The following is a 56,978-nucleotide window of genomic DNA, read 5'->3' as shown; positions in this document are numbered from 1 at the left end:
TATAACGTCGCCGTGTTCCACTTGATGACCCACGCCTTCTTCAAGGCGCTGCTGTTCCTCGGCGCGGGCTCCGTCATCATCGGCATGCACCACGACCAGGACATGCGCAACATGGGCGGCCTGCGCAAGTACATGCCGATCACCTGGATCACCTCGCTGCTGGGTTCGCTGGCCCTGATCGGTACCCCGTTCTTCGCCGGTTTCTACTCGAAGGACTCGATCATCGAGGCAACCGCGGCATCGCACCTGTGGGGTTCGGGCTTCGCCCACTTCGCGGTGCTGGCCGGCGTGTTCATCACCGCCTTCTACTCCTTCCGCATGTATTTCCTGGTGTTCCACGGCAAAGAGCGCTTCGGCCAGGCTCACGCACACGATCACCACGACGATCACGCCCACTCGCACGCTCATGACAACAATCATGGCGCCGAAGGCAAGGATCCGACCGCGCTGCATGAAGCCACCGCGCATCATGAAGAAGACGAGGACGACCACGGCCACCACGGCCTGGCCCCGGGCCAGAAGCCGCACGAGTCGCCGTGGGTGGTGACCCTGCCGCTGATCCTGCTGGCGATCCCGTCGGTCATCATCGGTTTCATCGCGATCGAGCCGATGCTGTTCGGTCACTTCTTCGACAATGTCATCACGGTCAATGCGGAACGTCACCCGGCGATGGAAGAACTGGCGCACGAGTTCCACGGCGCCGCCGCGATGGGCGTGCACGCCTTTACCACCGCGCCGTTCTGGCTGGCCCTGGCCGGCGTCGTCGCCGCGTTCTACTGCTACATGATCAATCCGCGCGTGCCGGCTGCCTTCTACAAGGCGCTGCGCCCGATCCACACCCTGTTGGACAACAAGTACTACATGGACAAGTTCAACGAAGTCGTGTTCGCCGGCGGCGCACGCGGTGTTGGCAAGGCCTTGTGGCAGGTGGGTGACCGCGTGCTGATCGACGGCCTGGTCGTCAACGGTTCCGCCAAGCTGGTGGGCTGGTTCTCGTCCGTCGTCCGCACGTTCCAGACTGGTTACATCTACCACTATGCGTTCGTGATGATCCTGGGCGTGCTGGGTACGCTGCTGTACTTCTTCCCGTTCTGGCACGCTTAAACAGAGAGAAAAACAAGATGCAGTCCACGATTTCCTCCTACCCGTACCTGAGCCTCTCGGTCTGGCTTCCGATCATCTTCGGTGTGATCGTGCTGGCCGTCGGCCGTGACAGCAAGGCGGGCTTCACCCGCGTGCTGTCGCTGATCGGCGCGGTGATCAGCTTCCTGCCGACCATCCCGCTGTTCACCCAGTTCAGCAACAGCGCCCACGGTCCCCAGTTCGTCGAAAAGGCGGCCTGGATCGAGCGCTTCAACATCCAGTACTACCTGGGTATCGACGGCCTGAGCCTCTGGTTCGTGCCGCTGACCGCCTTCATCACCATCATCGTCGTCATCTCCGCATGGCAGGTGATCGAGGAACGCGTGGCCCAGTACATGGGCTCCTTCCTGATGCTGTCGGGTCTGATGATCGGCGTGTTCGTCGCACTGGACGGCCTGCTGTTCTACTTCTTCTTCGAAGCCACCCTGATCCCGATGTTCATCATCATCGGCGTGTTCGGCGGCCCGAACCGGGTGTACGCGGCCTTCAAGTTCTTCCTGTACACCTTCATGGGTTCGCTGCTGACCCTGATCGCGATCATCTACCTGTACAACAAGTCGGGCGGTTCCTTCGACATCCTGGCATGGCACCAGCTGCCGCTGACCATGACGGAACAGGTCCTGATCTTCATCGCCTTCCTGATGGCTTTCGCCGTCAAGGTGCCGATGTTCCCGGTCCACACCTGGCTGCCGGACGCCCACGTGGAAGCGCCGACCGGCGGTTCCGTGGTGCTGGCCGCGATCATGCTGAAGCTGGGCGGTTACGGCTTCCTGCGATTCTCGCTGCCGATCGCCCCGGACGCTTCGCACTACCTGGCCCCGCTGATCATCGTGCTGTCGCTGACCGCCGTGATCTACATCGGCCTGGTGGCGATGGTCCAGAAGGACATGAAGAAACTGGTCGCTTACTCGTCGATCGCGCACATGGGCTTCGTCACCCTGGGCTTCTTCATCTTCAACGAGATCGGCGTGCAGGGCGGTATCGTCCAGATGATCTCGCACGGCTTCGTGTCGGGCGCCATGTTCCTGTGCATCGGCGTGCTGTACGACCGCATGCACTCGCGTGAAATCGCCGACTACGGCGGCGTCGTGAACCGCATGCCGAAGTTCGCCGCCTTCTCGGTCCTGTTCGCCATGGCCAACTGCGGCCTGCCGGCAACCTCGGGCTTCGTGGGCGAATTCATGGTCATCCTGGGCGCCGTCCAGTTCAATTTCTGGACCGGCCTGCTGTCGGCCACCGCCCTGATCCTGGGCGCGGCCTACTCGCTGTGGATGGTCAAGCGCGTCGTGTTCGGCAAGATCGGCAACAAGCATGTGGCCGAACTGACCGACCTGAACGGCCGCGAGTTCTTCATGCTGGGCGTGCTGGCGATCCTGACCATCTACATGGGCCTGTATCCGGCGCCGTTCACCGATTCGCTGCAAGTGTCGGTGGCCGACCTGCTGCAGCACGTCTCGGTCAGCAAGCTGCCGATGCACTAAGCAGGAAACTACAACGATATGAATCCGATGATTAATACGACTCTTTCGGCGGCGTCCATCAACATGGCGCCGTTGTCCGCGGAAATCTTCCTGGTAGTGGCTTCGTGCGCGATCCTCCTGATCGACATGTTCCTGAAGGAAGGGAAGCGGAATATCACCTACGTCCTGTCGCTGCTGACCCTGGTCGGCTGCGCCGTGATCACCTGGGGCGACTTCAACGCCGGCACCACCACCTACACGTTCTTCAACATGTTCGTGTCGGACCCGATGGCCAACCTGCTGAAGCTGTTCACCTACCTGGCCGTCGGCATCACCCTGGTGTATTCGCGCCAGTACTCCGCCGAGCGCGGCATGATGTCCGGTAACATGGGCGGCGAGTTCTACGTGCTGGCCCTGTTCACCATGCTGGGCCAGATGATCATGATCTCCGGCAATAACATGCTGCCGATCTACCTGGGCCTGGAACTGATGTCGCTGTCGCTGTACGCGCTGGTGGCAATGCGCCGCGACCACGCAACCTCGACCGAAGCCGCGATGAAGTACTTCATCCTGGGTTCGCTGGCCTCGGGCTTCATGCTCTACGGTATCTCGATGATCTACGGCGCCACCGGTTCGCTGGACATCAGCACCATCGCCAAGCTGACCGCCGCCAACGCCGCCAACCACACCATCCTGGTGTTCGGCCTGGTGTTTGTCGTCGCCGGCATGGCCTTCAAGCTGGGCGCCGTGCCCTTCCACATGTGGGTGCCTGACGTCTACCAGGGTTCGCCGACCGGCGTGACCCTGCTGCTGGGTGCCGCGCCGAAGCTGGCCTCGTTCGCGATGATGATCCGCATCCTGGTCGAAGGCCTGCTGCCGATGGCCTTCGACTGGCAGCAGATGCTGCTGGCCCTGGCCGTGCTGTCGCTGGCCGTCGGTAACCTGACCGCGATCTCGCAGACCAACATCAAGCGTATGCTGGCCTACTCGACCATCGCCCAGCTCGGCTTCGTCCTGCTCGGCATGATGGCCGGCGTGACCGGCGGCAAGGATGCAGGCAGCGCCGCCAACGCAGCGCCGGCCTACAGCGCCGCCATGTACTACACCATCACCTACGTGCTGACCACCCTGGGCAGCTTCGGCCTGGTGATGATGCTGGCGCGCTCGGGCTTCGAAGCGGAAGAAATCGCCGACTTCAAGGGCCTGGCCAAGCGCAGCCCGTGGTACGCGCTGGTCATGACCGTGCTGATGTTCTCGCTGGCCGGCGTGCCGCCGATGATGGGCTTCATGGCCAAGTGGGCGGTCCTGCAGGCCGTGGTCGCTACCGGCCAGTACTGGCTGGCCGTGGTCGCCGTGCTGTTCTCGCTGATCGGCGCCTTCTACTACCTGCGCGTCGTGAAGACCATCTGGTTCGACGATGCGGTGGACGTCTCGCCGATCTCGACCCCGATGGACATGCGCGTGGCCCTGTCGCTGAACGGCGTGCTGGTGGTGCTGCTGGGCGTGATGCCGGGCACGCTGCTGGCAGCCTGCCTGAGCGCCATGACCCAGACCCTGGGTTCGTAAGACTCGCCGGTGGACTTGTCCCTGGCCTCCTGGTTGGTGATCGCGGTCGCGATCGCGTTCGCCAACCTGCCTTTCCTGAACGAGAGCGTGTTCGGCTTCATTCCCCTGAAGCCTGCGCAGGGCAGGGCGCACGCGAAGTTCTTCGTCGTGCGCCTTCTCGAGTTGATTGTTTTATACTTTGTCGTCGGCGGACTCGCCTATTTGCTCGAATCCCGGATCGGAAATGCGTTTCCCCAGACCTGGGAATTCTATGCAATCTCGGCTTGCATGTTCGTCGTCCTGGCCTTCCCCGGTTTCGTTCTAAGATACCTGCGCAAGCGCCGGCATTGAGCACCCGCGTCCATGGCGCCGGTGCTGTCGAATAACCCAAGCATCACCGGAGCTACCATGGATACCCAAGATTCCCATCTGAGAGAAACGCGCATCGACGGCGAACTGGCCTACGATGGCCACTTCCTCAAAGTCACCCGCGACCGCATCAAGCTGCCCGACGGCAAAGAGACCCAGCGCGAGTTCATCCGCCATCCCGGCGCCGTCGTGATCCTGCCGCTGCTGCCGGACGGCAGCGTGCTGCTGGAGCGCCAGTTCCGCTACCCGAACGACCGCGTCTTCATCGAATTCCCGGCCGGGAAAATCGACCCGGGCGAAGAATCGCTCGCCTGCGCCAAGCGCGAACTGGAAGAGGAAACCGGCTACACGGCCAAGGAGTGGAACTTCGTCTGCACCATCCACAACGCCATCGCCTACTCCGACGAACACCTCGACATCTTCCTGGCGCGCGACCTGACCAAGGGCGAAGCGAAGCTGGACGAAGGCGAGTTCCTCGAACTCTTTAGCGCCACCGTCCCGGAACTGCTGGAGATGGTGCGCAAGGGCGAGATCACCGACGTCAAGACCATCATCGGTACGTTCTGGTTAGAGAAGTTCGCCGCCGGCACCTGGACCCCGACCTGAGATGGGCCTAGGTGCGCCGCTGCTCGCTCTGATGCTGCTCCTGGCAGCGGACGAAGCGGCGGCGCGCACGCCTTTCCAGGCGCGCTGCGAAGCCCGCCAGCTGGGGTTGGACACCGATAGCCGGCCCACCGGCATCCGGATCGAATCCCACGACAGCGGCTACCGCGTCGACAACAGCCTGTCCACCCGCAGTCTCACCCGCATCAAGCGTGGGCGTGCCGGCGATTTCGTGCTGGGCCTGACCCGCGCCGAATCGCGCGTGGCGATCAGCCTCGAGGGCGCCATCGTCAGCGACCCGGATACCGGCGAAGAATGCATGCTGCCGCAGATCGGCGTCAGCCTGTCCTACCTCCCGATCGTTATCTACGTGGGGAGCGAGTTCGCGCAGGGCAGCTGTGCATATCGCGAGATACTTGCGCATGAGATGCGCCATCTCAAGGCCTATATCGACTACCTGCCGAAAGTGGAAAGCAGGGTGCGGGAAACATTGGGACGGCGCTTCGACACCCGGCCTGTGTATGCGCCGCATGGGCAGTCGCTGACGCGGGTGCAGGCCGAACTGGACGGGCGCTGGATGCCCTTCATCAAGCACGAGATGGGCAAGGCGAAGGCGCTGCAGGCGGCAATCGACAGTCCTGGAGAGTACGCGCGTCTCAGCAAACTTTGCCAAGGTGAGGTACAGTCTCTTATTGGATCGACAAGACGCGAACCTTCAACAACAAGCTCATAAATGAACCAAGCACCACGTTACTTTGCCTTAATTCCCGCCGCGGGCGTCGGCGCCCGCATGGGTGCGGGCAGCCCCAAGCAGTACCTCAAGATCGGCGGCAAGCCGATGCTGCGCCACACCCTGGACGCCTTCCAGTCCAGCGACCTGATCGCCCACACCTTCGTGGTGGTGAGTCCGGACGACCCCTACATCGACAGCGTCGCCCCGAACCATGGCGTGACCGTGCTGCGCTGTGGCGGTGCCAGCCGCATGGAGTCGGTGCGCAACGGCCTGGCCGTGCTGGCCAACACGCTCGCGCCCGGCGACTGGGTGCTGGTGCATGACGCCGCCCGTCCCGGCCTGACCGCCGAGCTGATCGAGAAGCTGATCACCCAAACCGGGGAGCACCCGGTCGGCGGCCTGCTGGGCCTGCCGGTGGTCGACACCGTCAAGCGCTGCATCGAAGGCGAAGCCTGCGGCACCATTCCGCGCAACGGCCTGTGGCTGGCGCAAACTCCGCAAATGTTCCGCTATCAATTACTGCGCGAAGCCCTGACGGCGGCGACGGACCCGAATACGATTACCGATGACGCCAGTGCGGTTGAAGCCCTCGGATTGACCCCCAAGTTGGTCGAAGGGCATCCCCGCAACCTGAAAGTGACGCTGCCGGACGATATCCGGATCGCCGAGCTGTACCTGGCAGTGTCCCAACCTGAACTCGTGTGAACACCATGGCTCTTGCATCGTATAACCCAACTCCGCCGTTCCGTATCGGGACCGGCTATGACTGCCACGCCCTGGTCGAGGGCCGCAAGCTGATCGTCGGCGGGGTCACCATCCCGCACCGTCTCGGCCTGCTGGGCCATTCGGATGCCGACGTGCTGCTGCACGCCATCATCGACTCCCTGCTGGGCGCCGCCGCGCTCGGCGACATCGGCAAGCACTTCCCGGATACCGACCCGATGTTCGCCGGCGCCGACTCGCGCACCCTGCTGCGCGAAGTGGCCTCGCGCGTGATCGCCACCGGCTACACCATCGGCAACATCGACGCCACCATCATCGCCCAGCAGCCGAAGATGGCGCCGCACATCCCGCAGATGGTGTCGCGCATTGCGGAGGACCTCGGGGTCTCGCCGCAGCAGGTGAACATCAAGGCTAAGACCAACGAAAAGCTGGGCTTCCTCGGCCGTGAAGAGGGCATGGCGGCGCAGGCGACTGCGCTGCTGGTCAAGGTCTAGCCAGCCGTTTTCGGGGTCGTCCTCTGCAGGTCTTTGCGCTCCATGCGACACTGTCGGGAATAAAACCGACAACAAGGGAGCCAAGATGACGACCCAGACCCCGATGAGCCCGCGCGCCGCCTGGCTCCTGATCCTCTCCGCCAGCGCGATCCTGATGATCACGATGGCGGCCCGCCTCACCACCGGCCTGTTCCTTTCGCCGATCAACACCTCCACCGGCCTCGGTGTCGCCTCGATCAGCCTGGCGATGGCGGTCGGCCAGTTCATGTGGGGCGCTTCGCAGCCCATCTTCGGCGCCGTCGCCGACAAGTACGGTCCGGCGCGCGTGATCGTGCTGGGCGGCGTGATGCTGGCCCTGGGCCTGGCCGCCACGCCCTTCGTCTCTTCGCAGTTCGGCCTGATGCTGACCCTGGGCGTGCTGTCCGCGGCCGGGGCCGGCGCCGGCAGCTTCTCGATCCTGATCGGCGCCACGGCCCAGCGCCTGCCTGCCGAACGGCGCCCCTTCGCGGCCGGCTTCATCAATGCCGGCGGCTCCTTCGGGCAGTTCGTGTTTTCGCCGCTGGTGCAGGCGATCATCCAGGCCAGCGGCTGGGTGGTGGCGATGATCTCGCTGGCGGCGACCACGCTGCTGACCATTCCGCTGGCTTTCCTGATGCGCGGCCAGAAGGCGCAGGCGCACGCGGCGGCCACGGCAGCCGACGAGTCCACGCTCGGCCGCCAGGTGCGCGAGGCCCTGCGCGACAAGAGCTACCTGTGCCTGCACGCCGGCTTCTTCACCTGCGGCTTCCACATCGCCTTCCTGGTCACCCACCTGCCGGGCGAGGTCGGCCTGTGCGGCCTGCCGGCCACGGTGTCCGCCACGGCGCTGGGCCTGATTGGCCTGTTCAACATCGCCGGCTCGCTGGTGGCCGGTGCGCTGGGGCAACGCTACCGCATGAAGTGGCTGCTGACCGCGATCTACGGCGGCCGCGCCCTCATCATCGCCATCTACCTGCTGGCGCCGAAGACGGCCTGGACCTTCTACATCTTTGCCGCCGCGCTCGGCTTCAGCTGGCTCGCCACCGTGCCGCCGACCGCCGGCCTGGTCGGCAAGCTGTTCGGCACGCGCTACCTGTCGACCCTGTTCGGCCTGACACTGCTGTCGCACCAGGTCGGCGGCTTCTTCGGCGCCTGGCTGGGCGGCCTGGCCTTCGTGAAGTTCGGCGACTATTCCTGGATGTGGTACGCGGACATCGTGCTGGCGCTGGCCGCGGCCCTGGTCAATCTGCCGATCCGCGAGGCGGCGCCGCACAGCGCGGCCGCCGCGGCTGCGGCAAAAGCCTGAGATGGCGCGCGATCCCTGGGCTTACCGCGACGTGGCGGTCGAGTCCTTCATCGACCCGCGCTCGGGCACCTTGAAGATCCGGCCGATGGCGGGGCAGGCCTACGCGACCTCGATGCGGGTGCAGTGTTCGCGTGCGCTGCGTGACCCGGCACAGTATCCGGCCGGGACCCGTTTCCTGATCCGCGCGAAGCTGACCGACCGCGAGGGCGGGGCGCCTTACCTGTATGCGCATCATGGGGATGCAGTGAAGGTGCTGGCCGGGCGCGAACTCGAATCCTTTCTGGACGAGCACCGGCGCCGGCGGATCTGAGACTTCGGAAAAACCACAGTATGCATCATGGATAATGCGGTTTTACTTTCGGTCTCCAGGCCTTAGTCTGATGACTTCATCATTTGAGGAGTCATCACCATGCGTACTTATCCCACCGACAGTCCCAAGGCCGTGTCCAGGCTGCTGGCACTGGCCATGATCGTCGACGGCCATCTCGCGCCCTCGGAACTGAAGGCGATGCATCATTCAGGGATCCTGCGCGCCACGGGCGTGACCGATGACGAGTTCGACGACGTGGTGCAGGACCTGTGTGAAGACCTGCTGGCCACCGCCGCCCGCCGCTGCAGCCAGGAGGTCGAGATCGACGTCCACCTGCTCGACAGCTTGCTGGGCGAAGTCGAAGACCAGGCGCTGCGCATGTCGGTCATGAAGGCGATGCTCGACATCGTTCATGCCGACGAGGTGCTCGACACCCGAGAGACGCTGCTGATCGAGCGCGCATTCAAGGCCTGGTCGGCGCCGCATCGCGATCTGCACGCCGCCTGATCCTGCGGCCCCGGCGCCGTCACGCGAGGCCGGCAACCCGCTCCCGGCTTCGAGGTTATCATGTGGACATTCCGCACACATGAAAGGATCGTCATGGCAACGAGGAAGATTGCAGTACTGGTAGGCAGCCTCCGTAAGGAGTCCTTCACCCGCAAGCTGGCCAAGCAGTTGATGCTGGTGGCCCCGCCCACGCTGGAGCTGGAGATCGTCAACATCGCCGAGCTGCCGATGTACAACCAGGATGACGAGACCGATACGCCGCCGCCGCGCTGGACCGAGTTCCGCGACCGCATCCGCGAAGCCGACGGCGTGCTGTTCTGCACGCCCGAATACAACCGCTCGCTGCCTGGCGTGCTGAAGAACGCCATCGACGTCGGCTCGCGGCCCTACGGCAAGGCGGCCTGGAACGGCAAGCCCTGCGCAGTGGTCAGCAATTCGCCGGGCGCGCTGGGCGGCTTCGGCGCCAATCACGCGGTGCGCCAGTGCCTGGTGTTCCTCAACATGCCCTGCATGCAGTCGCCCGAGGCCTATATCGGCGGTATCGGCAACAAGTTCGACGGCGACAAGCTCACCGACGAATCGCTGAACGGCTTCCTCCAGCAGTTCATGGAATGCTTCGCCACCTGGGTCGAGCGCCATGCCGACTGAAGTGCAGAATGCGGCGCGCGGGCCGATCGCCATCCGCGAAATCGATCATGTGGTCTTGCGCGTGATCGACCTGGCGCGCATGCAGCGCTTCTACCATGAAGTGCTGGGCTGCGCAGAAGTGCGGCGCCAGGATGAAATTGGCCTGGTGCAGCTGCGCGCCGGCAGCGCCATGCTGGACCTGGTGCCGGTGGACGGCAAGCTGGGCCGGATGGGCGGCGCCGCGCCCGGGCCGGAAGGGCGCAACGTCGACCATGTCTGCTTCCGCGTCGAACCCTTCGACGAGGCCGCGATCCGCGCCCACCTGGCAGCGCACGGGGTGGAAGCGGGGCCGGTCGAATCGCGCTTCGGCGCCGAGGGCGAAGGGCCGTCGATCTACCTGCAGGACCCGGAGGGCAACATGATCGAGCTGAAGGGACCGGCCGCAACGTGAAGCCGCAAAAGCAGGGCGACAAGCCCTACGTGTCGCAGGTGCCGGACACCTACGGCAAGCCGCCGGCGGGGCTGCGGCGGCGCATGTTCGACGTCATCTTCGAGGCCGATACGCCGGCCGGGCGCCGCTTCGACATCGCGCTGGTGTGCGCCATCATGCTCAGCATCCTGGTGGTGGTGCTGGACAGCGTGCCCGGCCTGCACCACGAATACGGCGACACGATCAATGCGATCGAATGGGCGTTCACGGTGCTGTTCACCGTCGAATACCTGGCGCGTGTGATCTGCGTGCAGCGGCCCTGGCGCTACGCCACCGGCTTCTACGGCGTGATCGACCTGCTGGCCGTGCTGCCGACTTATTTTTCGCTGCTGGTGCCCGGCACCGAACTGCTGCTCGACATCCGCATCCTGCGCCTGCTGCGCGTGTTCCGCATCTTCAAGCTGACCCTCTACATCGAGGAATACACGCGCCTGGGCGAAGCCCTGTCCGCCAGCCGCCGCAAGATCATGGTGTTCCTGTCGGTGGTGCTGATGGCGATCCTGATCCTCGGCACCGTGATGTACGTGGTCGAAGGGCCGAAGAACGGCTACACCAGCATTCCGGTGGCGATGTACTGGGCCACCGTGACCATGACCACGGTCGGCTACGGCGACATCACCCCGCATACCCACCTCGGCAAGGCGATCGCCTCCTTCATGATGCTGCTGGGCTGGGGCATCCTGGCGGTGCCGACCGGCATCGTGACGGCCGAGCTGTCGGCGCGCCATGGCGACCGCCGGCAGGGCCCCTCGCGCATCCTGGCCGAGCGCACATGCCCGTCCTGCGGCAGCAGCGGCCATGAAGCGGCATCACGGTTCTGCAAGGACTGCGGCGCATCTCTTTGAACGCGCGGTTTTCAAGTCCGGCACCCTTGGCGCATATCAAACGCGCATAGCCTCAGGACCTTAGGCTTCTACCTCCACTCACGGTTCAACCTTTACTTGAGCGAGGCAAGCACATGTATCCATTTCCGCAGAACGTCACCCCGGCAGTACGCACCCACGTCGATGCCCAGACTGCCTTCCTGAACGACATGTCGAAATCGCTGTTCAAATCCTTCTCGCAGATGTGCGAGCTGAACATCCAGCTGATGCAGACCCTGATGGAAGAAACCGCGCTGGCCAGCAAGCAGGTGCTGAGCGCGGACCGCCAGACCGAGCTGCTGAGCGCCGCCACCGCACGCGCGCAGCCGACCAGCGACAAGCTGCGCGCCTACCAGCAGCACATCACCCGCCTGGCGGCCGACGCCCAGGTGGAGCTGACCCGCGTGACCGAGCAGCACGTGCAGAACACCGCCCGTACCGCGCGCGCCCTGGCCGACGAGGTGGCACGTGACGCCACCGAGCAGACCGAACGCAGCCTGCGCGCCCAGCAGGAAACCGTGCGCCAGTTTACCGATCCGTTTGCCCGCACGGGCAATGGCGCCGCATCGCAATCGCAGTCCGGCATCGGCGGCGATGCCCAGGCCGGCGCTGCCCAGGCCAGCCAGCCGCCTGTCGAGCGGGCAGGACAGGCGGGCAGCCAGCGCGGCGAGCGTGGCGAGCGCGGGGCGACCACGCACTGAGCGTCAATAAGCGTCAGGCCATCCCCAGCCGTTCCAGCACGGCGGCGCGGTACTGGCGGCTGCAGGGTACGCGGGCGCCGCTGCGCAGCACCAGTTCGCAGTCTCCCTTGTCGAGCGGGACCACCCGCTCGACGCAGGCCAGCTGCACCGCGGCGCGCCGGTGGCAGCGCAGGAAGGCCGGGCCGAGGCGCTCGGCCAGCCCGCCCAGGGTCTGGCGCAGCAGCGGACTGCCGGAGGGCGTGTGCAGCACCACGTAGTTGTCCGCGCTTTCGATCCAGCCGATGTCGGGCACCGGCACCACGCGGGTGGCGCCGCGCTCCGACACCAGCAGCTGCTGTAGCGGCAACGCAGGAAATGCCTGTGCCGAGAGAGACTGCAGGCGCTCGCGCAGTCGCTGCACGGCGCGCGCCAGGCGCGCCGCATCGTAGGGTTTCAGCAGGTAGTCGATGGCGCCGGCGTCGAAGGCCTGGATCGCGTACTGGTCCCAGGCCGTCACGAACACGATGGCGGGCGCCGGTTCCGGCAGCGAGGCCGCCAGCTCGATGCCGGACAGCTCGGGCATGGCGATGTCGAGGAAGAGGGCGTCCGGCTTGAATGCATCGAGACGTTCCAGCGCCTCGATGCCGTCCGCCGCCTCGTCGATGTGGGCGATGCCGGTTTCCGCCGCCAGCAGGCGCCGCAGCTTGTCGCGCGCCGGCTTTTCGTCGTCGACGATCAGGACGCGCATGGGACCCTCATCTCGGCGCGCACGCCGCCGCCGTCGCGGGCGGCGAGGGACAGCGAGGCGCGCGGCCCGTACAGCGCCGCCAGGCGGGCGCGCAGGTTGGCCAGGCCGATGCCGCAGCCCTGGCCGGCGCCTTTCGTGGCGCTGTCGGCGAGGCGGCCGTCATCGTCCACCCGCAGCACCAGCGCATCCTGCTCGCGCTGCGCCGACACCTCGATGCGCGTCAGGCCGCGGCGCTTTTCGACCGTGTGCCTGAACACGTTTTCCAGCAGCGGCTGCAGGCTCATCACCGGAAGCGGCTGGGCCAGCAGGGCATCGTCGATGGCCCAGGCGATCTCGACCCGGCCGGCGAAGCGTTCCGCCATCACGCCGGCATAGCCGCGCGCGATATCCAGCTCGGCCTGCAGCGGCGCTTCGTGGGCCTCGCCCAGGGCCAGCGTCGCGCGCAGCACGGAGGCGAGCTGGATCAGGGTGGCGTCGGCCTTCTCGACATCGGCGTGCATCAGCGAGGACACGGTGTTGAGGGCGTTGAACAGGAAGTGGGGCTGCATCTGCTGGGCCAGGCGCTGCAGCTGGGCCTGCTGCTGGAGGGCGATCGCCTGCTGCGCGCGCAGCTGGGCTTCGACCATCGCCAGGTAGGACAGGATGCCGAAGCGGACCGCGCTGAACAGGCCGACGAAAATCGAGATCTTCATCGATTCGTAGACGAAGAGCTGGGGCCACGGGTCGTGCCGGTAGGTGTCGCCCAGCAGCGCGTACACGGCGTGACGGATGCCGAAAGCCATCGGCGTGAAGACGATCCACCACACCGGCAGCCACAAGGCCTGGCGCGCAAACCAGCGCAGCGGGCTGCCGAGCAGTTCTTCGTGGCGGCCGAAGCGCAGCTGGACCAGGATCATCACGGTAGCCACCAGCGCCGACGAGCCTTCCCACAGGATCGGCTTCCACAGCTCGGGGCTGTGCTCGTTGCGCTGGAAGTCCTGGACGGCCACCAGGATCATCAGGGTCCAGAACAGGGTCCAGGCCAGGATGAAGATAAGATTGCGGCGGAGGATGGGCATGGCAGGATGATCTGCCATGCTTGCCGTTTTGTCAAAATGCCGGCGACTCGCTCCGCATTTTCTCCAGCAGCGCATCCACAGTCGCGAAGGCTTCTTCCGAAGTCGCCCTTGCGCGGACGATCTCGAACAAGCCTGCCTGGCCTGCAGGATCCGAAAGGCGCATCCCCAGCACGTCCGCCGGGCGCCTGGTAAAGCGCGCAAGCTGCGCGATCTGGGCCGGCGCGTGATTGCTGACCAGGATCGTGCTGTGCCCGACCAGCTCGTCCAGGTGGCGGAACAAGCTTTCGGCAACAAGCATGTCCGAGGGACGCGTTGCCAGGATGAGGTCGCAATCCTTCAGGTGATGAAAGTTCGCGGCGCCGGTGAGCAAGCCCATGCGCCTGTCGCGCTGGTCCGCGGCAAGCTGGCCTGCGCCGACCAGGCTGTCGTAAGCGGACCGGGCGTTCGCGACGGCCTGGGCGGTCGACTCGCTGCGGGAATCGAAGAGCGTGACCGGCATGTCCGCGTCGAGCAGGCGCATGGCGATCCCGATGGCCTCGGCCCCGATGATACCGACCCGCCGAATGGGCCGCGGCGCGGAGTTCGCAGGCATTTCGCCGGCATAGCCTGTGTCTTCCGTTCTTGCAGTCGCCAGGTGCACTGCAGCCCGCGTTTGCGTCTCGCGCATTCCGTGATTGGTAGTAGTCATCTGCATTCCTTTCAAGGCGATCTCATGACGGGAGGGCGCGGTCCTTGACCGCGGCCCTCGTTCCGGGTAATGCGTCAGAACTGATTCATCGTGTTGTGCTTGCCGCCTGCCTTAAGCGCGGCTTCGCCACTGAAATAGTCCTTGTGGTCATCGCCGATATCGGAGCCCGACATGTTCTGGTGCTTGACGCAGGCGATGCCCTGGCGGATCTCCTTGCGCTGGACGCCCGCCACATAACCCAGCATGCCCTGGTCGCCGAAGTATTCCTTGGCCAGATTGTCGGTGGACAGGGCCGCGGTATGGTAGGTCGGCAGCGTGATCAGGTGATGGAAGATGCCGGCTTCGCGCGCCGCATCGGCCTGGAAGGTACGGATCTTCTCGTCCGCGGCCCGGCCCAGTTCGGTGTCGTCGTATTCGGCGCTCATCAGCATGTTGCGTTCGTAGGCGCTGATGTCTCTGCCTTCGGCTTTCATGCTGTCGAACACCTGCTGGCGGAAATTCAAGGTCCAGTTGAAGGACGGGCTGTTGTTGTAGACCAGCTTCGCGTTCGGCATGACCTTGCGGATTTCCTTCACCATGCCGCCAATCTGCGCGATGTGCGGCTTTTCGGTTTCGATCCACAGCAGGTCGGCGCCGTGTTGCAGCGAGGTGATGCAGTCCAGCACGCAGCGCGCTTCGCCGGTCCCTTCGCGGAACTGGAACAGGTTGCTCGGCAGGCGCTTCGGACGCACGAGTTTGCCATCGCGGCGAATCAGCACGTCACCGTTATTGATGGCGTCGGCCGACACTTCTTCGACGTCGAGGAAGGCGTTGTACTGGTCGCCCAGGTCGCCAGGCTCGCGGGTGAAGGCGATCTGCTTGGTCAGGCCGGCGCCCAGGGAGTCGGTACGGGCAACGATCACGCCATCGTCCACGCCGAGTTCGAGGAAGGCATAGCGCACGGCGCGGATCTTCGCGAGGAAGTCTTCGTGCGGCACGGTCACCTTGCCGTCCTGGTGGCCGCACTGTTTTTCGTCCGACACCTGGTTTTCGATCTGGATGCAGCAGGCGCCCGCTTCGATCATCTGCTTGGCCATCAGGTAGGTCGCCTCGGCGTTACCGAAGCCGGCATCGATGTCCGCGATGATGGGCACCACGTGGGTCACGTGATTGTCGATCTGGTTCTGGATCGCTGCCTTGTCGGCGCCCGATGCGGCGTCCAGCTGGCGGAACAGGCCGCCGAGTTCGCGGGCATCGGCCTGGCGCAGGAAGGTGTACAGCTCCTTGATCAGGCTGGCGACCGCGGTCTTCTCATGCATCGACTGGTCGGGCAGGGGGCCGAATTCCGAGCGCAGCGCGGCCACCATCCAGCCCGACAGGTATAAATAGCGGCGGTCCGTGCTGTTGAAATGCTTTTTAATCGAGATCATTTTTTGCTGGCCGATGAAACCGTGCCAGCAGCCCAGCGACTGGGTGTAATTGGCGGGATCCGCATCGTAGGCGGCCATGTCGGCGCGCATGATCCTGGCCGTGTAGCGGGCGATGTCCAGACCCGTCCTGAAACGGTTTTGCGCACGCATGCGCGCGGCCGATTCCGGATTGATCTCGTTCCACGCGCTACCGTGCAGTTCCTTGAGACCGGCAATTGCTTGAATATCGGTTTGATACTGAGACATGAATAACTCCTGATTGAATGAACGGAATTGGTTGAAACTTCATGTCTAAATAGTAAATGCGCTTGCTGCGCTGCGAGCCCTAGTTCGATTGCATAAAAAAATAAATTTAACCATTAAAAACAACTAGTTATGAATGTCTATTCACATTATGAAAAGCCCTTCTGGTCTGTAAAATATCGGGATGCTGCGTCGCGACATGAAAAATTCATAATGTGGAATATTGTTCAGCTTGATGAAACGCTCAGTTCTCCAGCTCATCCTCCCCCGGCTTGCGGCCTCGTCCCCGATCCAGCGGGTCTTTCATCCCTTCCACCTCGCGCATGAATTCGTCGATGCCGTGGTCCTGACTGACCCGCACCGCGGGCGGCAGCAGCACCGCCATATATAGTTCGTCCGACAGCCGTCCGGTGCGCTGCAGGTTGTAGGCCAGGATCAGGCTGGAGCCCAGCACCGCCATGCCGGCCGCGATCCAGCGGTAGCGGCGCCGGTTCTGCGGATTCACCGTGCGGAGGTGGAAATAGATCATCCCCGCCACCAGCAATGTCGCCGCGTGCGAGGCGTAGCGGGTGAAGGCTTCCAGCGAGAAGGCGTAGGCCACGGTGGCTGCCAACAGGGCCGTCAGCATCAGTGCGACCAGGCCGCAGCCGAACACGAACAGGTGGCGGCCCAGGCGCGCATGGCGGCCGAACAGGCGGTTGGCGAAGGCCCAGCCGCCGCTCCACAGCAGGGCCGCGCCGGCGCCCCAGGCCAGGGCTTCGAAGTAGCGCACGAATTCGACGTACTGGGTGTCGCTGAGCCAGCGCGCGAACAGGGTGACGCCCGAGGCCAGCAGGATGCCCGCGGCGCCGGGCAGCGCGCCTTCCCAGCGGTGGAAGGTGCGGTCCTCCAGTTCCGGCGCCACCGGAAAGCCGGCCGCGCGCACCCGCAGCGAGGTATGGCCGATCCGCACCACGGTGTCGCCCGACAGCACCACTTCCTGCAGCCGCCTGCCGCGGTGATTCAGGCCGTTCCTGCTGCCCAGGTCGCGCAGCACCAGGCGCCCGGCGGCGTCCAGTTCGATGCGCGCGTGGCTGGCGGCGACGTAGTCGTCGTCGATGATGAAATCATTGTCGTAAGCGCGCCCGAGGCGGATCGGCAGGGCGTCGACGCGGCGGCGCTGCAGCACCTCGCCGTTCCGCGCCAGGGTTTCGATGAACCAGCTCATTGTATCCGCCTGCTCATCGGGCCGGTCCCCTCGGCGGGCTGCGTCCCAGCGCGGACAGGAAGGCGCGGGTGGCGCGCATGCCGTTGTCGAAGGAGACGCCGGCGAGGTCGAGGCGGCTCTGCAGGCTGGCCTGGGCGTCGCCGGTGCTGGCGGTGAGCAGGGTGAAGTTGTACAGGCCGGCGAACTTGCGGTAGGCGCGCACGCAGGTGACGGCGCGCAGCGGCAGGCTGGCCGTGTGCACGAACATCTCGGTGCAGGACGGGCGCGTCAGGCGGGTGTCGCGCGAGGCGCCGATGCGGTCGACCCGGAAGCGGCCGCTCGCCAGCGCCGAGAACTGCAGCGGATGCATGCCGGCCGAACGCAGGTAGAGGTGCGACATCGACACGTGCCCGGTCTGCTGGCTGTCCGACACATACACCGCGACTTCCATCGCACAGCTGACGGAGTCGCCCGTGTACTCGGCCTCGAGCCGGAAGTTCGAGCGCCCCCAGCATCGCAACTGCTGCGATTCGCGCACCGGCACGTGGTAGGGGCCCATGGTCTTGATCGACAGCGGCTCGGCCAGCAGGCGGTCTATCATCTCGCGCTGGTGGGCCAGCAGCTGCTGGGCGATCAGCGGATTGAAGTTCTTCGGCGGATGCGGCTGGGCCGCGACCTTGCGCAGCAGTTCCTGGGCATAGCGCACCGGCACCAGGAAGCTGACCGACTCGCCGTCCAGGCGCTTGGACACGTTCACGCCGGCCACGGTGCCGGACACCGTCACGCTCGGACCGCCGCTCATGCCGGAGTTGATCGGGCCCGTGAAGACCAGCTGGTCGTAGAAGCTGCGCGTGACCACGCCGTTGTACGAACCCTCCGAGATCGCGAAGCCGAGGTCGAGCGGGTTGCCGAGCGAGTAGAGGTACTGGCCCTGGGTGAGCTTGACGGGATGGTCGGGAACCTGGAAGAAACCGGTGCCGGCGCGGTTCACGCGCACCACGGCCAGGTCGTGCAGCACGTCGACCGCCATCAGCTCCACCGGGCCGGTCTTGCCGTCGGTGTCCACGTATTCGCCGATGTAGACGTCGGGGTCGAGCGCCATCTGCGACACCACGTGGTAGTTGGTCAGCACCAGGTTGGAGGTACCGACCAGGAAGCCCGAGCCGACCGTCGACTGGCTGCGGCCGTTCTTCAGCAGCATGCGGATCTGCAGCAGGTCGGCCTTGGCGGCCGAGTACAGGTCCTGGGCGGCGGTGGACGGCGTGGGCAGGGCCGTGGTTTCGTCGGTTTCGCCGGGGCCGGGCGCGGGCGGGGTGGTGGCGGGCGGGGTGGCCGGCGGGATCACCAGTGGCGGCTGAGGTGCGGGTTTGCTGCCCGCGCCGGTGCCGGGGCTTTTTTGCGCGACCGGGGCTGCGCCCGCGATGGCGCAGGCGAGGCACGACAGGATGACGATCGATGGCAGGCGCATTCCTGCCATCTTGCCAGAACCATCAGGAAGGCAGCGCCGCCAACCGGCGCCGGGGGATTACAGCTCGCCGTCCAGCACCGGCTCGGCCGCCGGCGTCATCATGTGCCCCAGCTTGGCCTGCTTGGTGTTCAGGTAGCCGTTGTTGAAGGCATTGCGGTTGACCAGCAGCGGCACGCGCTCGGCAACGTCGAAGCCCAGCTTGGTGAGGGCGTCGATCTTGCGCGGGTTGTTGGTCATCAGGCGCACCGCTTCGATGCCGAAATGCTGCAGCATCGGCTGCACCAGCTCGTAGTTGCGGGCGTCGGCATGGAAGCCCAGCTGCAGGTTGGCTTCGACGGTGTCGGCGCCGGCTTCCTGCAGGCGGTAGGCGCGGATCTTGTTGACCAGGCCAATCCCGCGGCCTTCCTGGCGCAGGTAGAGCAGGATGCCGCGGCCTTCGGCGGCGATCTTCTTCAGCGCGCCTTCCAGCTGGGCGCCGCAGTCGCAGCGTTGCGAGAACATCACGTCGCCGGTCAGGCATTCCGAATGGATGCGCATCAGCGGCGGCTCGCTAGTGGACAGGTCGCCCAGCGTCATCGCCAGGTGTTCCTTGCCGGTCGCGTGTTCCACGAAGGCGTGCAGCGTGAACTGCGCCCACGGCGTCGGCAGGGTGCACGAGGTGACGTAGTCGACGAGGTTGGACGAGGCGGCGTTGTCTTGCATGACTGGTTCCTGGAACAAAAGCGATGATTTCTACGGCTGTAAAGCTGAAGTTTACCGGAAATCCGACACTCCCGTGCGGCGCCGGCCCACGCCGGACGGAATTGTATCCGTACGGCATCATCGTATGCTACGCTGGCGGCGCCATTTTCCTCGATGACCGCGATGCCGTCTCCCCGACAATTTCTCCTCAAGCTGCTGCCGCGCCGCCTTGCCGCCTGGCTGGCGCTCGCATTCACCCTGCTGTCCTTCCTCCTGTCCGTGCTGCTCGTCACCGTGATCGAGCGCCGCAACACGGAGCAGGTCAAGTCCAGCATCGGCCATGGCCTGGATGAGCTGGCCCTGCAGACCTCCGACAAGCTCGAGCGCGGCATGTACGAGCGCTACCGCGAAGTGCGCCTGATTTCTCTGCGCCGTGGCTTGCGCCCCGAGATACCGCTGGAGCGCCGCCGCGAGACCCTCGACCAGCTGCAGGACAGTTATGGCTATTACAGCTGGATCGGTATCGCCGGCCTGGACGGCAAGGTGCAGGTTTCCGCCAAGGGCCTGCTGGAAGGCGCCGACGTGTCGAAGCGGCCGTGGTTCAAGGATGCCCTGAACGGCAAGCATGCCGGCGACGTGCACGAGGCGGTGCTGCTGGCCAAGCTTCTGCCGCAGCAGGCCGAGCCCTGGCGCTTCGTCGACGTCGCCTTCCTGGTGCCGGACGACCACGGCCTGCCGCAGGGCGTGCTGGGCGTGCACCTGTCCTGGCAGTGGGCGCGGGACGTCGAGCGTTCCGTCATCGCGCCGATCGCGGCGCGGCGCCAGGTCGAGGCCCTGATCGTCGACGCCAAGGGGAGCGTCCTGCTCGGCCCTCCCGGCACGCAGGGCAGCACGCTGTCGCTGGACAGCCTGAAGGCGGCGCGGACCGGCACCGGCAACGGTTACCTGGTCGAGAAGTGGCCGGACGGCGAATCCTGGCTGGTCGGCTATGCGCGCGGCCATGGCCATGCCGAATATCCCGGCCTCGGCTGGACCGTGCTGGTGCGCCAGAAGGTCGACGATGCCTACGCGCCAGTACGCCGCCTGAGCGAATACGGGCTGGCCGCCGGCGTCCTGCTGGCGGCCCTGTGCTCGCTGGCCGGCGTCGTCATCGCGCGCCGCATCACCCGCCCGCTGGACGAGCTGGCGTGGTCGGCCCACCGCATCCGCGAAGGCGAAACGGTGCCCATCACGCCCGGCCGCGGCGGCTACGAAGAAGTCGAAGCCCTGTCCGGCACCCTGAACGTGCTGGTGGCCGACCTGGTGCGCCGGCGCAGCGAGCTGGAAGACCTGAACGCCACCCTGGAGCTGCGCGTCGAGCAGCGCACCCTCCAGCTGGAACAGGCGCTGGCCACCGTGCGCGCCAGCCAGCAGCGCATCGTGAACATCATCGAGACCGCCCAGGACGCCTTCATCAGCGTCGACCTCGATGGCCGCATCACCGACTGGAACTCGGCCGCGCAGGCGATGCTGGGCTGGAGCCGCCAGGAGGCCGTGGGCCGGCTGCTGTTCGAGCTGGCGATCGCCGAGCGCCACCAGCCCGCGGCGCGGCAGGCGCTGCGGAATTTCCGCGACACGGGCAAGCTCGACCTGCTCGACCGCCGCGTCGAGCGCACCCTGGTGCGGCGCGACGGCGTCGAGATCACGGCCGAGATGACGGTCGGCCTGGTCGGCACCGGCGAGGGCGTGTTCTTCAGCGTATTCCTGCACGACGTCTCGGAACGCAAGGAAGTCGAGCGCATGAAGAACGAGTTCGTCTCCACCGTCTCGCACGAGCTGCGCACGCCGCTGACCGCGATCAGCGCCTCGCTGTCGCTGCTGGCGGACGGCATGGCCGGCGATCTGCCGAAGGACGCGAAAGGCCTGGTCGACATCGCCAACGCCAGCTCGGAGCGCCTGGTGCGCCTGATCGGCGACGTACTCGACATCCAGAAGATGGAAGCGGGGCAGATGGATTACCGGCGCGAAGACCAGCCCATGCTGCCCATCGTCGAGGGCGCGGTGGCGGCGATGGACAGCTTCGCCGCCCAGGCCGGGGTCAAGCTGGCCTTCGAAGCCGGGCCGGCGGCCGGCGCGCAGCGCGCGGACGTCGACCGCGACCGCATCACCCAGGTGCTGACCAACCTGCTGTCGAACGCGATCAAGTTTTCAGAGCCGGGCGGCGAGGTCCTGACGCGCCTGAGCTGTGAGGAGGGGCTGCTGCGGGTTGCCGTGGTCGACCACGGCGCCGGCATCCCGGAAGCCTTCCGTGGCCGGATCTTCCAGCGCTTCGCCCAGGCCGATTCGGCGGACTCGCGCAAGAAAGGCGGCACCGGGCTGGGGCTGAGCATCTGCCAGACCATCGTCGAGGAGCATGGCGGCAGGATCTGGTTCGAGACCGAAGAGGGCGAGGGGACGGCGTTCTTCGTGGAGCTGCCGGCGCTGGCTCAGTGATCGTAGCTGAGCACCCGAAGCAGCTTCCACTGCCCGTCCTCGCGCTCCCACACCATCGAGAACCGGTACACGCTGCAAGCCTCCGGCTCGCCGGGCGGCTGGTTGCAGAAGCGGTGCTTCCCGATGTGCATGGCATGGTTCGGGCCGGCCGGGAAGATTTCCACGGTCTCGGGCATGGCTACGCGGCGCACGCGGTTCGGCGCCTTGAAATTCTTTTCGAAGATGGCGATGTTGTCGGCGTAACCGGTGAGGCCGCTGCGGTCGTGATAGAACTCGAGGCGCCGGCTGAAGCCTTCCTGCATCGGGCGGATGTCGCGGTCGTTCAGGCCGCCGAACAGGCGCGCATCGGCGGCCGTGATCTCCGCTTCCAGCCGGGCCCGCGCCGGGTCGTTCGAGGCCGCCGTCGCCACCGTGCAGGCTGCCATCAGGCCCAAGGCCAGCATCGTTTTGTTCATGCATGTCTCCGTTCCGTGAAAGCCCCGACTATGCCGAAATCGCATGGCCAAGAACACTCAAATATGACGAAAAGTCGATTTGCGGGGTCTAACGGTGCTTAGCGCTGACCGGTGGTGTGACAGAAAATGCGGAATTTATTGAAGGCCTGCTCCAACGCAAACTTCTGACTATATAATTGGCATCGTTCTTCCTGTAAACACACCGGGAGCGGCCATGATCCGGACCCTGATGGCAGAAGCAAACCCCGTTGCGCGGCTGGGCATCCGTTCGGTGCTCGGCGCGCATGCGGATGCGCTGGAAATCGACGAAGCCGGCAGCCTCGACGAGGTGCTGAGCAAGCTGCGCGAGCGCTACTACGAATTCATCATCGTCGAGCCGGCCATGTGCGGCCCCGGCGCCGCACTCGTCGGACGCCTGCGTGAGCTCTCCCCCTGGTCCGACATTCTGGTGTTCACCGCACTCGATGAACTCATCTTCGGCATCGACGCGATCCGCAACGGCGCCAAGGGCTACCTGATGAAGACCGCCACACGGGGCGAATTCCAGGCCGCGGTCAAGCGTGTCGCCGGCGGCAGGCTCTATCTCAGCAAGGCGCTGGCCGCGGAATGCGAACGCGGCAGGCGAAAATACGATACCCGCAACAAGCCGCACGAGAGCTTCAGCAAGCGCGAGTTCCAGGTGTTCTCGCTGGCGGTGTGCGGCATGACGCCGATCGAAAGCGCGCACATCCTGCAGGTGAGTACGGAAACGGTGGGCGCCTTCAGGAACGGCATGTTCTCGCGCCTGGGCGTGTCGGCGCCGCACGAGCTGCTCGAGTATGCGACGGCGCAGGGCCTGCTCTGGGATTGCCGCTATACCTGCAACGAGCTGTGGACCAGCCGCTTTGGCCGGCATGGCGTGGCGGCGGAAACGGGCCGGGTTCCAGTCCCCGCCTGAGTGCAGGCTCAGGCCACCACGCCCTGGGCGGCGATCCGGGCCGCCAGCTCGGCGGCCGGCAGCGGCTTGGCGATGTGGTAGCCCTGGGCCACGTCGCAGCCGTTTGCGCGCAGCCATTCCAGTTCCGCTTCCGTCTCGACGCCTTCGGCCACCACCGACAGCCCGAGTGCGTGGCTGAGCATGATGGTCGACTGGACGATGGCGGCGTTGCGCGGCGAATCGGCAATCGCCGTGACGAAGCTGCGATCGAGCTTCAGTTCGTTCACCGGCAGGCTTTTCAGGTAGGCCAGCGAGGCCTGGCCGACGCCGTAGTCGTCGATCGAGAGCTTCACGCCCAGCGCCGCCAGCGCGTTCAGGTGGGCCAGCGCCAGCGCCGGCTCGTCCATCAGGGCGCTCTCGGTGATCTCCAGGCACAGCGTCGACGGCGGCACGCTGTGGAACTCGAGCAGGGCCTTGACGCGCCGCGGCAGCTCCGGATCCAGCAGGTCCAGCGTCGACAGGTTGGCCGACACCGCGATCTCCAGGCCCTCCCTGCGCCACTGCGCCAGCTGGCGGATGGCGGCGTCCAGCACCCAGGGCGTGACTTCGCGGATGAAGCCAGTCTGCTCGGCAAAGGGGATGAAGCTGCCCGGCGGGATCATGCCGCGCTCCGGATGGCGCCAGCGCAGCAGGGCTTCCACCGCGACAATGCGGCCGCTGCTGAAATCCAGCTTGGGCTGGTAGGCGAGCGTGAATTCGCCGCCCGCCATCGCGGCGCGCATGTCGCCGATCAGGGACAGCTGCTCCGGCGCGGGCTCGGCGCCGGCCTCGTGGGCGAAGGCCAGGCCGGAGCGGCGCCGCTTGGCCGCCGCCAGCGCCAGCTCGGCGCGCCGCAACAGGGTGCCGGCATCGAGGCCGTCCTGCGGATACAGGGCGATGCCGATGCTGCCGCCGATGTCGAGGCGCTGGCCGTCCAGCGTGATCGGGTCGCGCAGCTTGTCGAGCACAGCGTTGGCAAAGCCGCGCGCGCAATCTTCGGTCGCGATCTCGAGCAGGAAGGCGAAGCGGGCGCCGTACAGACGCGCCACCATGATGGGCGGATGCTCCAGCGTCGAGATGCGCTCGGCGATTTCGCGCAGCAGGCGGTCGCCGACCTGGTAGCCGAGCGCGGTGTTGATGAGGGAGAAGCGGTCGATGTTCAGCACCGCCACCGCGCGCGAGGTGCCGGCCGGCAGGCGCGCGAAGGTTTCGAGGAAGCGCGTGCGGTTCGGCAGGTCGGTCAGGCTGTCCACATACGCCAGACGCACGATGCGCTCTTCGCGGCTGGCGATACCATCGCGCATATGGGCGAAGCTGGTGGCCAGCTGGCCGATCTCGTCCTGCGGCAGGGCCGGCAGCGCCTGGCCATAGTCGCCCTGGGCGATGCGGTGGGCGGCGGTCGACAGCTGGTCCAGCGGCCTGACGATGCGGCGCGCCAGCGTGAAGCTGCCGAGCGCGAACACCAGGATGGCGGTGCCGATCACGCCCAGCAGGCGCGCCTGCAGCTGGTTGAAGGGCGCCTGGACCTGGGACACGGGCAGCTGCAGCACGGCCTGCGTGGCGCCGTCGAGCGGCAGGCGCATCGTGCGGTAAGCTTCATCGCCGACGTCGAGCAGCTCCTGCTGGCCGGCGCCAGGCAGGTGGTTCAGGGCCAGCGCGGCGCGACGCGGCGCGTCGAAGGACGAGGCCAGCAGCACCGGGCCGTGCGCGCCGAAGCGCACCATGTGCACCGCCAGGCCGGTCACCTCGGCCATGTCGCCCGCCCAGCGGTCGTCGACCTGGAAGGCCATCGCCACCCAGGCGATGCGGCGCGGCGCCATGATCGGCACCAGCACCACCTGGTACAGCTGGCCGTTGCGCATCTGGCGGAAGCCGGCGCTGCGCCCGCTCGCCTCGGCTTCGTGCAGCAGGTCGGGGAAGGGGAAGGCGTCGCCTGGACCGGTTTTGCGCTGGGAGCTGGCGATCAGGGCGCCGTCGAGGCCGGCCACCATCATCACCTGGGCGTGGATGCGCTGGCCATGGTTGGCGATCACTGAGCGCATGGTCGGCTGGTCCTGGGTCGCGATCGCTTCGCGGAAGGCGAAGTCGCCGGACAGCACGGCGGCCGCGGTCTCCAGCTGGCGCTGGTTCTGTTCGAGCAGGCGCCGGAAGACCTTGGCGCCGACCTCCAGTTCGCTGTGGCCCTCACTGCCGACGATGCGCGCGCTGCTGTCGCGCACCAGGGCCAGCACCAGGGCCATGACCAATACCAGCAGGCCCACGAACACGAGGACGATGCGGCGCTGGAGTGAGGTCCTTACCATGGGCGATGCCTGATCATGCCTGGCTTAGTATTGGTCCTGGTCGACCGCGGTGTGCGGCTTGGGCTCGCGCGCCCGCGCATCCAGCACCAGGGAGAGCTTTTGCGCGGCGGCGCCTACGTCGATTTCGCCGGCGGCAGCCTGTGCCTTCTGCAGCGGATGCCACAGCTGCAGGCGGTAGCGGCCGGCGGGCAGGTTGGCGATGCGGACCTGGCCATCTGGCCCCGTCTTGCCGAAGTAGGGCGACTCCACCACCAGCACATAGGCTTCCATCCAGTCGTGGATATTGCAGCCGATGACGACTTCGCCCGGCTTGTCGAAGGTGATCGGCTGCCCGGGCTTGCCGGCGTACAGCTTGATTTCGAAGCGCTTGGGCTGGGAGAAGGAGTAGACGTGGTGGCGGACCGTGTCCTTGTTCGGAAAGTCGACCGAGGCGCCGGTCTGCACCACCGTCACCCAGGGGGCGAATTCCTGGCCGCGTTGTTCGATGACGGCGTGCGCGCGGTTCTTCGCCGCGGCTGCCGGACCGCCCAGCGGCTCGAGCACCACGGCGGCGTCGGGCAGCGGCTTGCCGGCCGGCGTCCTGACCAGCGCGTCCAGCGTGGCGGCGCCGGCCGGACTGGCGGCAAGGAACAGGGCCAGCAGGGCCGGCCACGGCGCGCGCAGGAACATCGTTTTCCTTACTGGTCGAGCTGCATGGCTGGCGCGATCTGCCAGAGTTCGGTGGTGAGGTCGCCCTCGCGATAGGTCAGCACGTGCAGGACCTTGAGCGGCAGCTTGCCGCCGTAGTCGGCGCGCTGTTCGATCGACGCGCCTTTCGGATTGGCATACGCGCTCGCTTTGCCGAAGTGGACGGGGCGCGGCTTGCCCTCGTTCGCGGCGATGAATTTCTGCCAGACCGCGCGGATCGCTTCCTTGCCGCGGTAGCGGCCGTCGAGCGGGCCGCCGACCCATTCCATATAGGCGTCGTCGGCATAATCCTTCATCAGCGCGTCCAGGTCGCCGGCGGCAACCGCATCGAGGTGGGCTCGCGCCTTGGCCTCGTCCAGCGGGCCGGCAATCGCGTTGGTGGCGGACAGGCAGGCCGCTGCAATCAGGGCCATCGCTGCACAGCTTTGCTTGAGTTTGCGGATCGTCACGAGCGTCTCCTTGTCGTTATGCCAGGCGGATTTATGCCTGGAAATTAATAATACACGCAAACAAGTTGGCATTGTATATAGGGTGGGAAACGTTGTATTCGCGCCGTAAATACGTCAGCGCAGCTCGTGGAGCGAGATACCCATGAACGCTTCTTCCCATGCAGCGAAATCGCTTTCCAGCCCGGGCAGCAGGCGCAGCAGGGCCGCTTTGTCCTTGTGGAAGGTGGTGGCGCTGCCGTCGATCTCGCGGGTCGATTGCAGGTGGAAGGCCTCCATGTTTTTCGCCGCGCTGAGCGGTTCTTTCAGCAGCGCCAGCACCTGCTGGCCATCGATACGCAGGCGCAGCAGGTCGGCCGCTTCGCCCGCACCTGCCCGCACGTAGCGGCGCTGCGTCTCGGCCGCGATCTCGCCGGCTTCCAGCGCGATCCTTACCTGTTTGTGGTGGCGCGCGCCCCAGTCGAGGAAAGGGACGGCGAACTCCGTCACCTGGGCCGGGTCGGTGCGGTAATCCATCACGGCCAGCGCGTCGACCAGCGGCGCCAGGCCGTCCAGCAGCGCGGTTCTGGAGTCCCACCAGAAGGGCACCACCAGTTCCAGGCGCAGGCTGCCGGCGGCCGTGCGCAGGGTGCGCGCCATCGCCAGGTAGCGCGCGTCCCAGTCGACCTTGCCGGCGCCGTACTCCGGCAGCAGATAGGGCTCGACGTCGAACTGCAGGCCGGCCAGGCGCGCGGCCGGTTCCACGCGCGCATTGTAGGCGGCATAGGCGTGCACCATGCGCGCCAGCGCGGGCTGGTGGTCGGGTAGCACCATGTGCGGATCGCCATCCACGCTCAGCACGCGGATGCCGCGTTTTCCGGCGGCGCGGATGAAGGCCGCCAGCGCGGCCGGCTCGCGCACGGCGTCATTTTTGAATGGGACGGTGATGAACAGATCGCGGACGCCATGCGCCGTCGACCAGTCCAGCAGCTGGGCGCCCTTGTCGCGCCAGTCGGCCGCGTTCCAGACCCAGGTCGAGCGCGCGGCGGGTTTAGTATCGGGCGCCGGATCGGGTTCGATGGCCAGCGAGGCGATCGTGATGCCGGCTGCCTGCGCCGGGCATTGCAGAACGAAGTGGCGCCAGGCGGCGGGATCGAGTTCTTTCGGCAGCGCGAGCCGCAGCGGGTCCGCGTTATCGGCATCGCGCGCCGGCAACCGGCCCAGCGCCAGCGCGGTTTCACGCGCGGCCTGCGCGGCATCGGCGGCCTGCAGCGTAAAGCCGGCGCCGCCCGCATACGAAGCCGCCAGGCGCAGGCGCGCGCGCGGTAGGAACCACGGCCCGCTAAGCAGGACCCCGGCCGGGCGCGTGCCGCCGGTGCAGTCGACCGTCAAGATACCCTTGTCGAGCTTGACGCGGACCCGCTCCTCGACCCCGTAGGCGCGCGCCTGCATGCGCTCCAGAAGATTCGCGCGCAGCGGCATCGGGCCCGGTTTCGGCGTGCCCTGCCGGCTCGAGGGCAGCACGTGCTCGCTGACGGCGAAGCGGCCCTCGCGCACGCGGCCGTGCAGCAGGATGGTGCGCTCGACTTCTTCGCCGGACGCGAGCGGGAACAGGGTGTTGACGCGGGCGCCCGCGGGCAGGGCGATACTCTTGCAGCCGGGGCGCTCGGACTGGTCGCCCAGATGCCAGCGCAGGCCGGCGCCGTCGGTGTCCACCGTATCCGCGTAAGGCTGCTGCGCCGGCGCGTCGGCCCGCGGGCACAGGTGCAGCCAGGCGGCGTGGGCGGGGGCTGTCATGGCCAGCAGCAGCGGTAAAAGAAGATGGCGCATCGAGGCTCAGGCGCCGAGGCTGCCCTTGCGCTTCATGGCGCCCCAGCTGGCTTCCTTCTGGGTCGCCCAGCGGTATAGGCCGATCAGGCGCCACCAGGTGTTCAGCTGGCGGTAGCCGAGGTTCTCGATCAGCACCACCACGCCCAGCGCCAGCAGCTGCTTGCCGCGCGGGTAGATGTGGAAGGACATCTCTTCCAGCAGCAGGCCGGAAGCGGACAGCAGGACGCCAAGGCCAATCGCGACGAACATGAAGGTCGAGAAGGCCTGCCAGGAAATCGCGCCGGTCAGGAAGGAGACGATCATGAAGAGGTAGCCGCCCACTTCGACCACGGGCCCCAGCCATTCGAACAGCAGCATGAACGGGAAGGCCAGCCAGCCCGGCACGCCGCCGTTCTTCGAAAAGAACAGGCCCCAGTTGGCGTTCAGGCTCTCGGCCAGGCCGCGCTGCCAGCGGATGCGCTGGTTCTTCAGGGTCTTCAAATCTTCCGGCGCCTCGGTCCAGCAGACCGGGTCGGGCACGAATTCGATGCGGTAGGGCTGGCGCCGTTCGCGCAGCAGGCGGTGCAGGCGCACGATCAGTTCCATGTCCTCGCCGATGGTGTCCGGGCGGTAGCCGCCGACGCTGACCACGGCGTCCTTGCGGAACACGCCGAAGGCGCCGGAGATGATCAGCATGCCGTTCACCGCCGACCAGCCGAGGCGCCCGAACAGGAAGGCGCGCAGGTACTCGACCACCTGGAACAGCGCCCACGGATTGCGCGGCAGGCCGACGCGGGTCAAAAAGCCGCCGGCGACCTCGCAGCCGTTGGCAATGCGGATGGTGCCGCCGGTGGCGACCACGGTGGGGTCGCGCAGGAAGGGCTGGGTCACGCGCTCGAGGCTGTCGCGCTGCAGGATCGAATCGGCGTCGACGCCGCAGAACAGCGGGTAGCGCGCGGCGTTGATGCCGGCGTTGAGCGAATCCGCCTTGCCGCCGTTGAACTTGTCAATCACCCGCAGATTCGGGAATTTCGTCGACCGGTAGATCGCCTTGATTTCCTTGGTCGGGATCTGGCGGCGGTAGGCTTCGGGGAAGGGCAGCAGGCCGAATTCCTGTTTCAGGACCTCGAGCGTGCCATCCTTCGAGCCGTCGTTGACGACCACCAGCTCGTATTCGGAATAGGTCAGCTGCAGCATCGAACGCACGGATGCCGCGATGCTGGCTTCTTCGTTATACGCCGGCACCAGGATGCTGACCGGCGGCTCCAGGCCCGAGTAGGCGCGCGGCAGGTCGTCCAGCATCTCTTCCTGGCCCTTGCGGTGCAGGGTGCGCAGCGACAGCAGGTTCAATACCAGGTAGCCGCCATTCAGCAGCACGAAGTAGCACAGCACGAACCAGGTGACGAAATCGAGCAGCAGGTGATGCGAGTTCACGCGGCCTCCGTTTCTTCGGTCAGCGCGGCCTGCTCCGCCATCACCTGGGCCAGCATGTCGGCGGCGTAGCGGTCGTCCAGCGTGGCATGCAGTGCTTCGAGGTCGGCGCGCTTCAGCCAGGGCAGTTCGACCAGGGCCTGGGCCGCGCGGTAGCGCACCCACCATTCGCGGTCGGCCAGCAGGCGCACCAGGCGCTCGACGTCGCCGCGGTCGCCGATGCGGCCCAGCGCCTTGGCGGCCTGCACCCGCACCTGCCAATCCTCGTCTGTCAACAGCGTCCGCACCTGTTCCTGCAGCAGCGGCGTGTTCACGATGCGCAGCGCGGCGGTGACGATGGCGATCTCGCCGCTGGCCAGCGCCGTCGCCAGGGACTCGGCCGGCAGTTCGATGCGCAGGGCTTCGGCGATGCGCAGCGCGCGCGGCAGGCGCTGGGCGCTCAGGCGCGGCAGCATCCCGGCCAGCACCGCCGCCACCGGGGTGCCGGCCTGCTGCAGGATGCCGGCCACGTGCGACATGGCCCAGTCTTCGCGTTCGATGAACAGCGGGGTGAGATATTCGGCGGCCGCCTGCGGATCGATGCGCACCAGCGCCCACAGCGCCGTCAGCGACAGCGTCGGGTCGTCCAGGCCGGTCAGGCGCAGCAGCTGGGGCCAGGCCTGGCGGTGGCCGAGGTGGCCCAGCATCAGCGCGGCCAGCAGGCGCTCGGTGCGGGCGCGCCGGCCCAGCATGGCGCGCGCTTCGCTATCGAGGCCGAGGCGGCAGGCGATGTCGTTGAGGGCGGCGCCGGCTTCGCCGCGCAGCGAGGATTGCAGGTGCACCCACAGCTTGATGAAGTGCAGACGCTCGGATGAACGAAGGGCAGGCAGCTGTTGCGGGCTTTCGCCGACGATGGCGGCGTTCAGCAGCGGGCGCCAGCGCGCGAGCGTGCGCGCCTTGCGCCGTTCGCGCGCGCGCAGGGACATGCGCAGGCGGACGATCTGCAGGCCGAGCAGGAGGGTCAGCAGCAGCGCGGCGATGCCGGTCCAGAACGCCGCCGCCAGGATCGGATCCGACGGCGCACCGAGACGGGCGGCGAGGGCGCCGGCGGAAAGGGTCATGCGGGCGTTTTGAGGAAGCGGCGCAGGCGAGCCAGCAGCTCTTGCGGCTGGAAAGGCTTGATGATGAAGTCGTCGGCGCCGGCGTCGAGGGCGCGCACGGTGTCGCGTTCGGTGTTCTTCGCGGTCAGCATGATGACCGGGGTCTCGCGCCAGGCTTCCTGGGCACGGATCAGGCCCACGATCTCGAACCCGTCCACGTAGGGCAGCATCACGTCCAGCAGCACCAGGTCGGGCGCCGGATTGGCGATGACATGGGCGGTGGCCGCGCGGCCGTCGGCGACGTGGGTGACCTGGTAGCCCTGGCGCTCCAGCATGAAAGTCAGGACGTGGGCGATGTGGACGTCATCCTCGACGACGAGGACGGTAGGTTGTGCACTCATGGGTGGCCGCAAAAAAGTTGCTCTGAGGCTCCATTTTAACCCTAGCTGCGAGCAAAACACCGTCTGTACACGCTAAATTGTGGCCGCCAAGCGACTACCGGCTGTCACATTTCGCAAGTGTCGTTGGCAGGCTGTCCAGCTTCGTGGACAGCCTGCCAACTTCAGGCCGCAGTTTTAGCGCGGCAGGTCGAACAGCAGCAGCTCGGCCGCCTCCGCTTTGGAGAACGTGATGCGCTCCTCATCGGCCAGCTTCAGAGCGTCGCCGGTGTTCAGGACCATGCCGTTGACCTCGACCCGGCCGCGGATCACGTGCACGTAGGCCAGGCGGCCGGCGGCCAGCGCGTGCTCGGCCTGGTCGTCGCCGTTCAGGATGGCCGCATACAGCGAGGCGTCCTGGTGGATCAGCACCGAGCCCTCGCGGCCGTCGCCGGAAGCGATCAGGCGCAGCTTGCCCTGCTTTTCCTCGAGCGGGAAGTGCTTCTCCTCGTAGCTCGGCGGGATGCCTTGCTGGTTCGGCTGGATCCAGATCTGCAGGAAGTGCACCGGCTCCGTCTTCGAGCCATTGAACTCGCTGTGCCGCACGCCGTTGCCGGCGCTCATGCGCTGCACGTCGCCGTAGTGCAGGACCGAGCCGGTGCCCATGCTGTCCTTGTGCTCCAGCGCGCCGTCCAGCACGTAGGAGATGATCTCCATGTCGCGGTGGCCGTGGGTGCCGAAGCCGGCGCCGGGGGCGACGTGGTCTTCGTTGATCACCCGCAGCGGACCGAAGCCCTGGTGACGCGGGTCGTAATAGTCGGCGAACGAAAAGCTGTGCTGCGATTGCAGCCAGCCGTGGTGGGCGCGGCCTCGTTCTTCACTTTTGCGGATTTCGATCATGGTTTGCTCCTGTGTGTGTACTCGATGGAAGCCAGTATAGCGAGGTGGAGGCGGCAAGAAAAACGAGTAGTTTTGCAGGCTATGATCGAAAAAATCGAATGTTCACCGGCGCAGCGGATCCAGCAAGCCGCGCAGCGCATTATGGTCGATCTCGTACATCAGCTCGAGCAGCTCACCGAGCTCACCACGCGGAAAGCCCTCGCGGGCAAACCACGCAAGATAATGGCCGGGAAGTTCCGCAATCTTCTTGCCCTGGTATTTACCGAAGGGCATTTCGCGGACGAGGAGGAGTTGCAGGTCTTCTGGTTTCATGGTGGCGCCATTGTAGTAGCATGACCGCGAGAAGGAGGGGACCAGCATGGACACCGACTACAACCTGCAGCGCTTCGTCGACGCCCAGGAGGGCATCTACGCCACCGCGCTGGCCGAACTGCGCGCCGGCCACAAGCGCACCCACTGGATGTGGTTCATCTTTCCGCAGATCGAAGGCCTGGGGCACAGCGAGATGTCGCGCCGCTACGCCATCCATTCCACCGACGAAGCCGCCGCCTACCTCGCGCACCCGGTTCTGGGCCCGCGCCTGCGCGAGTGCACGGCCAGCGTCGCCATGCACGACGACTGCGGCGTCGACGAGATCTTCGGCCACCCCGACGATCTGAAGTTCCATTCGTCCATGACCCTGTTTGCCGATGTCGCCCCGGACGAGGCGCTGTTCCAGGATTGCCTCGACCGCTTCTTCGACGGCAGGCCGGATCCGGCCACGATGGCGCGGCTGTCATGAACGCGCACCAGCCCGACGACTTGCAGATTTTCGTGCGCGGCCTGGAAGCGCTGGTCGACCGCGGCGCCGACGAAGCCACGATTCTGCGCGAGGGCCGCGCCCTGCTCGCCGGCCTGATCGCCCGCGACGGCTGGCTGCCGGCCGCGCTGCTCGAGCCGGACCCGGACAGCTACCGCATCCACCAGCTGCACGTCGATCCCGCCGGCCGCTTCTCGGTATCGGCCATGGTCTGGGGACCGGGGCAGGGCACGCCCATCCACGACCACACGGTCTGGGGCATGGTCGGCGTGCTGCGGGGACGCGAGCGCTGCGAGGAGTTCGCGCCGCTGTTGGAGCCGGGCGGGCCGCTGGTACGTGGCCATGTACACGAGCTGGCGCCTGGTGATATCGATCTCGTCTCACCCACGATCGGTGATATACATCGCGTATCGAACGCTTTACAGGACGGCACCTCTATCAGCATCCACGTCTACGGCGGCGACATCGGCGTCATCGAGCGTTCGCGCTACGACGATGCCGGTCGCGCCACGCCTTTCGTCAGCCCCTACGCCTCCTGCCTGCTGCCCGGTCGTGCGAGCTGAGGTGGATTTGCGGTTGTTGCGTATAATCCGCCGGATAGCTCGTTCACCAACCCATTCTCAATAACAAAACATGGCTTCATCTTCAGAAAACATCAGCATGGCGGTGTTCTGCGACTTCGAGAACGTCGCACTCGGCGTGCGCGATGCGAATTACGAAAAATTCGACATCAAGCCCGTCCTCGAACGCCTGCTGCTCAAGGGCAGCATCGTGGTCAAGAAAGCCTATTGCGACTGGGACCGCTACAAAGGTTTCAAAGCGACGATGCATGAGGCGAATTTCGAATTGATCGAGATTCCGCACGTGCGCCAGTCGGGCAAGAACTCGGCCGACATCCGCATGGTGGTGGACGCGCTCGACCTCTGCTACACCAAGGCCCACGTCGATACCTTCGTGATCATCTCCGGCGACTCCGATTTCTCGCCGCTGGTATCGAAGCTGCGCGAGAACGCGAAGCGCGTGATCGGCGTCGGCGTCAAGAATTCGACCTCGGACCTGCTGGTCGCCAACTGCGACGAATTCATCTTCTACGACGACCTGGTGCGCGAAGTGCGCCGTGCCGCCGCCAAGCGCGACGAGCGCAAGAGCCAGCCGCAATCGCAGCGCGGCGGCCGTCCTTCCGACGAGAGTAACCGCAAGAAGGAAGAGATGGAGGCGCGCAAGCTGCAGGCGCTGGAGATGGTGGTCGAGACCTTCGACGCGCTGGTATCCGAGCGCGGCGATACCGGCAAGATCTGGGCCTCGCTGCTGAAGGACACGCTGAAGCGCCGTCGTCCGGACTTCTCCGAAACCTATTACGGCTTCCGCACCTTCGGCAATCTGCTGGAAGAGGCGCAGACCCGCGGCCTGTTCGAATTCGGCCGCGACGAGAAGTCGGGCACCTATGTCTACCGCAGCACCCAGGCCATCGATGCGCTGGGCGGCGTGACGGAAGCCGAGCCGCTGCAGGCCGCGTCGGCGCCGCTTGCGCTGGAGTCCGGCGACGAGCTGGCCGCGGAGACGCAGGGCGAGCAGCCGAGCGAGATTCCGCCAGCCGCCGCACAGGCGCGCGAACCGCGCCGCCGTGGTGGACGCGGGCGCAGCAAAGGCCGCGAGCAAAGCAGCGACCTGGCCGCCGAGCAGGCCGCATTTGCGCAAGAGCAGGCGGCGCAGGAAGAGGCAGCGATGGCCAGCTGGCCGGCGCCGACCCCGGACCTGGTGGAAGCGGACGACAGCGCAGCGGAGACCGTAGACGCGCAGCTGCAAGCCGCCGAAGCTGCTGATGCCGCTGAAGATGTCGCAGCCGTGGAAGCCGTCGCCGAACAGCCGGCCGCCCCGAAAGAACGCCGCCGCGCGCCACGCAAGCCGTCTGCGCGCAAGGGCAAGGCGGAGCAGACTGCGCCTGAAGCCGGCGCGGACAACGCCGCCATCGCTGCGGATGCGGTGCCGGCGGTCGAGGCGCCCATTGCAGCCGACGCCGACGGCATGACCGACGCCGACCCGTCCGATCCGGCCCCGGCCGACGGCGATGCCGATGCCGAGGCCCAGGCTGCCAAGGAGCGCAAGAAATCGGCGCGTCCGGCCCACAAGGCGCCGTCGCGCAAGCCGGCCACGCGCGCCCGCCGTCCGGCCAAGCCGAAGACCCCCGAAGGCGCCTGAGCCGGTACTTACGCGCGCGGCGCCGGCCAGGCGTGTGCAATAATGACAACGCACACCCTGGCTTGCCCGCTTGCGTAAAGGACCGACATCATGCGCCCGCTGACCGGACTGCTTTTCCCTGCCGCCGCCCTGGCCGCCGTCTTTGCGGCGCCGCTTCCGGCCGCGGCTGCGCCGGCGGGTTCGCCGTCGGCCTCCCATCCGCTGCTGGGCATCTGGGTCCTCAGCATCCCCCAGCTCGGCTGCTCCGAGACCTATCACTTCCGCGGTGACGGCACCACCCTGGTCAAGAGCGCCGGCGAGGTATCCGAAAGCGAGTTCACGGTGGCCGAAAAGCCCAGCGCCAAGGGCTTCTACAAGCTGGAAGACCGCGTCGTGAAGGACAACGGCAAGCAGGACTGTTCCGGCGAGGTCATGCAGATCGGCACCCGCGCCACCAATTACCTGCGCTTCCACCCCTCGGGGGCGCGCTTCGTGATGTGCCGGGAAGAGTCGATGGAGGCCTGCATCGGGCCTTTCGAGCGGATGCCCGCGCAGGGGATTTAGCACACGCTCTTCTGTTTGATTTTACGTCAACCAGGCGCGTTTCAAACGCGGACGTCGTTCCTAAGAATAATAGTGTGCCGAACTTCTGGCCTGCGACCCTCTTGCAGAATGAATCGGGTTAAAGGCCTGGACAGAGGTTCATAGCGGCAGTACACTCGTTGCATTATTGCAACTCTTGGAACATAATGAGTACATCTCCATCGCCTGGTCCCGGCTCGCTTCCATTTTGGAAGAAGGGCGAGTTCATTGTCACCACTATAATTGCCCTCGCCTCTATCATCGTTCCGATTGCATATTCGCATTTCGATGCGGCGACCCAGTCACTGCTGGTAAACACGGTTTCCACGGTGCCTTTGAAAAGTCATGAAATTCTTGGGGCTACCGATATCGAAATTCTCGTTGGTGGCAAGGTCGTCCCATCCCCGTATGTCACGACGCTCGAACTGATCAATAACGGCAGTAAACCTGTAGCCGCCTCCGATTTTCATAGTCCAATCGTCTTTTCCGTTAACGACGATTCCCAGATAGTCCGCGCGGCAGTGTCTTCTACTTCCCCCGGTGGAATTGATGCAAAGCTCGCTGCAACGAGACAGGCTGTTTCACTGGCGCCGTTGTTGCTCAATCCCGATGACTCTTTGCGAGTAACGATCATCACGAACAATGCGCCACCTGTTTTTACTGTTAACGCAAGGATTGCCGGCATCAAGTCGATTGAAATTCAGGAGTCGACGGATAAAAACTCAAAACAGCGGCGCGGCGCGTTTTCACTTGTTTTGGGGGTTGCCGTGTTTGGAACGTATTTGCTGTTCTTGGTGATGGGCGGTACAAATGCGATTTTGAACATCAACCGCTGGGTGGCGTTCGTGATAGCCGCTGTATTGGCCGTCGTTTCGGGCAATCTGATCACTGACGGGTTTGCTCAATTCAGCTTCAGCGTGGTTCAGCAAATAATTTCAGGTATCGTCGTTGTTTTGATTGCAGCTGTATTATTTTATAAATCCATTGCGCATGGGACGGCCATCGTTCCCCGGTAAGACCGGGCTTTTGTGGTTGAAAATGCAGGCCGGCCGGGCCGGCCGCGCGGCCGATGGCTTGCAGCCTGCCTTCAGTGTATATTGCTCGGCGCTTAGTCATTCATTATCGGATCTTCGATGTCCCCGGCACTCCTCTTCTGCATCCTCATCGCGTATTTCGCACTCCTGCTCGGCGTTGCCTGGGCAACCTCGCGCAACGCCAACAACGACAGCTTCTTCATCGGTAACAAGAGCAGCAACTGGATGCTGGTCGCCTTCGGCATGGTCGGCACCACGCTCTCGGGCGCGACCTTCATCAGCGTGCCGGGCGCGGTCGGCACCGACGCCTTCGGCTACGGCCAGGTGCTGATCGGCTATGTGTTCGGCTACGTCGCCGTGGTCTACCTGCTGCTGCCGCTGTACTACCGCCTGAAGCTGACCTCGATCTACACCTACCTGGACGGGCGCCTGGGCCGCCGCGCCTACCAGAGCGGGGCCGGCTTCTTCATCCTGTCGCGCCTGTTCGGCGCCACCGCGCGCCTGTATCTGGTGGTGGCGGTCCTGCAGAGCATCATCCTGGACAGCCTGGGCGTGCCGTTCTGGCTGACCACCTTCGTCATCCTCGGCATGATCCTGCTCTACACCTACCAGGGCGGTGTCAAGACCATCGTCTGGACCGACACCCTGCAGACCACCTGCATGTTGGTCGGCCTGTTCGCCTGCGTCGGCTTCATGCTGGGCCAGCTCGACCTGACGATTCCGCAGGCCCTGCAGCAGATGCACGAGCGCGGCCTGTCGCGCGTGTTCACCTTCGACCCCAACAGCCCGAGCTTCTGGCTGAAGCAGATCGTGGCCGGCGCCTTCATCGTGCTGACCATGACCGGCATGGACCAGGAGATGATGCAGAAGACGATCTCGGTGAAGACCCTGGGCGACTCGCAGAAGAACCTGCTGAGCCTGACGGCGGTGCTGGTGGTGGTGCTCTCCAGCTTCCTGTTCCTGGGCGGCCTGCTTTACCTGTACGCCCCGGTGGCCGGCGTCACCGCCACCGGCGACAAGATCTTCTCGACCGTGGTCATGGGCCACCTGCCGGCGGCGGTGCAGATCATCTTCCTGATCGCGCTGATCTCGGCCCTGTTCCCCAGCGCGGACGGCGCAATCACCGCGCTGACCTCCACCTTTTGCATCGACATCCTCGGCATCAAGCGCCGCGAGGACATGTCGGAGGAGGCCAAGCAGCGCCTGCGCCGCCACGTCCACCTCGGCTTCGCGCTGCTGTTCCTGGTGATGGTGCTGTTCTTCAAATGGATCGACAATCCGAGCATGATCGGCGTGATCCTGAAGCTGGCCAGCTACACCTACGGACCGCTGCTGGGCCTGTTCGCCTTCGGCATGATGACGACCCGAACGCTGAACGATCGCCTGGTGCCGCTGGTGACCATCGGCGCGCCCATCCTGTGCGCGCTGCTCGAGTACAACCAGCATTACGTGCTTGGACACTACCGATTGGGTTTGGAGTTGCTTATGGTCAATGGGGCACTGGTATATATCGGCTTGTTCGCCATCTCGCGCCGCGCGACTATCAAGCCGGCTGCAGTTGCCGCATAACCTATAATTAATTCGGGGTCAAAAAGTGCTCTGACCCCGAATTGTCGATTTAAACCAAAGGACATCAGAATGCCGTTTAAGCCTATGACATCGCTGCGCCGCGGCCTCGGTTCGCTCTGGCGCGGCATCGACGCCACCCGCCGCTTCGTGCTGAACCTGTTCTTCCTGCTCATCGTGATCCTGCTGCTGTGGGCGATGTTCGGCGGCGGCATCAAGCCGCTGGCGCCGAAAACCGCGCTGGTGCTCGACCTGAAGGGTGAGCTGGTCGAAGAGAAGGCCGGCAGCGTGCGCGATTCCGCCGTGGCCGCGCTGAGCGGCAATGCGCGCCACGTAATCCAGCTGCGCGACGTCCTGAACGCGCTGGATGCGGCCGCCAAGGATTCGAACATCAGCAGCGTCGTGCTCTTCCTGGACGAGATGGATGGCGGCGGCCTGGCGTCGCTGCGCGAATTTGGCGCGGCCGTCGAGCGCGTCAAGGCGGCCGGCAAGACGGTGGTCGCATGGGGCGGCACTTACGACCAGAAGCGCTACATGGTCGCTTCCCACGCCAGCGAGGTCTATCTGCACCCGATGGGCATGGTGCTGATCGAAGGCTTCGGCCGCCACCGCAACTACTACCGCGACGCCCTCGACAAGGTCGGCGTGACGGTCAACCTGATGAAGGTCGGCACCTATAAAAGCTTTGCCGAGCCGTATATCGGCAACGGCCCCTCGCCGGCGGCGCAGGAGGCCGACAGCGTCCTGTACAACGCCCTGTGGGCCAACTACACGGCGGAAGTCGAGAAGGCGCGCAAGCTGCCGGCAGGCGCCATCGCCAAGGGCATCGAGGAGCTGCCGCAACGCATGGCGGCCGCCAACGGCAACGCCGGCAAGGTGGCGCTGGACTGGAAGCTGATCGACGGTCTCAAGACCCGCGATGAAGTGCGCGCCCTGATGGTCAAGCGCGGCGAGTACGACGAGTCCAGCAAGACCTACCGCCATGTCCAGTTCCAGGACTACCTGGACCGCCACCCGCCGAAGCTGCTGGGCGACGCCGTTGCCGTGGTGGTAGCAAGCGGCGACATCACCGAAGGCACGGGCGGTCCCGGCATGGTCGGCGGCATCTCCACCGCCAACATGATCCGCGCCGCGCGCGAGGACAAGCAGGTCAAGGCCGTGGTCCTGCGCGTGAATTCGCCGGGCGGCAGCGCCTACGGCTCGGAGCTGATCCGGCGCGAGCTGGAACTGACCCGCAACGCCGGCAAGCCGGTGGTGGTATCGATGGGCGACGTCGCAGCATCCGGCGGCTACTGGATCTCGATGGCGGCCGACGAGGTGATCGCCGACCCGAATACCGTGACCGGTTCGATCGGCGTGTTCGCGATCCTGCCGACCGCGGACAAAGTGGTCGACAAGCTGGGCATCCACACGGCCGGCGTGACCACCACCTGGCTAGCCGACGCCTACAATCCGCTGCGCCCGCTGGACCCGCGCTTCGGCCAGCTGATCCAGTCCAGCATCAACCACATCTACGACGAGTTCACCACCAAGGCCGCGATCGCGCGCCGCACCACGCCCGAGAAGATCGACGCCGTGGGGCAGGGCCGCGTATGGACCGGCGGCCAGGCCAAGGAACGCGGCCTGGTCGACCGCCTCGGCAGCTACGGCGACGCGCTCGCTTCGGCCGCCAAGCGCGCCCACCTGGACGGCGACTTCCGCGTCGCTTATACCGAACGTCCGGACTCCATGTTCGAGCGCCTGCTGGAACGCATGGGCATCTCCGACGCCAGGATCCTGAGCGTGCAGGTCAAGCTGGGCCTGCTGCCGGCCGACCTGGCGCTGGATGCGCTGCCGGCCGGCGCTACCGTCGGCGTGGCCAAGGACCTGGGTTGGCTGTCGCAGGTGGCTTCGCGCCGCCAGCCCTTCGCGGCGGTGACCCACTGCCTGTGCGACATCCCTTGAGGTTTGTAACAAGTTGTACGTAAGAGCAACTCTTCCTTGAACGGGCGCGGATCCACTCCGCGCCCGTTTTGCTTTGGTTTACTCCCATTTCTTCGGCCCATCCCAGAGCGGGCCGACATGCATTTCTTGGTACGTTACGAAACATAAAGCCGAGACGGTCCGTGCTACATTCGTGAGCAAACTACCAAGGACAAGCATGAACCCGACCGTCACCCCCGACAAGGAAAAGACCACCACACGTCCCCAGCGCACACGCCGCTCGCGCGTGATCGGCGCCATCGTCGCCATCCTCGCCATGGTCGGACTCGGCTGGCTGGCCTGGCACCTGACCCACCAGCCGTCCGGCACTGGTGCAGGTGCGGGCGCGGCGGCAGGCGCGCGCGGGCAGGGCGGGGGCGCACCGGGTGCGGGCGGCGGCGGACCCGGCGGCGGCGGTGGACGGGGCGGACGCGGCGGCCAGATGGCCACCACGGTCGGCGTCGGCAAGGCCGAGCGCGCCGACATCCCGATTACCCTGGAAGCGCTGGGCACCGTGACCCCGGCGGCGGTGGCGACCGTACGGCCCCAGGTCGGCGGCGTGCTGCAGAAGATCACCTTCACGGAAGGCCAGCTGGTCAAGGAAGGCCAAGTGCTGGCCACCATCGATGCGCGCCCGGCGCAAATGAGCCTGCTGCAGGCGACCGGCCAGCGCCAGCGCGACGAAGCCCAGCTGGAAAGCGCGCGCGTGCTGCTGCAGCGCTACCGCACCCTGCTGGAGCAGGACTCGATCGCGCGCCAGGACGTCGATACGCAAGCGGCGCTGGTCAAGCAGCTGGAAGGCGCGGTCACCACCGACAAGGCGGCCGAGGGCATCGCCCGCATCAACCTCGGCTACACCCAGGTGCGCGCGCCGATCTCGGGCCGCGTCGGCCTGCGCACCGTCGACATCGGCAACCTGGTCAACAGCGGCGATACGAACGGCATCGCCGTGATCACACAGATGTCGCCGATCGACGTCGAATTCGCGGTGCCCCAGGACCAGCTGCCGGCCCTGCAGCAGCGCATCAACGAAAACGCCAACATGCAGGCCATCGCGATGGACCGCACCCGCACCCAGAACCTGGCGACCGGGCGCTTCTTCGCGATGGACAACCAGGTCGACACCCAGACCGGCACCGTGCGGGCAAAGGCCCGCTTCACCAACGACGGCGGCAAGCTGTTCCCCAGCCAGTTCGTGAACCTGCGCCTCGAGGTCAACACCATCAAGAACGCCGTGACGGTGCCGGTGACGGCGCTGCGCCACGGCGCCAGCGGCGACTTCGTCTATGTGCTGAACCCGCAAACGAAGACGGTCGCGCTGACCAACGTGAAGCGCGGCCAGGCGAATGCCGAGCGGGTACAGATCGCCGAGGGCCTGCAGGGCGGCGAGACCGTGATTACCGAAGGCGCCGACCGTCTGAAGGATGGCGCCAAGGTGAGCTTGCCGGGCGATCGTCCGGCAGGCGCCGGCGGCCGCGGCGGACGTGGCCAGGGCGGGCAGGGCGCGCAGGGTGCTGCCGCCTCCGCGACACCGGAGCAGGGCCAGGCGGCCCAGCCGGGCCAGCAGGCGCAACCCGGCCAGCAGGGCGAACGCCGCCACCGCCGCCAGCAGCAGGCCGAAGGGGCGGCGCAATAGCATGAGCCCATCCGCTCCCTTTATCCGCCGCCCGGTCGCCACGTCGCTGCTGATGCTGGCGATCGTGCTGGCCGGCCTGGTCGGCTATAAATTCCTGCCCTTGTCCGCGCTGCCCCAGGTCGACTTCCCGACCATCCAGGTGCAGACCCTCTACCCGGGCGCGAGTCCGGAAGTGATGGCGCGCACCGTGACGGCGCCGCTGGAACGCCAGTTCGGCCAGATGTCCGGCCTGTCGCGCATGAGTTCCACCAGCGCGGCCGGCGTCTCGGTCGTGACCCTGCAGTTCAGCCTGGGCCAGACCCTGGACGTGGCCGAGCAGGAAGTGCAGGCCGCGATCAATGCCGGCGGTTCGCTGCTGCCGACCGACCTGCCGGCGCCGCCGGTCTACGCCAAGGTGAACCCGGCCGACGCGCCTGTGCTGACCCTGGCGATCACCTCGGACACCATGCCGCTGACCGAGGTGCAGAACCTGGTCAACACGCGCCTGGCCTTGAAAATCAGCCAGGTCACGGGCGTCGGCCTGGTCACGCTGCAGGGCGGCCAGCGCCCGGCGGTGCGGATCCAGGCGAACACCGAGGCGCTCGCAGCGAACGGCTTGGGGCTCGATACGCTGCGCACCGCCATCACGGCCGCCAACGCCAATAGCGCCAAGGGCAGCTTCGACGGCCCGGCGCGCGCCTACACCATCAACGCCAACGACCAGCTGGTCACGGTGCCGGACTACACGAACCTGATCGTCGCCTACCGCAACGGCGCGCCGGTGCGCCTGGGCGACGTCGCCAAGGTCGTCGACAGCGCGGAGAACGTCAAGCTGGGCGCCTGGGCCAACATGAAGCCGGCGATCATCCTGAACGTGCAGCGCCAGCCCGGCGCCAACGTGATCGCCACCGTGGACGCCATCAAGGAGCGCCTGCCCGAGCTGCAGGCCAGCCTGCCGCCGACCCTGCGCGTGGACGTGCTGTCCGACCGCACCACCGGCATCCGCGCCTCGGTCGAACACGTGCAGATCGAGCTGGTGCTGGCCGTGCTGCTGGTGGTGCTGGTGATCTTCGCCTTCCTGCACAGCATCCGCGCCACCGTGATCGCCAGCCTGGCGGTGCCGATCTCGCTGGTCGGCACCTTCGGCGTCATGTACCTGCTGGGCTACAGCCTGAACAACCTGTCGCTGATGGCGCTGACCATCGCCACCGGCTTCGTGGTCGACGACGCCATCGTCATGATCGAGAACATCTCGCGCTACATCGAGGAGGGCGAGAAGCCGATGGCGGCGGCCCTGAAAGGTGCGACCCAGATCGGCTTCACCATCATCTCGCTGACGGTCTCGCTGATCGCGGTCTTGATTCCGCTGCTGTTCATGGGCGATGTGGTCGGGCGTCTGTTCCGCGAATTCGCGGTGTCGCTGGCGATCACGATCCTGATCTCGGCCGTCGTCTCGCTGACCCTGGTGCCGATGATGTCGGCGCGCTGGCTGCGCCAGAACGACGAGTCGCACAACTCGCGCTTTGCACGCTGGTTCCAGGCCACCTTCGACAACACCGTCGGCTATTACGACCGCTCGCTGAACTGGGTGCTGGAGCGCCAGGGTCTCACGCTGCTGGTGGCCTTGGGAACGCTCGTGTTGACGGCGCTGCTGTGGACCTTCATTCCGAAATCGCTGTTCCCGACCCAGAACACCGGCCAGCTGCAAGCCCGGGTGGAGGCGCGCCAGGCCATCTCCTACCAGGCGATGACGGAAATGCAGCAGCTTGCGGCGCGCGAGATCCTGGCCGATCCGGAAGTGGCTTCGCTCAGCTCCACCGTCGGCGTGGATGCCGCCAACAACACCATGCTCCACACCGGCACCATGCTGATCAACCTGAAGGAAGGCCGCGGCGACCAGGAAGAGTTGATGAACCGCTTGCGCGAGCGGGTGGCGCGCAACGTCGCCGGCGTCAACCTCTACTTGCAGCCGACCCAGGACCTGACCATCGACGCCGAGAGCGGCCCGACCCAGTACCGCCTGTCGATCGAGGGCGCGGACACCAAGACCGTGACCGAGTGGTCGCGCAAGCTGGCCGAGGCGATGAGCCAGCGCAAGGAGCTGCGCAACGTGGTGACCGATGCCGGCGCGACCGGCGCCGCGGCCTTCGTCAACATCGACCGCGACAGCGCCTCGCGCCTGTCCGTCACCGCCTCGAACATCGACGACGCCCTGTACAGCGCCTTCGGCCAGCGCATCGTCTCCACCATCTTCACGGAGACCAACCAGTACCGCGTGATCCTGGAAGCCCAGCAGCCCGAGAACATGTCGCTGGACGCGCTGTCCAACCTGCAGCTGCGCACCGGCTCCGGCCAGCCGACGCCCTTGTCCGCGATCGCCTCGATCACCGAGCAGGCGGCGCCGCTGCAGATCACGCACGTCGCCCAGTACCCGGCCACCACGGTCGGCTTCGACACCGCCAGCGGCGTGAAGCTGGGCACGGCCGTCAACGCGATCAAGGACGTGGCGCAGGAGATCAAGCTGCCGGCTTCCGTCACCATGACCTTCCTCGGCGCGTCCGGCGCCTACCAGAACTCGCTGTCGAACCAGCTGTGGCTGATCCTGGCGGCGGTGGTCTGCGTCTACATCGTGCTGGGCGTGCTGTATGAAAGCTATATCCACCCGCTGACCATCCTCTCGACCCTGCCCTCGGCCGGCGTCGGCGCGCTGCTGGCGCTGATGGTGACGGGGCAGGGCCTGGGCGTGATCGGCATCATCGGCATCATTCTTCTCATTGGCATCGTCAAGAAGAACGCCATCATGATGATCGACTTCGCCATCGAGGCGGAGCGCGACGAGGGCAAGGACCCGCGCACCGCCATCCACCAGGCGGCCATGCTGCGCTTCCGCCCCATCATCATGACCACCCTGGCGGCGCTGTTCGCGGCCGTCCCGCTGATGCTGGGCTGGGGCGAAGGCGCGGAGCTGCGGCGTCCGCTGGGCCTGGCCATCTTCGGCGGCCTGATCGTCAGCCAGATGCTGACCCTGTTCACCACGCCGGTGATTTATCTCGCCTTCGACCGCCTGGCGCGGCGCTGGGGCGGCCAGGAACCGGCCAAGCCGCACGGTCCGGGATCGGACGGTGGCCCCGATAGCGGTCATCCGTCGGCCAGGCCGGCGCCGCAGCAGCCGGTGCTGCTGACGCCGCAGCCCAGCACCACGGCGCGTGGCGAGGGGCCGCACGGAGCCGGCGCATGAATCTCTCGCAGCCCTTCGTCAGGCGCCCCATCGCCACCGTGCTGCTGACCATCGGCATCGCGCTGGCGGGCATCGCTGCCTTCTTCGTGCTGCCCGTGTCGCCGCTGCCGCAGGTCGACTACCCGGCGGTGTCGGTATCGGCCAACCTGCCCGGCGCTAGCCCGGACACGATGGCATCGTCGGTGGCGACGCCGCTGGAACGAAGGCTGGCGACCATCGCCGGCGTCAACGAGATCACCTCGAACAGCGGCAACGGCTCGACCCGCATCAACCTGCAGTTCGACCTGAACCGCCAGATCGATTCCGCCGCGCGCGAAGTGCAGGCGGCCATCAACGCCTCGCGCGCCGACCTGCCGGCCACCTTGAAGAGCAACCCGACCTACCGCAAGTCCAACCCGTCCGATTCGCCGGTCATCATCCTGGCGCTGACCTCGAAGACGCGCAGCCCCGGCCAGATCTACGACGAAGTCTCGAACATCGTCCAGCAGAAGCTGGCCCAGGTACGCGGCGTCGGCGACGTCGAGATCGGCGGCGGCTCGCTGCCGGCCGTGCGCGTGGACCTGAATCCCTTCCAGATGAACCGCTATGGCCTGTCCAGCGAGGACGTGCGCGCGGCCATCCAGGCGTCGAACCCGAACCGCCCGAAAGGCGCGCTGGAAGGCAGCGGCATGCGCCTGCAGATCTATTCGCAGGCGAACACGCCCACCAACGGCCGCACCGCCGCCGACTACCGCGGCCTGGTGGTGGCCTGGCGCGACGGCGCCGCGATCCGCCTGCAGGACATCGCGGACGTCACCGACGGTGTCGAGAACATCAATACCCTCGGCCTGTTCAACGGCCAGCCGGCGGTGATCGTGCTGGTCACCAGCCAGCCGGGCGCCAACGTGATCGAGACCGTGGACGGCGTACGCGCACTGCTGCCGACCCTGCAGGCCCAATTGCCGCAGGACGTGAGCATGCAGGTGGCTTCGGACCGCACCAATTCGATCCGCGCCTCGCTGCACGAGATCGAGCTGACCCTGATGATCTCGATCGTGCTGGTGGTGCTGGTGGTGAGCGTATTCCTGCGCAGCGTGCGCGCCACCGTCGTGCCGGCGGTGGCGACGGTCGTCTCGCTGCTGGGCACCTTCGGCGTGATGTACATGCTGGGGTTCTCGATGAACAACCTGTCGCTGATGGCGCTGACCGTCGCCACCGGCTTCGTGGTCGACGACGCCATCGTGGTGCTGGAAAACACCAGCCGCCACGTCGAGCAGGGCATGGACCGCATGAAGGCGGCCCTGCTGGGCGCGAGCGAAGTCGGCTTCACGGTGCTGTCGATCAGCCTGTCGCTGGTCGCCGTGTTCATCCCGCTGCTGTTCATGGGCGGCCAGGTGGGCCGGCTGTTCCGCGAATTCGCGGTGACCTTGTCGGCGGCGGTGATGATCTCGCTGGTGATCTCGCTGACGACCACGCCCATGCTGTGCGCGATGCTGCTGAAGGAGCATGATAAAGATGAGCAGCTGAAGCGCCAGCCGGGCAAGCTGGCGCAATGGGCGGAGCGCGGCTTCAACCGCATCCTGAAGGCCTACGAACATGCGCTCGACTGGGCGCTGGACGCCAAGCCGCTGGTGATGCTGATCCTGGCCTTCGTGGTGGGCCTGAACGTCTACCTGTTCTCGGCCGCGCCCAAGGGTTTCTTCCCGCAGCAGGACACCGGCCAGATCAACGGCGGCATGCGGGCCGACCAGAGCATCTCCTTCCAGGCCATGCAGCAGAAGCTGCACCAGCTGGTCAACATCATCAAGAGCGACCCGGCGGTCGACACCGTGGTCGGCTTTACCGGCGGTTCGCGCGCGGGCGGCGGCTTCATGTTCATGAACCTCAAGCCCGCCAGCGAACGCGCGAAAGGGGAGAGCGGCCAGGCCGTGATCGCGCGCCTGCGGCCCAAGCTGGCGCGCGTGACCGGCGTGCAGCTGTTCCTGAACCCGGTGCAGGACCTGCGCATGGGCGGACGCCAGAGCAATTCGACCTATCAGTACACACTGAAAAGCGACAACCGCAGCGACCTGAAAGCCTGGGCGACCAAACTGGCCGACGCCATGAAGCAGCAGAAGGCGCTGACCGACGTCGACACCGACCAGGCCGAGAACGGCGTCGAGACCTATGTCGACATCGACAAGGAAAGCGCTGCGCGCCTGGGCATCAGCGCGAAGGACGTCGACAATGCGCTGTACAACTCCTTCGGCCAGCGCCAGGTCGCGAACATCTACGATGAGCTGAACCAGTACCACGTGATCATGGGCGTGGCGCAGAAGTATGCGCAGTCGCCGGAGTCGCTGATGGATGTGTATGTGCCGGCCAAGGGCACTGCTGCTTCGGCCGCCTCGGGCAATTCGAACACCGGCGGCAGCGGCACGAGCAGCAGTAGCGTCACCGGCGCCAATACCGGCGCCGGCGCGGCCGCGGGCACGGTCGGTGCGGGCGCCGGCGCAAGCAGCGGATCGAGCGGCGGCGGTTCCGGCGGCACGCCGGCGGCCCCGACCAACCTGACCGCCGCGCGCGATCCGTCCAGCGGCTCAGCGCTGTCGACCGGCGCCACCACCATGGTGCCCCTGTCCGCCATCGCGAAATTCGCGGAGCGCTCGACCCCGAGCTCGGTCAACCACCAGGACGGCGAGCTGGCCACGACGATTTCCTTCAACCTGGCCCAGGGCTTTTCGCTGTCTGACGGCCAGGCCGCGGTGCGCGACGCCGAAAACCAGATCGGCATGCCGGTCAACGTGCGCGGCAGCTTCCAGGGCCAGGCCAAGCAGGCGCAGGAATCGAACCAGCAGCAGCCGCTGCTGATCCTGGCAGCCATCGTCGTGATCTACATCGTGCTGGGCATCCTGTACGAGAGCCTGGTGCATCCGATCACGGTGCTGTCGACCCTGCCCTCGGCTGGCGTGGGTGCGGTGCTGGCGCTCTTGATGTTCAAGATGGAGTTCTCGATCATCGCCCTGATCGGCGTGTTCCTACTCATTGGTATCGTGAAGAAGAACGCCATCCTGATCATCGACTTCGCGCTGGAGGCGGAAAGGGCGCGCGGCCTGTCCGCCACCGAGGCGGTGCGCGAGGCCTGCCTGCTGCGCTTCCGGCCCATCCTGATGACGACCCTGGCCGCGGCCCTCGGCGCGCTGCCGCTGGCGATCGGCTTCGGCGAAGGCTCCGAGCTGCGCCAGCCGCTGGGCATCGCCATCATCGGCGGCCTGATCGCCAGCCAGCTGCTTACCCTGCTGACCACGCCGGTGGTCTACGTCTACATGGACAAGCTGCGCACCGTCAAGGAAGACGAGCACGAGCTGGCGCGCCATCCACACGAACAAGAAGCTTCCATTTCCCATCCATGAACATGCGAACGACATCCCTCCTGCGTCCCACCCTGATGGCCCTTGCCGCGGCGGCCCTGCTGGCCGGCTGCGCCGTCGGCCCGGCCTACCAGCGCCCGACGGCGCCCGAACCGGCGGCCTACAAGGAGCTGCAGGGATGGGTGCCGGCGGCGCCCGCCGATGCGCTCGACCGCGGGCCGTGGTGGACCCTGTTCGGCGACCCGCAGCTGAACGAGCTGGCGGCTGGCGTCGAGGTCTCGAACCAGAACGTGGCGGCGGCGGTGGCGGCCTACGCCCAGGCCCGCGCCATCGTCGCCGAGCAGCGCGCCTCGCTGTTCCCGTCGGTGACCTTGAACGGTTCCGGCACGCGTTCCGGCACGCGCGGCGGCGGCAGCGGCAACGCCACCGTCGACGCCAACGGCAATATCATCGGCGGCAGCGGTGGCGGCAGCGTGCGCAACGCCTACCGGCTGTCGCTGGGCACCAGCTGGGAGCCGGACGTGTGGGGCCGCCTGCGCGCGGGCGTGACGGCCGCGCAGGCAAGCGCCCAGGCCAGCGCCGCCGATCTCGCATCGGCGCGCCTGTCGGCCCAGGGCGAGGTCGCATCGAACTATCTGCAGCTGCGCGCGATCGACGCCCAGCGCGCGCTGCTGGCCACGACCATCGAAGGCTACCAGCGCGAGCTGCGGATTGTGCAGAACCGCTACGACGTCGGCATCATCCCGCACTCGGACGTCTACCAGGCCGAGACCCAGCTGGCCAGTGCGCAAAGCGACGACCTGGGCCTGGCGCGCCAGCGTGCGCAGCTGGAGCATGCGATCGCGGTCCTGGTCGGCAAGACCCCGGCCGAGTTCGCGATCGCGCCGGTGCCGACCTGGCAGGTGACGGTGCCGGAGATCCCGGTCGGCGTGCCCTCGACCTTGCTGCAGCGCCGTCCGGACATCGCCGCCGCCGAGCGCCAGGTGGCGGTCGCCAACGAGCAGATCGGCATCGCGCGCTCGGCCTACTTCCCGAGCATCGGCCTGAACGCATCGCTGGGCACCTCGGCCAGCAAGGTGAGCGATTTGTTCAATGTGTCGAGCGCGGCCTGGTCCTTCGGCCTGTCCGCGGCCCAGACCCTGTTCGACGCCGGCGCCACCCGCGCCCGCGTGGAGGGCGCGCGCGCGGCGCACGAGGAAGCGGTGGCGCGCTACCGCCAGACCGTGCTGACCGCCTTTGCCGACGTCGAAGACCAGCTGGCCGCGACCCATGTGCTCTCGCAGCAGCAGGACCTGCAGCGCCGCGCGTCCGAGGCCGCCGACAAGGTCGAGCAGCAGGTGCTGAACCGCTACAAGGCCGGCCAGGTGAGCTATTCGGAAGTGGTGCAGGCCCAGGTAACGGCCCTGAACGCCCGCCGCTCGCTGGTCACGACCCAGTCCACGCGCCAGACCACGGCCGTGGCCCTGGTCCAGGCCCTGGGCGGCGGCTGGCATGCCGAATAAATTCGGGGTCAGAGCACTTTTTGCCGATAATTCGGGGTCAGAGCACTTTTTTGAGAAAGGTTGCCGAGGAACGGACTCTGGCTCTCGACGTGTGTTTCCGCATGAGCGATGATGAAGCGGGCATGAGAAGCTGCCGCGAAGTCATTGCCCAAAAAAGTGCTCTGACCCCGAATTTCAAGAATAATGTGCTCTGACCCCGAATTTTTCAGCGGCTTTTCGCTGCCGGGTAACGATACCTCGGCCGGTGCCGTACTCTACATTGCCAGCACCGTCGTCCTGACGGCCTGGATGCGCCGCGTCGAATTCAGGCGCGGCGGGCGGGATGCCGGTATTGCCATGCTCGATCTGCTGAGCAGCCTCAGCCTGGCGATGCCGGCGCTGGCGTATTGGAATGTGCATCTCGGCGCGAGGCTCGGCGATGCCGCGCTGCGCCTGCTGTTCGTGCTCGGCCTGCTGGGACTGTTCGGCTTCGTCGCTTATGACGCGCGCGCCATGCTGCGCCATCCGCGCCTGAGCGAGCGCCAGCGCCGCCGCTTTGCCGCCATCGGCGCCGCCGCGGTCCTGCTGCCTTCGACCCTGGAAGTGTGGTGGGGCGCCGAAGCGCTGGCCCATCTTCACGCTTCCCCGGAAGAACTTGCCCAAAACCGGAGTCCGACCCCGGTTTGATTCAGCGTAAGTCGCGGCGCTGGGCCCAGCGGGCGGCCAGCACCGCGCAGACCATCAGCTGGATCTGGTGGAACAGCATCACCGGCAGGATCACCATGCCCAGCGCGCCCGGCGCGAACAGCACCTTGGCCATCGGCACGCCACTCGACAAGCTTTTCTTGGAGCCGCAGAACACGATGGTGATCTCGTCCTCGCGCGAGAAGCCGAGGCGGCGGCTGGCGTAGGTGGCCAGGGCCAGGGCGATCGCCAGCAGCACGCAGCACAGCACGCCGAGGCCGATCAAGGTCGGCAGCGACAGCTTGTGCCACAGGCCTTCGTTGACCGATTCGCTGAAGGCGGTGTAGACCACCAGCAGGATCGAGCCCTGGTCGACGATCTTCAGCATCGGCTTGTTGCGGTCGACCCAGGCACCGATCCAGGGGCGCAGGAACTGGCCGGCCAGGAAGGGCAGCAGCAGCTGCTTGACGATAGACAGCACCGCGTCCAGTGTCGAGCCGCCGGATGCGGTCGCGCCCTGCACGATCAGCGTCCCTACCAGCAGCGGCGTGACGAAGATGCCGACAAAGTTCGAGGCCGAGGCGCTGCACACGGCCGCCGCCACGTTCCCGCGCGCCACCGAGGTGAAGGCGATCGACGATTGTACGGTCGAGGGCAGGGTGCACAGGAACAGGATGCCGACGTAGAGGTCGGGCGGAAGCACGGTCCCGGACAGCGGTTTCAGCGCCAGGCCGAGGAGGGGAAACATCACGAAGGTCGAGGCCAGCACCAGCAGGTGCAGGCGCCAGTTGGTCAGCCCCGATAGCATGGCCTCGCGCGACAGCTTGGCGCCGTGCAGGAAGAACAGCAGGCCGATGGCGACGGTCGTGATCTCGCCGAACACCTGCGCGGCGTGTCCCTCGCAGGGCAGCACGCTGGCCAGCGCCACGCTGCAGAGCAGCCAGACGGTGAAGGCATCGGGGATCAGACGGCGGAGCGAGGCGATCAGGGAAGACATGAGAATTTCGAAAACTGCGGAAGGGCAACCATCTATTCTAGCCCTTTGCCGCGGATGCCGCCGGCTGTCGACGAATCTTACATAAGCGCCTCCGAAATGGATGAGATGCAACTGCAAGCTATTGATTGCGAACACCTTATTTCCGTTGGTACAGAACTTGCGACAGTGGCTGCGCAGTTCCCATATAACTCACTGACGAGAGACGACACATGAAGACGATCATCCGCGCAAGCCTGGCCGTGCTGTCCGTGTTCACCCTGGGCGCCAGCGCCCAGGCCGCCGTAGTGACTGTGACCCCCGCCGACCTGGGTCCCACCAACTGGCATCTCGAAAACTTCCGTGGCACCAGCAACGGCTTCACCTCGACCACCACGGCCGCGATCACGACGACCCAGCCGCGCAGCGGCAACGGCTCGGTCGAGATGTCGCTCACCGACGCCAGCGGCAAGGCCGACTACGTCTACACCTGGGGTTACGTGGGAGGCCGCACCCTCGGCAACCTGAGCACACTGAGCTACGACTGGTATCGCGCCAGCGGGGGTAGCGCCAATGCCAACCTGATGCCGGCGCTGCGCCTGCTGTACGACGCCGACGGCAACGCCAATACGACGAACGACATCGGCTACCTCGTCTTCGAACAGGTCTACAACGCGCCGAGCTTCAACGGCCCGGTGCCGATGGACCAATGGGTCAGCAGCGATTTGATGAACATGAATTTCTGGATGCGGGTCTTCGGTTCGCCCAGCAAGACCATCGAAAGCTTCGACAACACCTTGGCCGAATGGGCTGCCGGTGCGCATCCGGACGCAGACGCCGACGTGCTGAGCGCCAACAGCGCCATCCTCGGCCTCGAATTCGGCATCGGCTCCGGCTGGAGCGGCACCTTCCGCGGCTACGTCGACAACGTCAGCTTCGGCTTCGGCCGCAACGAAGCGACGACCTTCAATTTTGAAACGGAACGCGCCGCCGACGTGCCCGAACCGGCCAGCCTGGCCCTGATCGGCCTGGGCCTGCTGGGCGTAGCCGCACAGCGCCGCCGCAAGGGCCAAAGCGCGTAAATACGCAGCAAGACCACAGGGTGAGTATGGGTGAGAAAGTTATTTCCACCTATAAGCAGGGGCGATATACTCGCGCTTGCTTTTTATTCACCCTGGGGTCCAACGTGTTCAAATCCATCGTTTTGCCTGTCGTCGCCGTCATGTGGGTTATCGCCTCCGCCCACGCCGACGAAGGCCAGTGGCAGCCGCACCAGCTGCCGCAGCTGAAGTCCGAACTCAAGCGCATCGGCATTACCATCCCGGCCGAGAAACTGGCCGACCTGTCCAAGCACCCGATGAGCGCCATGGTGTCGCTGGGCGGCTGCTCGGCTTCCTTCGTCTCGCCGGACGGCCTGATCGTGACCAACCACCACTGCGCCTACGGTGCGGTGCAGCGCAACGCGACCCCGGAACACAACTACATCGTCAACGGCTACCTGGCCAAGACCCGCGACGCCGAACTGCCGGGCGGCCCGAACACCCTCGTCTACGTGACCGAGAAAGTGGAGAACGTCACTGACCGCGTTCTCAAAGGCTTGTCCCCGAACCTGTCGGGCAAGGAGCGCCACGAGCAGGTCGAGAGCCGCATCAAGGCCCTGATCGCCGAATGCGAAAGCGACAAGGCCTACCGCTGCTCGGTGCCGGCCTTCCACCGCGGCGGCGAGTACTACCGCATCCGCCAGCTGATGATCCGCGACGTGCGCCTGGTGTACGCGCCGGCCGACAGCCTCGGCAACTTCGGCGGCGACATCGACAACTACGAATTCCCGCGCCAGGCCGGCGACTTCTCCTTCCTGCGCGCCTATGTCGGCAAGGATGGCCGCCCGGCCGATCCGTCGCCGGACAACGTGCCGTATAAATCCAAGGACTTCCTGGTCGTCTCGGCCGAAGGCCTGAAGAACGGCGATCCGATCCTGCTGGCCGGCTACCCGGGCCGCACCAGCCGTTACAAGCTGCCGTCGGAAATCCGCTTCGCGCGCGACGTCGACTACCCGGCCAAGGCCGCATCGATCACCGCCGACCTGTCCGTGATCGCAGCAAGCACGATGGGCAACCCGAGCTGGGACGTGCGCTACGCCAGCGTGGCGAAGAGCCTGAACAACGTGCTGAAGAAGACCCAGGGCCTGATGGACGGCTTTGCACGCACCGACATCGCCGCCATCAAGGACAAGCAGGACGCCGAATTCCGCGGCTGGTACAAGCAGCACAGTAAAGAGCTGAAGGCAGGAGGCGGCAGCCTGCTGTCCGACCTCGACACCGCCATCGGCAGCGACATGAGCGCTTCGCAGCAGGAAGCCGCGTGGGCGGAAGCCACCCACAGCGACCTGCTGAAGAGCGCGCGCACCCTGTACCGCCTCTCGCTGGAGCGCCAGAAGCCGGACGCCGAGCGCGAAGGCGGCTATCAGGAACGCGACCTCTCCTTCATCAAGGCGCGCCTGAGCCGCCTGGAGCAGTCCTTCGTGCCCAGCGTCGACCAGGCCCGCTGGACCGCGGCCCTGAACCGCTACGCCAAGATCGACCAGAAGAACCACCCGCAGGGCCTGGACGCGCTGCTGCCGAAGGTCGATGCACTGCCGGGCATGTACAAGTCGACCGATCTGGCCGATACAGCCAAGCGCCTGGCCTGGATCGGCAAGGATCCGGAAGCCTTCCGCGCCTCGCATGACCCCTTCATCCAGCTGGCCGTGCGTCTGCAGGACACCGGCATGGCGCTGGAAAACCACCGCAAGGAAGTCGACGGCAACCTGGAGCGCGTGATCCCGCAATACATGGAAGCGGTCATCGCCTGGAAGAAGTCGCAAGGCAAGCCGGTCTACCCGGACGCCAACTCGACCCTGCGCGTCACCTACGGCACCGTGGCGCCCTACACCCCGCGTGACGGCATCACCAAGGGCCCGTTTTCGACCGTCGAAGGCATCGTGCAGAAGGCCACCAACAAGGAGCCGTTCAACGCGCCCGCCAACCTGCTGCAGGCGATCCGCGAGAAGCGCTACGGCGTGTTCAAGGATCCGGTGCTGGGCACGGTGCCGGTGAACTTCCTGTCGAGCGCCGACACCACCGGCGGCAACTCGGGTTCCGCGGTGATGAACAAGCGCGGCGAACTGATCGGCCTGAACTTCGATTCGACCTACGAGTCGATCACCAAGGACTGGTACTTCGACCCGGTGATCACCCGCGCGATCCACGTCGACATCCGCTACATGCTGTGGGTGATGAAGGAAGTCGACCATGCCGACAACCTGCTGAAGGAAATGACGATCAAGTATCCGAAAAAATAATCGGGTATTTGTGAACGGACGTGGGCACGGGGTGCCCACCCTACATGGTCGGTGGCGATCGTAGGGTGGGCACTCCGTGCCCACGTTTCATTTCAGCTGACCGGAAACCAGATATCGAACCTGGTTTCTCCCGGCCCGGCCGGCGCGAGCGAATACGTCGCCTCATGCCGCTGCAGCACCTCGCGCACGAACATCAGGCCGATGCCCTGGCCGCCCTTCTTGGTGCTGACGAAAGGCGTGAACAGGCGGTGCGAGGCGGCGTCCTCGAGCAGGCCGCCGCTGTCGCTCACCGACAGGCGCACGCGCTCGCCCAGGTCTTCCAGCTCGAGGCGGATGGCGCCACCGGTGGTGCCGTCGCGGGCATTGCGTTCGTCGATGGCCTCGACCGCGTTCTTGACAATGTTCAGCAGCGCCTGTTCGATCAGCTGCACGTCCAGCTGCAGGGGCGCGACGGCGTCGCAGCGGCTCCAGCCGAGCCCTATACCGCGCGCATTGCACTGCTCGCGGTTCAGCCACAGAATGTCGTCCACCACGTCCTGCAAACGGGTCGGGCGCAGCTCCGGCGCCGGCATCTTGACCACGCGGGTGAAGCGGTCGATGAATTCGCCCAGGCTGATGTTGCGGCGCTTGACGGCGACGATGGCGGTGACGAAGTCGCCGGCGTCGCGTTCTTCCAGCTGGCCGCGGTAGGTCAGCAGGGAATCCAGCACCGAGCCGGTGGCGGCCACGGTGTTGTTCACCTCGTGCGCCAGCACCCGGATCAGGCGCGCGTAGGTGGCGCGCTCGGAGTCCTCGAGTTCGGCGGTCAGTTCCTCGACGATCAGGAAGTGGCGCGCAAAGCCGCGGTCGAAGAAGCGGCTGCGCTGGGCGCGGTAGCGCCGGCCCTCCAGGTCGACCAGCAGGCGGCTGTCGCCGAGATCGAGCGCATCCAGCTGGCGCACCAGGTCGCGGCTGCGGGCGCGGCCGCGTTCATCGAGCGCGGGGTCGAACGCGGCATGACTATCGTCCCATGCCGACAGCGGCTTGCCGAGCGGCGCTTGCAGCCCCAATAAACCGCTGGCGCTGGCGTTGACAAGGCTGATCGCGTGGTCGAAGTCGAACACCAGTACCGCGCTCGGCGTCGCCTCCAGCAGGCGCTCGAGAAAACCCTGCTGCTCGCCGATCGCCAGGCGTTCGCGGTGCAGGGCGGTCAGCATGTCGTTGAACATGGCGACCAGGTCGTCGAGTTCCGTCACGCCCGGCGCGGCAAGGCGCGACGCGTATTGCTGGTCCTGCAGCAGGTCATGGAAGCGCCGCGTGTAGCCGAGCGGCTCCAGCGCACGCCGGACCAGCCACCAGCCCAGCGCCATGCTGGCCGCCAGCGCCAGTTCGGCGCCGACGAACAGGATGGGTTGCTGCGGTAACAGCAACACAGCGCAGCCGCCCAGCGTCAGGTGCAACAGCGCCAGATAGGCCGTGAGCCGGGTCTGGAGTTTCAGTGCCGGCAGCTTCATTCCTCGCGCACGCCTGCGCCCAGGCCGTGGCGTTCGAGGCGGCGGTACAGCGCCGTGCGCGACAGGCCCAGCGCCTTTGCCATGCGCGAGATGTTCCCCGCGTGCTGCTGCAGCGCCTGTTCGATCATGTGGCGTTCGACCTGTTCCAGCGTCATCCCGTCCACACCGAGGCGCGCGCCCGGCGCGCCTTCGTCCACCGCGCTGGCGGCCAGGAAGTCGGCCTGGCCCAGGTGCTGCTTGCCCGCCAGGAGCAGGACGCGTTCCAATGTCTGCTTCAGCTGGCGGATATTCCCCGGCCACGGCTGGCCGGACAACCACTCGAGCGCGTCCGGCGCCAGCACGACATCGCCCAGGCCATAGCTCTCGGCGACCCTGGCGGCGATGTGGCGCGCCAGCAGCGGGATATCGCTGCGGCGCTCACGCAGCGGCGGCAGGCGAATGGTAATGAGGTTCAGCCGG

Annotated in this window: 51 protein-coding genes (2 of these 51 running past the window's edge); 31 read left to right on the top strand and 20 right to left on the bottom strand. The window is 66.2% G+C overall.

Annotated features, from left to right (window positions below; translation table 11 throughout):
- From nuoL to AC07PE_RS00780, 15 genes are all read left to right on the top strand, one after another.
- Positions 1–1,104, top strand: the 3' portion of a protein-coding gene (gene nuoL / locus AC07PE_RS00850) for an NADH-quinone oxidoreductase subunit L (RefSeq protein ID WP_498760765.1). Its footprint begins 1,023 nt before the window's first position; the window shows 1,104 of its 2,127 coding nt (coding positions 1,024–2,127); the start codon falls outside the window, past its left edge; its stop codon occupies positions 1,102–1,104.
- A gap of 17 nt (positions 1,105–1,121) precedes the next feature.
- Positions 1,122–2,624: an NADH-quinone oxidoreductase subunit M gene (locus AC07PE_RS00845; protein ID WP_498760764.1), complete on the top strand. Its 1,503-nt coding sequence runs from the start codon at positions 1,122–1,124 to the stop codon at positions 2,622–2,624.
- A 27-nt stretch (positions 2,625–2,651) separates the two neighbouring features.
- On the top strand, positions 2,652–4,169 hold the full coding sequence (gene nuoN / locus AC07PE_RS00840; RefSeq protein ID WP_498760763.1) for an NADH-quinone oxidoreductase subunit NuoN: 1,518 nt from the start codon (positions 2,652–2,654) through the stop codon (positions 4,167–4,169).
- Positions 4,170–4,178: 9 nt separating this feature from the next.
- Positions 4,179–4,499, top strand: a complete 321-nt coding sequence (locus tag AC07PE_RS00835) for a DUF2818 family protein (protein WP_498760762.1) — start codon at positions 4,179–4,181, stop codon at positions 4,497–4,499.
- A gap of 57 nt (positions 4,500–4,556) precedes the next feature.
- A complete protein-coding gene (locus AC07PE_RS00830) occupies positions 4,557–5,123 on the top strand; it encodes an NUDIX domain-containing protein (RefSeq protein WP_498760761.1) in 567 nt (188 codons plus the stop codon).
- Between the two features lie 31 nt (positions 5,124–5,154).
- Positions 5,155–5,853 carry a hypothetical protein gene (locus AC07PE_RS00825; RefSeq protein WP_498760760.1) on the top strand — a complete coding sequence of 233 codons (699 nt, stop codon included), beginning with the start codon at positions 5,155–5,157 and terminating at the stop codon, positions 5,851–5,853.
- Positions 5,854–6,558 carry a 2-C-methyl-D-erythritol 4-phosphate cytidylyltransferase gene (gene ispD / locus AC07PE_RS00820; protein ID WP_498760759.1) on the top strand — a complete coding sequence of 235 codons (705 nt, stop codon included), beginning with the start codon at positions 5,854–5,856 and terminating at the stop codon, positions 6,556–6,558.
- Between the two features lie 5 nt (positions 6,559–6,563).
- The gene (gene ispF, locus AC07PE_RS00815) at positions 6,564–7,070 is read left to right on the top strand and encodes a 2-C-methyl-D-erythritol 2,4-cyclodiphosphate synthase (protein ID WP_379769579.1); all 507 of its coding nucleotides are present in this window, start codon (positions 6,564–6,566) and stop codon (positions 7,068–7,070) included.
- 85 nt (positions 7,071–7,155) lie between these two features.
- The gene (locus tag AC07PE_RS00810) at positions 7,156–8,394 is read left to right on the top strand and encodes an MFS transporter (protein WP_498760758.1); all 1,239 of its coding nucleotides are present in this window, start codon (positions 7,156–7,158) and stop codon (positions 8,392–8,394) included.
- 1 nt (position 8,395) lies between these two features.
- A complete protein-coding gene (locus tag AC07PE_RS00805) occupies positions 8,396–8,704 on the top strand; it encodes a hypothetical protein (protein ID WP_498760757.1) in 309 nt (102 codons plus the stop codon).
- Positions 8,705–8,803: 99 nt separating this feature from the next.
- Entirely contained in the window at positions 8,804–9,211 is a 408-nt protein-coding gene (locus AC07PE_RS00800; RefSeq protein WP_498760756.1) for a tellurite resistance TerB family protein, read from the top strand.
- A gap of 93 nt (positions 9,212–9,304) precedes the next feature.
- Positions 9,305–9,859, top strand: a complete 555-nt coding sequence (locus AC07PE_RS00795) for an NADPH-dependent FMN reductase (protein WP_498760755.1) — start codon at positions 9,305–9,307, stop codon at positions 9,857–9,859.
- Complete coding sequence (locus AC07PE_RS00790) at positions 9,849–10,289, top strand: VOC family protein (protein ID WP_498760754.1); 441 nt, start codon at positions 9,849–9,851, stop codon at positions 10,287–10,289. The genes AC07PE_RS00795 and AC07PE_RS00790 overlap by 11 nt, the downstream gene beginning before the upstream one ends.
- Positions 10,290–10,372: 83 nt before the next feature.
- On the top strand, positions 10,373–11,173 hold the full coding sequence (locus AC07PE_RS00785; protein WP_498762928.1) for an ion transporter: 801 nt from the start codon (positions 10,373–10,375) through the stop codon (positions 11,171–11,173).
- A gap of 113 nt (positions 11,174–11,286) precedes the next feature.
- Positions 11,287–11,892: a phasin family protein gene (locus tag AC07PE_RS00780; RefSeq protein ID WP_498760753.1), complete on the top strand. Its 606-nt coding sequence runs from the start codon at positions 11,287–11,289 to the stop codon at positions 11,890–11,892.
- A 13-nt stretch (positions 11,893–11,905) separates the two neighbouring features.
- Here AC07PE_RS00780 and AC07PE_RS00775 read toward each other — a convergent pair whose 3' ends face one another.
- The 7 genes from AC07PE_RS00775 to ribA form a co-directional block, all read right to left on the bottom strand.
- Entirely contained in the window at positions 11,906–12,619 is a 714-nt protein-coding gene (locus AC07PE_RS00775; RefSeq protein WP_498760752.1) for a LytR/AlgR family response regulator transcription factor, read from the bottom strand.
- On the bottom strand, positions 12,607–13,677 hold the full coding sequence (locus AC07PE_RS00770; RefSeq protein WP_498760751.1) for a sensor histidine kinase: 1,071 nt from the start codon (positions 13,675–13,677) through the stop codon (positions 12,607–12,609). Before AC07PE_RS00770 ends, AC07PE_RS00775 begins: the two co-directional genes overlap by 13 nt.
- A gap of 31 nt (positions 13,678–13,708) precedes the next feature.
- Positions 13,709–14,365, bottom strand: coding sequence for a 3-hydroxyacyl-CoA dehydrogenase NAD-binding domain-containing protein (locus tag AC07PE_RS00765; RefSeq protein ID WP_498760750.1), 657 nt, complete (start codon positions 14,363–14,365; stop codon positions 13,709–13,711).
- Between the two features lie 74 nt (positions 14,366–14,439).
- Positions 14,440–16,020, bottom strand: a complete 1,581-nt coding sequence (locus tag AC07PE_RS00760) for an isocitrate lyase (RefSeq protein WP_498760749.1) — start codon at positions 16,018–16,020, stop codon at positions 14,440–14,442.
- A gap of 241 nt (positions 16,021–16,261) precedes the next feature.
- Positions 16,262–17,224 carry an FHA domain-containing protein gene (locus AC07PE_RS00755; protein ID WP_498760748.1) on the bottom strand — a complete coding sequence of 321 codons (963 nt, stop codon included), beginning with the start codon at positions 17,222–17,224 and terminating at the stop codon, positions 16,262–16,264.
- A gap of 13 nt (positions 17,225–17,237) precedes the next feature.
- Positions 17,238–18,671 carry a S1 family peptidase gene (locus tag AC07PE_RS00750; RefSeq protein WP_498760747.1) on the bottom strand — a complete coding sequence of 478 codons (1,434 nt, stop codon included), beginning with the start codon at positions 18,669–18,671 and terminating at the stop codon, positions 17,238–17,240.
- Between the two features lie 57 nt (positions 18,672–18,728).
- The gene (gene ribA, locus AC07PE_RS00745; RefSeq protein ID WP_498760746.1) at positions 18,729–19,373 is read right to left on the bottom strand and encodes a GTP cyclohydrolase II; all 645 of its coding nucleotides are present in this window, start codon (positions 19,371–19,373) and stop codon (positions 18,729–18,731) included.
- Between the two features lie 162 nt (positions 19,374–19,535).
- Between ribA and AC07PE_RS00740 the strand changes: the two genes are divergently transcribed.
- The gene (locus tag AC07PE_RS00740) at positions 19,536–21,824 is read left to right on the top strand and encodes an ATP-binding protein (RefSeq protein WP_498760745.1); all 2,289 of its coding nucleotides are present in this window, start codon (positions 19,536–19,538) and stop codon (positions 21,822–21,824) included.
- Here the strand turns inward: AC07PE_RS00740 and AC07PE_RS00735 are convergent.
- Positions 21,818–22,279 (bottom strand): nuclear transport factor 2 family protein, encoded by a 462-nt coding sequence (locus AC07PE_RS00735; RefSeq protein ID WP_498760744.1) that lies wholly within the window; start codon positions 22,277–22,279, stop codon positions 21,818–21,820. The two genes, AC07PE_RS00740 and AC07PE_RS00735, sit on opposite strands and share 7 nt — an antisense overlap.
- A gap of 214 nt (positions 22,280–22,493) precedes the next feature.
- Between AC07PE_RS00735 and AC07PE_RS00730 the strand changes: the two genes are divergently transcribed.
- Positions 22,494–23,216, top strand: a complete 723-nt coding sequence (locus AC07PE_RS00730) for a response regulator (protein WP_498760743.1) — start codon at positions 22,494–22,496, stop codon at positions 23,214–23,216.
- 8 nt (positions 23,217–23,224) lie between these two features.
- Here AC07PE_RS00730 and AC07PE_RS00725 read toward each other — a convergent pair whose 3' ends face one another.
- The 9 genes from AC07PE_RS00725 to AC07PE_RS00685 form a co-directional block, all read right to left on the bottom strand.
- On the bottom strand, positions 23,225–25,537 hold the full coding sequence (locus AC07PE_RS00725; protein ID WP_498760742.1) for a putative bifunctional diguanylate cyclase/phosphodiesterase: 2,313 nt from the start codon (positions 25,535–25,537) through the stop codon (positions 23,225–23,227).
- Between the two features lie 24 nt (positions 25,538–25,561).
- A complete protein-coding gene (locus AC07PE_RS00720) occupies positions 25,562–26,206 on the bottom strand; it encodes a methylamine utilization protein (protein ID WP_498760741.1) in 645 nt (214 codons plus the stop codon).
- Positions 26,207–26,214: 8 nt separating this feature from the next.
- Positions 26,215–26,673, bottom strand: a complete 459-nt coding sequence (locus AC07PE_RS00715; RefSeq protein WP_498760740.1) for a nuclear transport factor 2 family protein — start codon at positions 26,671–26,673, stop codon at positions 26,215–26,217.
- A 114-nt stretch (positions 26,674–26,787) separates the two neighbouring features.
- On the bottom strand, positions 26,788–28,446 hold the full coding sequence (locus tag AC07PE_RS00710; protein WP_498760739.1) for a hypothetical protein: 1,659 nt from the start codon (positions 28,444–28,446) through the stop codon (positions 26,788–26,790).
- Between the two features lie 39 nt (positions 28,447–28,485).
- A complete protein-coding gene (locus AC07PE_RS00705; protein ID WP_498760738.1) occupies positions 28,486–29,892 on the bottom strand; it encodes a glycosyltransferase family 2 protein in 1,407 nt (468 codons plus the stop codon).
- A complete protein-coding gene (locus tag AC07PE_RS00700; RefSeq protein WP_498760737.1) occupies positions 29,889–30,989 on the bottom strand; it encodes a HEAT repeat domain-containing protein in 1,101 nt (366 codons plus the stop codon). The genes AC07PE_RS00705 and AC07PE_RS00700 overlap by 4 nt, the downstream gene beginning before the upstream one ends.
- Complete coding sequence (locus AC07PE_RS00695) at positions 30,986–31,369, bottom strand: response regulator transcription factor (RefSeq protein ID WP_498760736.1); 384 nt, start codon at positions 31,367–31,369, stop codon at positions 30,986–30,988. Before AC07PE_RS00695 ends, AC07PE_RS00700 begins: the two co-directional genes overlap by 4 nt.
- A 174-nt stretch (positions 31,370–31,543) precedes the next feature.
- Positions 31,544–32,245, bottom strand: coding sequence for a pirin family protein (locus AC07PE_RS00690; RefSeq protein WP_498760735.1), 702 nt, complete (start codon positions 32,243–32,245; stop codon positions 31,544–31,546).
- A 102-nt stretch (positions 32,246–32,347) separates the two neighbouring features.
- On the bottom strand, positions 32,348–32,557 hold the full coding sequence (locus tag AC07PE_RS00685) for a DUF3820 family protein (RefSeq protein WP_498760734.1): 210 nt from the start codon (positions 32,555–32,557) through the stop codon (positions 32,348–32,350).
- Between the two features lie 46 nt (positions 32,558–32,603).
- On the opposite strand from AC07PE_RS00685, the gene AC07PE_RS00680 reads away from it, so the two are divergent.
- The 12 genes from AC07PE_RS00680 (at position 32,604) to AC07PE_RS00625 (ending at position 50,716) form a co-directional block, all read left to right on the top strand.
- On the top strand, positions 32,604–33,026 hold the full coding sequence (locus AC07PE_RS00680; RefSeq protein ID WP_498760733.1) for a DUF1810 domain-containing protein: 423 nt from the start codon (positions 32,604–32,606) through the stop codon (positions 33,024–33,026).
- Complete coding sequence (locus AC07PE_RS00675; RefSeq protein WP_498760732.1) at positions 33,023–33,607, top strand: cysteine dioxygenase family protein; 585 nt, start codon at positions 33,023–33,025, stop codon at positions 33,605–33,607. The genes AC07PE_RS00680 and AC07PE_RS00675 overlap by 4 nt, the downstream gene beginning before the upstream one ends.
- A gap of 70 nt (positions 33,608–33,677) precedes the next feature.
- A complete protein-coding gene (locus AC07PE_RS00670) occupies positions 33,678–35,243 on the top strand; it encodes an NYN domain-containing protein (RefSeq protein ID WP_498760731.1) in 1,566 nt (521 codons plus the stop codon).
- A gap of 90 nt (positions 35,244–35,333) precedes the next feature.
- Positions 35,334–35,786: a hypothetical protein gene (locus AC07PE_RS00665; protein WP_498760730.1), complete on the top strand. Its 453-nt coding sequence runs from the start codon at positions 35,334–35,336 to the stop codon at positions 35,784–35,786.
- Positions 35,787–35,971: 185 nt separating this feature from the next.
- Positions 35,972–36,820 (top strand): hypothetical protein, encoded by an 849-nt coding sequence (locus AC07PE_RS00660; RefSeq protein ID WP_498760729.1) that lies wholly within the window; start codon positions 35,972–35,974, stop codon positions 36,818–36,820.
- A 117-nt stretch (positions 36,821–36,937) separates the two neighbouring features.
- Positions 36,938–38,407 (top strand): sodium:solute symporter, encoded by a 1,470-nt coding sequence (locus AC07PE_RS00655; protein WP_498760728.1) that lies wholly within the window; start codon positions 36,938–36,940, stop codon positions 38,405–38,407.
- A 69-nt stretch (positions 38,408–38,476) separates the two neighbouring features.
- A complete protein-coding gene (gene sppA, locus AC07PE_RS00650; RefSeq protein ID WP_498760727.1) occupies positions 38,477–40,348 on the top strand; it encodes a signal peptide peptidase SppA in 1,872 nt (623 codons plus the stop codon).
- A gap of 196 nt (positions 40,349–40,544) precedes the next feature.
- Entirely contained in the window at positions 40,545–42,002 is a 1,458-nt protein-coding gene (locus tag AC07PE_RS00645; protein WP_498760726.1) for an efflux RND transporter periplasmic adaptor subunit, read from the top strand.
- A gap of 1 nt (position 42,003) precedes the next feature.
- Entirely contained in the window at positions 42,004–45,219 is a 3,216-nt protein-coding gene (locus AC07PE_RS00640; protein ID WP_498760725.1) for an efflux RND transporter permease subunit, read from the top strand.
- Positions 45,216–48,590 (top strand): efflux RND transporter permease subunit, encoded by a 3,375-nt coding sequence (locus tag AC07PE_RS00635; protein WP_498760724.1) that lies wholly within the window; start codon positions 45,216–45,218, stop codon positions 48,588–48,590. The genes AC07PE_RS00640 and AC07PE_RS00635 overlap by 4 nt, the downstream gene beginning before the upstream one ends.
- Positions 48,587–50,050 carry an efflux transporter outer membrane subunit gene (locus AC07PE_RS00630; RefSeq protein WP_498760723.1) on the top strand — a complete coding sequence of 488 codons (1,464 nt, stop codon included), beginning with the start codon at positions 48,587–48,589 and terminating at the stop codon, positions 50,048–50,050. Before AC07PE_RS00635 ends, AC07PE_RS00630 begins: the two co-directional genes overlap by 4 nt.
- Positions 50,051–50,233: 183 nt before the next feature.
- A complete protein-coding gene (locus AC07PE_RS00625; protein WP_498760722.1) occupies positions 50,234–50,716 on the top strand; it encodes a hypothetical protein in 483 nt (160 codons plus the stop codon).
- A gap of 1 nt (position 50,717) precedes the next feature.
- Here the strand turns inward: AC07PE_RS00625 and AC07PE_RS00620 are convergent, their stop codons facing one another.
- The gene (locus AC07PE_RS00620) at positions 50,718–51,710 is read right to left on the bottom strand and encodes a bile acid:sodium symporter family protein (protein WP_498760721.1); all 993 of its coding nucleotides are present in this window, start codon (positions 51,708–51,710) and stop codon (positions 50,718–50,720) included.
- Positions 51,711–51,919: 209 nt separating this feature from the next.
- Here AC07PE_RS00620 and AC07PE_RS00615 point away from each other — a divergent pair, with 209 nt between their 5' ends.
- A complete protein-coding gene (locus tag AC07PE_RS00615) occupies positions 51,920–52,768 on the top strand; it encodes a PEP-CTERM sorting domain-containing protein (RefSeq protein ID WP_498760720.1) in 849 nt (282 codons plus the stop codon).
- 104 nt (positions 52,769–52,872) lie between these two features.
- Positions 52,873–55,026, top strand: a complete 2,154-nt coding sequence (locus tag AC07PE_RS00610) for a S46 family peptidase (RefSeq protein ID WP_498760719.1) — start codon at positions 52,873–52,875, stop codon at positions 55,024–55,026.
- Positions 55,027–55,118: 92 nt separating this feature from the next.
- Here AC07PE_RS00610 and AC07PE_RS00605 read toward each other — a convergent pair whose 3' ends face one another.
- Both AC07PE_RS00605 and AC07PE_RS00600 read right to left on the bottom strand, forming a co-directional pair.
- On the bottom strand, positions 55,119–56,519 hold the full coding sequence (locus tag AC07PE_RS00605; protein WP_498760718.1) for a sensor histidine kinase: 1,401 nt from the start codon (positions 56,517–56,519) through the stop codon (positions 55,119–55,121).
- A protein-coding gene (locus AC07PE_RS00600; RefSeq protein WP_498760717.1) for a sigma-54-dependent transcriptional regulator crosses the window boundary here: on the bottom strand, positions 56,516–56,978 show its 3' portion. Its footprint extends 929 nt past the window's final position; only the last 463 of its 1,392 coding nucleotides appear in the window; its start codon lies beyond the right edge, outside the window; the stop codon is at positions 56,516–56,518. Before AC07PE_RS00600 ends, AC07PE_RS00605 begins: the two co-directional genes overlap by 4 nt.

Source organism: Telluria sp. GW821-FHT07G12, assembly GCF_059418525.1.
Note: the sequence above shows the minus strand (reverse complement) of the source record. Positions and strands in the feature narration are given on the sequence as shown.

Bases quoted from the DNA above. Each gene is read 5' to 3' on its own strand.
- AC07PE_RS00700 (WP_498760737.1), bottom strand. From the start codon at position 30,989: ATGACCCTTTCCGCCGGCGCCCTCGCCGCCCGTCTCGGTGCGCCGTCG.
- AC07PE_RS00690 (WP_498760735.1), bottom strand. From the start codon at position 32,245: ATGATCGAAATCCGCAAAAGTGAAGAACGAGGCCGCGCCCACCACGGC.
- AC07PE_RS00755 (WP_498760748.1), bottom strand. From the start codon at position 17,224: ATGAGCTGGTTCATCGAAACCCTGGCGCGGAACGGCGAGGTGCTGCAG.
- AC07PE_RS00795 (WP_498760755.1), top strand. From the start codon at position 9,305: ATGGCAACGAGGAAGATTGCAGTACTGGTAGGCAGCCTCCGTAAGGAG.
- AC07PE_RS00635 (WP_498760724.1), top strand. From the start codon at position 45,216: ATGAATCTCTCGCAGCCCTTCGTCAGGCGCCCCATCGCCACCGTGCTG.
- AC07PE_RS00675 (WP_498760732.1), top strand. From the start codon at position 33,023: ATGAACGCGCACCAGCCCGACGACTTGCAGATTTTCGTGCGCGGCCTG.
- AC07PE_RS00695 (WP_498760736.1), bottom strand. From the start codon at position 31,369: ATGAGTGCACAACCTACCGTCCTCGTCGTCGAGGATGACGTCCACATC.
- ispD (WP_498760759.1), top strand. From the start codon at position 5,854: ATGAACCAAGCACCACGTTACTTTGCCTTAATTCCCGCCGCGGGCGTC.
- ispF (WP_379769579.1), top strand. From the start codon at position 6,564: ATGGCTCTTGCATCGTATAACCCAACTCCGCCGTTCCGTATCGGGACC.
- AC07PE_RS00620 (WP_498760721.1), bottom strand. From the start codon at position 51,710: ATGTCTTCCCTGATCGCCTCGCTCCGCCGTCTGATCCCCGATGCCTTC.
- AC07PE_RS00660 (WP_498760729.1), top strand. From the start codon at position 35,972: ATGAGTACATCTCCATCGCCTGGTCCCGGCTCGCTTCCATTTTGGAAG.
- AC07PE_RS00645 (WP_498760726.1), top strand. From the start codon at position 40,545: ATGAACCCGACCGTCACCCCCGACAAGGAAAAGACCACCACACGTCCC.
- AC07PE_RS00740 (WP_498760745.1), top strand. From the start codon at position 19,536: ATGCCGTCTCCCCGACAATTTCTCCTCAAGCTGCTGCCGCGCCGCCTT.
- AC07PE_RS00790 (WP_498760754.1), top strand. From the start codon at position 9,849: ATGCCGACTGAAGTGCAGAATGCGGCGCGCGGGCCGATCGCCATCCGC.
- AC07PE_RS00630 (WP_498760723.1), top strand. From the start codon at position 48,587: ATGAACATGCGAACGACATCCCTCCTGCGTCCCACCCTGATGGCCCTT.
- AC07PE_RS00750 (WP_498760747.1), bottom strand. From the start codon at position 18,671: ATGCGCCTGCCATCGATCGTCATCCTGTCGTGCCTCGCCTGCGCCATC.
- AC07PE_RS00685 (WP_498760734.1), bottom strand. From the start codon at position 32,557: ATGAAACCAGAAGACCTGCAACTCCTCCTCGTCCGCGAAATGCCCTTC.
- AC07PE_RS00655 (WP_498760728.1), top strand. From the start codon at position 36,938: ATGTCCCCGGCACTCCTCTTCTGCATCCTCATCGCGTATTTCGCACTC.
- AC07PE_RS00845 (WP_498760764.1), top strand. From the start codon at position 1,122: ATGCAGTCCACGATTTCCTCCTACCCGTACCTGAGCCTCTCGGTCTGG.
- AC07PE_RS00730 (WP_498760743.1), top strand. From the start codon at position 22,494: ATGATCCGGACCCTGATGGCAGAAGCAAACCCCGTTGCGCGGCTGGGC.
- nuoN (WP_498760763.1), top strand. From the start codon at position 2,652: ATGATTAATACGACTCTTTCGGCGGCGTCCATCAACATGGCGCCGTTG.
- AC07PE_RS00735 (WP_498760744.1), bottom strand. From the start codon at position 22,279: ATGAACAAAACGATGCTGGCCTTGGGCCTGATGGCAGCCTGCACGGTG.
- AC07PE_RS00775 (WP_498760752.1), bottom strand. From the start codon at position 12,619: ATGCGCGTCCTGATCGTCGACGACGAAAAGCCGGCGCGCGACAAGCTG.
- AC07PE_RS00830 (WP_498760761.1), top strand. From the start codon at position 4,557: ATGGATACCCAAGATTCCCATCTGAGAGAAACGCGCATCGACGGCGAA.
- AC07PE_RS00810 (WP_498760758.1), top strand. From the start codon at position 7,156: ATGACGACCCAGACCCCGATGAGCCCGCGCGCCGCCTGGCTCCTGATC.
- AC07PE_RS00780 (WP_498760753.1), top strand. From the start codon at position 11,287: ATGTATCCATTTCCGCAGAACGTCACCCCGGCAGTACGCACCCACGTC.
- AC07PE_RS00605 (WP_498760718.1), bottom strand. From the start codon at position 56,519: ATGAAGCTGCCGGCACTGAAACTCCAGACCCGGCTCACGGCCTATCTG.
- AC07PE_RS00665 (WP_498760730.1), top strand. From the start codon at position 35,334: ATGCGCCCGCTGACCGGACTGCTTTTCCCTGCCGCCGCCCTGGCCGCC.
- AC07PE_RS00710 (WP_498760739.1), bottom strand. From the start codon at position 28,446: ATGACAGCCCCCGCCCACGCCGCCTGGCTGCACCTGTGCCCGCGGGCC.
- AC07PE_RS00625 (WP_498760722.1), top strand. From the start codon at position 50,234: ATGTGCTCTGACCCCGAATTTTTCAGCGGCTTTTCGCTGCCGGGTAAC.
- AC07PE_RS00800 (WP_498760756.1), top strand. From the start codon at position 8,804: ATGCGTACTTATCCCACCGACAGTCCCAAGGCCGTGTCCAGGCTGCTG.
- AC07PE_RS00640 (WP_498760725.1), top strand. From the start codon at position 42,004: ATGAGCCCATCCGCTCCCTTTATCCGCCGCCCGGTCGCCACGTCGCTG.
- AC07PE_RS00760 (WP_498760749.1), bottom strand. From the start codon at position 16,020: ATGTCTCAGTATCAAACCGATATTCAAGCAATTGCCGGTCTCAAGGAA.
- AC07PE_RS00770 (WP_498760751.1), bottom strand. From the start codon at position 13,677: ATGCCCATCCTCCGCCGCAATCTTATCTTCATCCTGGCCTGGACCCTG.
- AC07PE_RS00825 (WP_498760760.1), top strand. From the start codon at position 5,155: ATGCTGCTCCTGGCAGCGGACGAAGCGGCGGCGCGCACGCCTTTCCAG.
- AC07PE_RS00785 (WP_498762928.1), top strand. From the start codon at position 10,373: ATGTTCGACGTCATCTTCGAGGCCGATACGCCGGCCGGGCGCCGCTTC.
- AC07PE_RS00765 (WP_498760750.1), bottom strand. From the start codon at position 14,365: ATGACTACTACCAATCACGGAATGCGCGAGACGCAAACGCGGGCTGCA.
- AC07PE_RS00725 (WP_498760742.1), bottom strand. From the start codon at position 25,537: ATGGTAAGGACCTCACTCCAGCGCCGCATCGTCCTCGTGTTCGTGGGC.
- AC07PE_RS00615 (WP_498760720.1), top strand. From the start codon at position 51,920: ATGAAGACGATCATCCGCGCAAGCCTGGCCGTGCTGTCCGTGTTCACC.
- ribA (WP_498760746.1), bottom strand. From the start codon at position 19,373: ATGCAAGACAACGCCGCCTCGTCCAACCTCGTCGACTACGTCACCTCG.
- AC07PE_RS00670 (WP_498760731.1), top strand. From the start codon at position 33,678: ATGGCTTCATCTTCAGAAAACATCAGCATGGCGGTGTTCTGCGACTTC.
- AC07PE_RS00720 (WP_498760741.1), bottom strand. From the start codon at position 26,206: ATGTTCCTGCGCGCGCCGTGGCCGGCCCTGCTGGCCCTGTTCCTTGCC.
- AC07PE_RS00680 (WP_498760733.1), top strand. From the start codon at position 32,604: ATGGACACCGACTACAACCTGCAGCGCTTCGTCGACGCCCAGGAGGGC.
- sppA (WP_498760727.1), top strand. From the start codon at position 38,477: ATGCCGTTTAAGCCTATGACATCGCTGCGCCGCGGCCTCGGTTCGCTC.
- AC07PE_RS00805 (WP_498760757.1), top strand. From the start codon at position 8,396: ATGGCGCGCGATCCCTGGGCTTACCGCGACGTGGCGGTCGAGTCCTTC.